Origin of the sequence: Bradyrhizobium sp. 613_E4_N2_2, from assembly GCF_052075995.1 — a bacterium.
In the GTDB taxonomy this organism is placed as follows: domain Bacteria; phylum Pseudomonadota; class Alphaproteobacteria; order Rhizobiales; family Xanthobacteraceae; genus Bradyrhizobium; species Bradyrhizobium barranii.
Genome location: NZ_CP197234.1, coordinates 3,396,857 through 3,451,473, shown reverse-complemented (window position 1 = coordinate 3,451,473; position 54,617 = coordinate 3,396,857). Strand labels below are relative to the sequence as shown.

59 protein-coding genes (2 of these 59 running past the window's edge) are annotated in these 54,617 nt (G+C 64.6%); 29 read left to right on the top strand and 30 right to left on the bottom strand.

What is annotated here, in order from left to right; all coding sequences use genetic code 11:
* On the top strand, positions 1-619 hold the 3' portion of the coding sequence (locus tag AB7290_RS16310; RefSeq protein ID WP_245344275.1) for a dienelactone hydrolase family protein. It extends 143 nt beyond the left edge of the window; the window shows 619 of its 762 coding nt (coding positions 144-762); its start codon lies off the left edge, out of view; the stop codon is at positions 617-619.
* 226 nt (positions 620-845) lie between these two features.
* Here the strand turns inward: AB7290_RS16310 and AB7290_RS16305 are convergent, their stop codons facing one another.
* Positions 846-2,543 (bottom strand): methyl-accepting chemotaxis protein, encoded by a 1,698-nt coding sequence (locus AB7290_RS16305; RefSeq protein WP_085405356.1) that lies wholly within the window; start codon positions 2,541-2,543, stop codon positions 846-848.
* 218 nt (positions 2,544-2,761) lie between these two features.
* On the opposite strand from AB7290_RS16305, the gene AB7290_RS16300 reads away from it, so the two are divergent.
* A complete protein-coding gene (locus AB7290_RS16300; protein WP_041958446.1) occupies positions 2,762-2,980 on the top strand; it encodes a hypothetical protein in 219 nt (72 codons plus the stop codon).
* A 3-nt stretch (positions 2,981-2,983) separates the two neighbouring features.
* Here AB7290_RS16300 and AB7290_RS16295 read toward each other — a convergent pair whose 3' ends face one another.
* On the bottom strand, positions 2,984-3,148 hold the full coding sequence (locus tag AB7290_RS16295) for a hypothetical protein (RefSeq protein WP_014494368.1): 165 nt from the start codon (positions 3,146-3,148) through the stop codon (positions 2,984-2,986).
* Positions 3,149-3,250: 102 nt separating this feature from the next.
* On the opposite strand from AB7290_RS16295, the gene AB7290_RS16290 reads away from it, so the two are divergent.
* The gene (locus AB7290_RS16290) at positions 3,251-3,640 is read left to right on the top strand and encodes a hypothetical protein (RefSeq protein ID WP_063982526.1); all 390 of its coding nucleotides are present in this window, start codon (positions 3,251-3,253) and stop codon (positions 3,638-3,640) included.
* A gap of 296 nt (positions 3,641-3,936) precedes the next feature.
* Positions 3,937-4,191, top strand: coding sequence for a hypothetical protein (locus AB7290_RS16285; protein ID WP_014494365.1), 255 nt, complete (start codon positions 3,937-3,939; stop codon positions 4,189-4,191).
* Positions 4,192-4,224: 33 nt separating this feature from the next.
* On the opposite strand, the gene AB7290_RS16280 is transcribed toward AB7290_RS16285, so the two are convergent.
* The 4 genes from AB7290_RS16280 to AB7290_RS16265 form a co-directional block, all read right to left on the bottom strand.
* A complete protein-coding gene (locus tag AB7290_RS16280) occupies positions 4,225-4,467 on the bottom strand; it encodes a DUF6719 family protein (protein WP_038935984.1) in 243 nt (80 codons plus the stop codon).
* A gap of 251 nt (positions 4,468-4,718) precedes the next feature.
* Positions 4,719-5,429 carry an outer membrane protein gene (locus AB7290_RS16275; RefSeq protein WP_085405565.1) on the bottom strand — a complete coding sequence of 237 codons (711 nt, stop codon included), beginning with the start codon at positions 5,427-5,429 and terminating at the stop codon, positions 4,719-4,721.
* A 286-nt stretch (positions 5,430-5,715) separates the two neighbouring features.
* Positions 5,716-6,150 carry a hypothetical protein gene (locus AB7290_RS16270; RefSeq protein WP_187388016.1) on the bottom strand — a complete coding sequence of 145 codons (435 nt, stop codon included), beginning with the start codon at positions 6,148-6,150 and terminating at the stop codon, positions 5,716-5,718.
* 212 nt (positions 6,151-6,362) lie between these two features.
* A complete protein-coding gene (locus AB7290_RS16265; RefSeq protein WP_085405355.1) occupies positions 6,363-6,731 on the bottom strand; it encodes a His-rich protein BRANT in 369 nt (122 codons plus the stop codon).
* A 251-nt stretch (positions 6,732-6,982) separates the two neighbouring features.
* Here AB7290_RS16265 and AB7290_RS16260 point away from each other — a divergent pair, with 251 nt between their 5' ends.
* Together AB7290_RS16260 and AB7290_RS16255 are read left to right on the top strand one after the other, a co-directional pair.
* Positions 6,983-7,525, top strand: a complete 543-nt coding sequence (locus AB7290_RS16260; RefSeq protein WP_028150223.1) for a tetratricopeptide repeat protein — start codon at positions 6,983-6,985, stop codon at positions 7,523-7,525.
* A 109-nt stretch (positions 7,526-7,634) separates the two neighbouring features.
* On the top strand, positions 7,635-9,023 hold the full coding sequence (locus AB7290_RS16255; protein WP_085405354.1) for a serine hydrolase domain-containing protein: 1,389 nt from the start codon (positions 7,635-7,637) through the stop codon (positions 9,021-9,023).
* Here AB7290_RS16255 and AB7290_RS16250 read toward each other — a convergent pair.
* The gene (locus tag AB7290_RS16250) at positions 9,010-10,578 is read right to left on the bottom strand and encodes a S10 family peptidase (protein ID WP_231142207.1); all 1,569 of its coding nucleotides are present in this window, start codon (positions 10,576-10,578) and stop codon (positions 9,010-9,012) included. The two genes, AB7290_RS16255 and AB7290_RS16250, sit on opposite strands and share 14 nt — an antisense overlap.
* Before the next feature lie 250 nt (positions 10,579-10,828).
* On the opposite strand from AB7290_RS16250, the gene AB7290_RS16245 reads away from it, so the two are divergent.
* The gene (locus AB7290_RS16245; RefSeq protein WP_063982521.1) at positions 10,829-11,608 is read left to right on the top strand and encodes an NAD kinase; all 780 of its coding nucleotides are present in this window, start codon (positions 10,829-10,831) and stop codon (positions 11,606-11,608) included.
* 13 nt (positions 11,609-11,621) lie between these two features.
* Here AB7290_RS16245 and AB7290_RS16240 read toward each other — a convergent pair whose 3' ends face one another.
* The 3 genes from AB7290_RS16240 to AB7290_RS16230 are packed head-to-tail and all read right to left on the bottom strand — an operon-like array spanning position 11,622 to position 13,061.
* Entirely contained in the window at positions 11,622-12,206 is a 585-nt protein-coding gene (locus AB7290_RS16240) for a hypothetical protein (protein ID WP_085405564.1), read from the bottom strand.
* A gap of 34 nt (positions 12,207-12,240) precedes the next feature.
* Complete coding sequence (locus AB7290_RS16235) at positions 12,241-12,495, bottom strand: helix-turn-helix domain-containing protein (protein WP_049807677.1); 255 nt, start codon at positions 12,493-12,495, stop codon at positions 12,241-12,243.
* A gap of 2 nt (positions 12,496-12,497) precedes the next feature.
* Positions 12,498-13,061 carry a DUF2975 domain-containing protein gene (locus AB7290_RS16230; RefSeq protein WP_085405352.1) on the bottom strand — a complete coding sequence of 188 codons (564 nt, stop codon included), beginning with the start codon at positions 13,059-13,061 and terminating at the stop codon, positions 12,498-12,500.
* A 172-nt stretch (positions 13,062-13,233) separates the two neighbouring features.
* Here AB7290_RS16230 and AB7290_RS16225 point away from each other — a divergent pair, with 172 nt between their 5' ends.
* A complete protein-coding gene (locus AB7290_RS16225; RefSeq protein WP_008549760.1) occupies positions 13,234-13,779 on the top strand; it encodes a response regulator in 546 nt (181 codons plus the stop codon).
* A 31-nt stretch (positions 13,780-13,810) separates the two neighbouring features.
* Positions 13,811-14,389 (top strand): Hpt domain-containing protein, encoded by a 579-nt coding sequence (locus AB7290_RS16220; RefSeq protein WP_085405351.1) that lies wholly within the window; start codon positions 13,811-13,813, stop codon positions 14,387-14,389.
* Between the two features lie 175 nt (positions 14,390-14,564).
* On the opposite strand, the gene AB7290_RS16215 is transcribed toward AB7290_RS16220, so the two are convergent.
* The 4 genes from AB7290_RS16215 to folE all read right to left on the bottom strand — a co-directional run bounded on the left by AB7290_RS16215 (position 14,565) and on the right by folE (position 18,241).
* A complete protein-coding gene (locus tag AB7290_RS16215; protein WP_085405350.1) occupies positions 14,565-15,740 on the bottom strand; it encodes a DUF2336 domain-containing protein in 1,176 nt (391 codons plus the stop codon).
* A 180-nt stretch (positions 15,741-15,920) separates the two neighbouring features.
* On the bottom strand, positions 15,921-16,940 hold the full coding sequence (locus AB7290_RS16210) for a lytic transglycosylase domain-containing protein (RefSeq protein ID WP_231142209.1): 1,020 nt from the start codon (positions 16,938-16,940) through the stop codon (positions 15,921-15,923).
* A gap of 140 nt (positions 16,941-17,080) precedes the next feature.
* Positions 17,081-17,503 carry a phosphoribosyl-AMP cyclohydrolase gene (gene hisI / locus AB7290_RS16205; RefSeq protein ID WP_085405348.1) on the bottom strand — a complete coding sequence of 141 codons (423 nt, stop codon included), beginning with the start codon at positions 17,501-17,503 and terminating at the stop codon, positions 17,081-17,083.
* 45 nt (positions 17,504-17,548) lie between these two features.
* Positions 17,549-18,241, bottom strand: a complete 693-nt coding sequence (folE, locus tag AB7290_RS16200; protein ID WP_063982517.1) for a GTP cyclohydrolase I FolE — start codon at positions 18,239-18,241, stop codon at positions 17,549-17,551.
* A gap of 240 nt (positions 18,242-18,481) precedes the next feature.
* On the opposite strand from folE, the gene AB7290_RS16195 reads away from it, so the two are divergent.
* Positions 18,482-18,937: an iron-sulfur cluster assembly scaffold protein gene (locus AB7290_RS16195; RefSeq protein WP_085405347.1), complete on the top strand. Its 456-nt coding sequence runs from the start codon at positions 18,482-18,484 to the stop codon at positions 18,935-18,937.
* 112 nt (positions 18,938-19,049) lie between these two features.
* Here AB7290_RS16195 and AB7290_RS16190 read toward each other — a convergent pair whose 3' ends face one another.
* The gene (locus AB7290_RS16190) at positions 19,050-19,946 is read right to left on the bottom strand and encodes a hypothetical protein (RefSeq protein WP_085405346.1); all 897 of its coding nucleotides are present in this window, start codon (positions 19,944-19,946) and stop codon (positions 19,050-19,052) included.
* A 248-nt stretch (positions 19,947-20,194) separates the two neighbouring features.
* On the opposite strand from AB7290_RS16190, the gene yidD reads away from it, so the two are divergent.
* Positions 20,195-20,533 carry a membrane protein insertion efficiency factor YidD gene (gene yidD, locus AB7290_RS16185; RefSeq protein WP_085405345.1) on the top strand — a complete coding sequence of 113 codons (339 nt, stop codon included), beginning with the start codon at positions 20,195-20,197 and terminating at the stop codon, positions 20,531-20,533.
* Between the two features lie 101 nt (positions 20,534-20,634).
* Complete coding sequence (locus tag AB7290_RS16180) at positions 20,635-20,844, top strand: hypothetical protein (RefSeq protein ID WP_085405563.1); 210 nt, start codon at positions 20,635-20,637, stop codon at positions 20,842-20,844.
* Positions 20,845-20,972: 128 nt separating this feature from the next.
* Here the strand turns inward: AB7290_RS16180 and AB7290_RS16175 are convergent, their stop codons facing one another.
* On the bottom strand, positions 20,973-22,169 hold the full coding sequence (locus AB7290_RS16175) for a hypothetical protein (protein ID WP_085405344.1): 1,197 nt from the start codon (positions 22,167-22,169) through the stop codon (positions 20,973-20,975).
* A 14-nt stretch (positions 22,170-22,183) separates the two neighbouring features.
* On the bottom strand, positions 22,184-23,551 hold the full coding sequence (locus AB7290_RS16170; RefSeq protein ID WP_085405343.1) for an APC family permease: 1,368 nt from the start codon (positions 23,549-23,551) through the stop codon (positions 22,184-22,186).
* A 329-nt stretch (positions 23,552-23,880) separates the two neighbouring features.
* Here AB7290_RS16170 and AB7290_RS16165 point away from each other — a divergent pair, with 329 nt between their 5' ends.
* A complete protein-coding gene (locus tag AB7290_RS16165) occupies positions 23,881-25,206 on the top strand; it encodes an alpha/beta hydrolase (RefSeq protein ID WP_071912671.1) in 1,326 nt (441 codons plus the stop codon).
* A gap of 168 nt (positions 25,207-25,374) precedes the next feature.
* Entirely contained in the window at positions 25,375-25,701 is a 327-nt protein-coding gene (locus AB7290_RS16160) for a GrlR family regulatory protein (protein ID WP_063982511.1), read from the top strand.
* Positions 25,702-25,761: 60 nt separating this feature from the next.
* Here the strand turns inward: AB7290_RS16160 and AB7290_RS16155 are convergent, their stop codons facing one another.
* Together AB7290_RS16155 and AB7290_RS16150 are read right to left on the bottom strand one after the other, a co-directional pair.
* On the bottom strand, positions 25,762-26,139 hold the full coding sequence (locus AB7290_RS16155; RefSeq protein ID WP_028150242.1) for a hypothetical protein: 378 nt from the start codon (positions 26,137-26,139) through the stop codon (positions 25,762-25,764).
* A gap of 91 nt (positions 26,140-26,230) precedes the next feature.
* The gene (locus AB7290_RS16150) at positions 26,231-27,406 is read right to left on the bottom strand and encodes an MFS transporter (RefSeq protein WP_085405342.1); all 1,176 of its coding nucleotides are present in this window, start codon (positions 27,404-27,406) and stop codon (positions 26,231-26,233) included.
* 185 nt (positions 27,407-27,591) lie between these two features.
* Between AB7290_RS16150 and thrS the strand changes: the two genes are divergently transcribed.
* The 3 genes from thrS to AB7290_RS16135 all read left to right on the top strand — a co-directional run bounded on the left by thrS (position 27,592) and on the right by AB7290_RS16135 (position 31,614).
* On the top strand, positions 27,592-29,634 hold the full coding sequence (thrS, locus tag AB7290_RS16145) for a threonine--tRNA ligase (RefSeq protein WP_085405341.1): 2,043 nt from the start codon (positions 27,592-27,594) through the stop codon (positions 29,632-29,634).
* A gap of 93 nt (positions 29,635-29,727) precedes the next feature.
* Positions 29,728-30,291, top strand: coding sequence for a nitroreductase family protein (locus tag AB7290_RS16140; RefSeq protein WP_028154760.1), 564 nt, complete (start codon positions 29,728-29,730; stop codon positions 30,289-30,291).
* A gap of 63 nt (positions 30,292-30,354) precedes the next feature.
* Complete coding sequence (locus tag AB7290_RS16135) at positions 30,355-31,614, top strand: serine hydrolase domain-containing protein (protein ID WP_085405340.1); 1,260 nt, start codon at positions 30,355-30,357, stop codon at positions 31,612-31,614.
* Here AB7290_RS16135 and AB7290_RS16130 read toward each other — a convergent pair.
* Together AB7290_RS16130 and AB7290_RS16125 are read right to left on the bottom strand one after the other, a co-directional pair.
* The gene (locus AB7290_RS16130) at positions 31,600-34,062 is read right to left on the bottom strand and encodes a putative bifunctional diguanylate cyclase/phosphodiesterase (RefSeq protein WP_085405339.1); all 2,463 of its coding nucleotides are present in this window, start codon (positions 34,060-34,062) and stop codon (positions 31,600-31,602) included. The two genes, AB7290_RS16135 and AB7290_RS16130, sit on opposite strands and share 15 nt — an antisense overlap.
* Before the next feature lie 1,078 nt (positions 34,063-35,140).
* Positions 35,141-36,757, bottom strand: a complete 1,617-nt coding sequence (locus AB7290_RS16125; RefSeq protein ID WP_085405338.1) for an alpha/beta hydrolase — start codon at positions 36,755-36,757, stop codon at positions 35,141-35,143.
* Between the two features lie 152 nt (positions 36,758-36,909).
* Here AB7290_RS16125 and AB7290_RS16120 point away from each other — a divergent pair, with 152 nt between their 5' ends.
* The 3 genes from AB7290_RS16120 to AB7290_RS16110 all read left to right on the top strand — a co-directional run bounded on the left by AB7290_RS16120 (position 36,910) and on the right by AB7290_RS16110 (position 38,429).
* Entirely contained in the window at positions 36,910-37,173 is a 264-nt protein-coding gene (locus AB7290_RS16120; protein WP_085405337.1) for a DUF1127 domain-containing protein, read from the top strand.
* Positions 37,174-37,283: 110 nt separating this feature from the next.
* Positions 37,284-38,006, top strand: a complete 723-nt coding sequence (mddA, locus tag AB7290_RS16115) for a methanethiol S-methyltransferase (protein WP_094184572.1) — start codon at positions 37,284-37,286, stop codon at positions 38,004-38,006.
* Between the two features lie 21 nt (positions 38,007-38,027).
* The gene (locus AB7290_RS16110) at positions 38,028-38,429 is read left to right on the top strand and encodes a nuclear transport factor 2 family protein (protein ID WP_038944930.1); all 402 of its coding nucleotides are present in this window, start codon (positions 38,028-38,030) and stop codon (positions 38,427-38,429) included.
* 69 nt (positions 38,430-38,498) lie between these two features.
* Here AB7290_RS16110 and AB7290_RS16105 read toward each other — a convergent pair whose 3' ends face one another.
* A complete protein-coding gene (locus tag AB7290_RS16105) occupies positions 38,499-39,347 on the bottom strand; it encodes a LysR family transcriptional regulator (protein WP_085405336.1) in 849 nt (282 codons plus the stop codon).
* A 103-nt stretch (positions 39,348-39,450) separates the two neighbouring features.
* Here AB7290_RS16105 and AB7290_RS16100 point away from each other — a divergent pair, with 103 nt between their 5' ends.
* A complete protein-coding gene (locus AB7290_RS16100) occupies positions 39,451-40,443 on the top strand; it encodes a zinc-dependent alcohol dehydrogenase family protein (protein ID WP_349642925.1) in 993 nt (330 codons plus the stop codon).
* A 44-nt stretch (positions 40,444-40,487) separates the two neighbouring features.
* Here the strand turns inward: AB7290_RS16100 and AB7290_RS16095 are convergent, their stop codons facing one another.
* A complete protein-coding gene (locus AB7290_RS16095; RefSeq protein ID WP_014494328.1) occupies positions 40,488-40,718 on the bottom strand; it encodes a hypothetical protein in 231 nt (76 codons plus the stop codon).
* Between the two features lie 276 nt (positions 40,719-40,994).
* Positions 40,995-41,978: an aldo/keto reductase gene (locus tag AB7290_RS16090; RefSeq protein WP_085405334.1), complete on the bottom strand. Its 984-nt coding sequence runs from the start codon at positions 41,976-41,978 to the stop codon at positions 40,995-40,997.
* 103 nt (positions 41,979-42,081) lie between these two features.
* On the opposite strand from AB7290_RS16090, the gene AB7290_RS16085 reads away from it, so the two are divergent.
* On the top strand, positions 42,082-42,975 hold the full coding sequence (locus tag AB7290_RS16085; RefSeq protein ID WP_085405333.1) for a LysR family transcriptional regulator: 894 nt from the start codon (positions 42,082-42,084) through the stop codon (positions 42,973-42,975).
* Between the two features lie 274 nt (positions 42,976-43,249).
* On the opposite strand, the gene AB7290_RS16080 is transcribed toward AB7290_RS16085, so the two are convergent.
* Entirely contained in the window at positions 43,250-44,323 is a 1,074-nt protein-coding gene (locus AB7290_RS16080) for a hypothetical protein (RefSeq protein WP_354114799.1), read from the bottom strand.
* Between the two features lie 244 nt (positions 44,324-44,567).
* Here AB7290_RS16080 and AB7290_RS16075 point away from each other — a divergent pair, with 244 nt between their 5' ends.
* Positions 44,568-45,611, top strand: coding sequence for a patatin-like phospholipase family protein (locus AB7290_RS16075; protein WP_085398287.1), 1,044 nt, complete (start codon positions 44,568-44,570; stop codon positions 45,609-45,611).
* A gap of 19 nt (positions 45,612-45,630) precedes the next feature.
* On the opposite strand, the gene AB7290_RS16070 is transcribed toward AB7290_RS16075, so the two are convergent.
* Both AB7290_RS16070 and AB7290_RS16065 read right to left on the bottom strand, forming a co-directional pair.
* Positions 45,631-46,059 carry a CBS domain-containing protein gene (locus tag AB7290_RS16070; RefSeq protein WP_071912650.1) on the bottom strand — a complete coding sequence of 143 codons (429 nt, stop codon included), beginning with the start codon at positions 46,057-46,059 and terminating at the stop codon, positions 45,631-45,633.
* 190 nt (positions 46,060-46,249) lie between these two features.
* Complete coding sequence (locus AB7290_RS16065; RefSeq protein WP_014494322.1) at positions 46,250-47,056, bottom strand: rhomboid family intramembrane serine protease; 807 nt, start codon at positions 47,054-47,056, stop codon at positions 46,250-46,252.
* Positions 47,057-47,522: 466 nt separating this feature from the next.
* On the opposite strand from AB7290_RS16065, the gene AB7290_RS16060 reads away from it, so the two are divergent.
* The 3 genes from AB7290_RS16060 (at position 47,523) to AB7290_RS16050 (ending at position 49,508) form a co-directional block, all read left to right on the top strand.
* Positions 47,523-48,077: a PAS domain-containing protein gene (locus AB7290_RS16060; RefSeq protein WP_041958462.1), complete on the top strand. Its 555-nt coding sequence runs from the start codon at positions 47,523-47,525 to the stop codon at positions 48,075-48,077.
* A 64-nt stretch (positions 48,078-48,141) separates the two neighbouring features.
* Positions 48,142-48,570, top strand: coding sequence for a cupin domain-containing protein (locus AB7290_RS16055; RefSeq protein ID WP_085398286.1), 429 nt, complete (start codon positions 48,142-48,144; stop codon positions 48,568-48,570).
* A gap of 143 nt (positions 48,571-48,713) precedes the next feature.
* On the top strand, positions 48,714-49,508 hold the full coding sequence (locus AB7290_RS16050) for a Crp/Fnr family transcriptional regulator (RefSeq protein WP_085398285.1): 795 nt from the start codon (positions 48,714-48,716) through the stop codon (positions 49,506-49,508).
* Positions 49,509-49,800: 292 nt separating this feature from the next.
* Here AB7290_RS16050 and AB7290_RS16045 read toward each other — a convergent pair whose 3' ends face one another.
* Positions 49,801-50,292, bottom strand: a complete 492-nt coding sequence (locus tag AB7290_RS16045) for a phasin (RefSeq protein ID WP_354076544.1) — start codon at positions 50,290-50,292, stop codon at positions 49,801-49,803.
* Between the two features lie 524 nt (positions 50,293-50,816).
* Positions 50,817-51,203 (bottom strand): COG4315 family predicted lipoprotein, encoded by a 387-nt coding sequence (locus tag AB7290_RS16040; RefSeq protein ID WP_063982498.1) that lies wholly within the window; start codon positions 51,201-51,203, stop codon positions 50,817-50,819.
* Positions 51,204-51,350: 147 nt separating this feature from the next.
* Between AB7290_RS16040 and AB7290_RS16035 the strand changes: the two genes are divergently transcribed.
* Together AB7290_RS16035 and AB7290_RS16030 are read left to right on the top strand one after the other, a co-directional pair.
* Positions 51,351-51,857 carry a GNAT family N-acetyltransferase gene (locus tag AB7290_RS16035; protein ID WP_085398289.1) on the top strand — a complete coding sequence of 169 codons (507 nt, stop codon included), beginning with the start codon at positions 51,351-51,353 and terminating at the stop codon, positions 51,855-51,857.
* Positions 51,858-51,974: 117 nt separating this feature from the next.
* A complete protein-coding gene (locus tag AB7290_RS16030; RefSeq protein WP_231142222.1) occupies positions 51,975-52,268 on the top strand; it encodes a hypothetical protein in 294 nt (97 codons plus the stop codon).
* A 77-nt stretch (positions 52,269-52,345) separates the two neighbouring features.
* Here the strand turns inward: AB7290_RS16030 and AB7290_RS16025 are convergent, their stop codons facing one another.
* The gene (locus AB7290_RS16025; RefSeq protein WP_071912635.1) at positions 52,346-54,319 is read right to left on the bottom strand and encodes a DEAD/DEAH box helicase; all 1,974 of its coding nucleotides are present in this window, start codon (positions 54,317-54,319) and stop codon (positions 52,346-52,348) included.
* A 243-nt stretch (positions 54,320-54,562) separates the two neighbouring features.
* On the opposite strand from AB7290_RS16025, the gene AB7290_RS16020 reads away from it, so the two are divergent.
* Positions 54,563-54,617, top strand: the beginning of a protein-coding gene (locus tag AB7290_RS16020; RefSeq protein WP_094183804.1) for a hypothetical protein. Its footprint extends 275 nt past the window's final position; only the first 55 of its 330 coding nucleotides appear in the window; it begins with the start codon at positions 54,563-54,565; its stop codon lies beyond the right edge, outside the window.

The following is a 54,617-nucleotide window of genomic DNA, read 5'->3' as shown; positions in this document are numbered from 1 at the left end:
GAAGCGCCCTGCCGTGATCGTGCTGCACGGGTCCCGCGGCATCGAGCTTAGGCTCCGCGCCTACGAGCGATATGCCGATGCGCTGTCCGCCAAGGGCATCGACGTCTATTTTCTCCGCTATATGACACCGGCCGATACGGCCGCGCTGACGCCGAAGTCCAGCACGCATGAGAGCCGCGATGCCTATGACACGACGCGGTTCGACGATTGGGCCAACACGGTCTCCGCCACCGTGACGGCCATCCTGGGCCGGTCCGACAGTTCCGGGCGCATCGTCCTGCTCGGCTTCTCGCTGGGCGGCTACGTCGCCGCCGACACCGCCGCGCGGGACACGCGTATCACCGCGCTCGCGGTGCTCTATGGCGGCATGCCCGACGCTATGGCCGCCAAGGTCAAGCACCTGCCGCCCCTGATCGCATTGCATGGCGAGGCGGACAGGAACGTGCCGGTCGCGAAGGGACGGCAACTGGTCGAGCTCGGCAAGTCGGTCGGCGCCGAGGCCGAATTCGTGCCCTATCCAGGCAAAGCCCACGGCTTTGATTTCTCCGACACCGACCCGATGACATCCGATGCGATCGATCGCGTCACACGGTTCTTCCAGCCAAGGCTCGCCGCCTGATCGAGGCGGGTCACGAAGATGGCTCCTGACCGCAGATTGGACCGAAGTTCAACATGAGGTAGCATGCAGGCCGCATGCGCTCGACTACCAGCAAAGAGAAGGCCAAAATCGTTGCCGGCGCCGTGACGGCCGTCGTCATGACGGCCATGCTGTTGGTGTTCGCGCTCGGCCTCTTGCTTCCGCATTAGGCGCGGTGAGCGCGGCGGACGAGTGCCGCCGCACACACTTACGCCGCGCGCACGGTCCGCAAGAATTTTCCGACTTCGTCCTTCAGCCGGTTGCTGTCGGTCGCCAGCATCTTGGCGGTCGAAAGCACCTGCGAGGACGCCGAGCCGGTCTCGGCCGCGCCGCGCTGCACGTCGGTGATGTTGGTGGAGACCTGCTGGGTGCCGTGAGCGGCCTGCTGTACGTTGCGCGAGATCTCCTGGGTCGCGGCGCCCTGCTCCTCGACGGCCGCGGCAATGGTGGACGACACCTCCGACAGCCGCTCGATCGTCGCGGAGATGTCGCGGATCGCGTTGACGGATTCCTGGGTCGCGGTCTGGATGCCGGAAATCTGCTGGCTGATCTCGCCGGTCGCCTTCGCGGTCTGCTCGGCCAGCGTCTTCACCTCGGAGGCGACGACCGCGAAGCCGCGGCCAGCCTCGCCGGCACGTGCCGCCTCGATCGTGGCGTTCAGCGCGAGCAGGTTGGTCTGGCCGGCAATGGTGTTGATCAGCTCGACGACATCGCCGATCCGCGTCGCCGCGATCGAGAGCTCGCTGACCCGCTCGGTCGTGGTGCGCGCCTGGGTGACGGCCTCGCCCGCCATCCGCGCGGATTCCTGCACCTGCCGGCTGATCTCGTTGACCGAGGACGACAGCTCCTCCGTGGCGGTCGCGACCGACTGCACGTTGCCGGTGGCTTCACCCGAAGCGACCGCGACCACCGAGGTCAGCTCCTGCGCGCGCTGCGCGGTGGTGGCTAGCGTCGAGGACGACGCTTCGAGCTCGGTGGACGCCGAGCCCACCGTCTCGATGATCTCGCCGACCGCGCGTTCGAAGCCGTCGGCCAGGTTGACCATGTCACGGCGGCGCTGCTCGGCAGCCTGCTTCTCGATCTCGAGCTGCGCAGCCTTGAGACGTTCGACCTCGAGCGCGTTGGTCTTGAAGACTTCGACGGTCCTGGCCATGTCGCCGATCTCGTCGCTCCGGTCCTTCTCGGGCACCTCGGTCTTGAGATCGTTGCGGGCGAGACCCTCCATGGCGAGCTTGAGCCGGGCGATCGGCCGGGACATCGCATTGAGGCCGATGAACAGCGCGATCGCGATGCCGACGATCAGGCCGCCGGCGCTGACTCCGATCACGGTCCAGGTCGCGGACCTGGCGTCGCGGTTGATGGCTTCCTTGCGGTTGCTGACCGCCTGTGCGGACTCGGTCACGAACTGGACGATGCGTGCGAGCGCCGCGTCCAGCACCGGATCGCACTCCTTGTGCGCACGTTCGGCGGCCTTGGCATTCTCCTCCACGCTGCTTGCCTGCGCGCCGGCCTGAAGTACCGGATCGCAGCTGGCGAACGCGGCCTTCAGCTGGTCCCCGATGCTCTTGACCTGGCTGGCGCGCGACGGGTCGTCCTGCACGGCCGCATCGAGGTACTGGCCGATTTCGCTGCGGTTCTGGTTGGCGATCTTGAGACGGCCAGCGTTGCCCGCCTCCGTCGCTTCGGTGAAGACCGCATAGAGCGCGGCATGATAGGTCTCGGCGCGGCGCTGGGCCCGCGTCAGGTTGAGCGCCGAGGATTGCGCGGCGGAGAGTTCGGCAAATCCGTCGACGGTCGCCGAAAGTTCGCGCGCCGCGAAGCCGGCGACGGCAAGCATCGCGCATCCCATCACCGCCACGATCAGCGCGACCTTCCACACGATTTTCAGATTGTTCAGAAAGCTCATAACAGCCGCCCCAATGCTTCTGCCGACGCATAATCCCAGCAACGGGCATTGGAACCGGCGGACGTTAAGATTTGATGCCAAATCCCCCGAGTAGTCTTACGGAAAAATAACTATTCGGGGGGTCGGCGTAAGCCTCGTGTAAGCTTCTGCCTGTTTTGGGGGCGTGATCCGGACATGACCGGCCGGAACCGGTCGCCGGCGTCAGCCGTTGTCGGCCCATGCGGATCAAGGAAGAAAACCGAAACATGTTTCTGCTGGCGACAGTGACGCTGTGCTGTGTCGCGGTGGCCGGCACCGTTGCGCTGTTCGAACTGGCACCAGGGCCGGCTCCGGCAACGCAGGTCGCCGAACGCGCGGCGATCGACGTTACGGCGCCGACACCGGTCCGGGTGGTGGGCGCGCCGTTCGAGCCCAACATCAACCCGCGCGAGCGATAGCGCTCACGTCGGCGATGCCTCTGTGCCCGCCTCGGGCCGGCCTTGAGCCCGCGCCAATTCCTCCACGAACGCGATCACTTCCGCCCGCTTGTCGGGCGGCAGCGACAAGAACGCACGGACCAGCCTCAGGCCCTGCGCTTCGTCCGACTGGTCGGATTTGACGTCCATTCCCCACTGTCGGGCGGTCGGGAAAAATATGCAATCCCCAGCCGGACACCTCCTTGATTCGGCCGGCTAGCTTTGCTGGAATAGCTCCAACAGAGGTGGACCATGAAGTGGATCAGCGAGCGCGACGCACTGATCGCGCAGACAATGGCCTTCGTCCAATCGGTAACCGGCAAGAAGGGTGACTTCCATCCGCCGGAGAGACCGACGGCTGCACCGGACGTGCCGGTGGGGACCGTCACCGTCGAGACCGTGGCGGTCGAGACATTGGCGGTCGAGATCAAGCCGCCGCCAGTCCCGCTCGCCCCGCCCGTCATGATCCCGCCAGCACGGACAAGCGGCGATTTCCGTTCCGAGATGCAGGCCCGCATCGCCAATTTCCGCAAGCATCAGGAGCGATTCGAGCGTGAGCGGGAGGAGTATTGCGCGGCGACCCTGACCAGGCTCCGCGCGGCCATTCGCGACCCCTCCCTCCGTCCGCCAGCCGAAAACTAAGGCCGACGGTCGATCAGACACCTACAGCCAGGACCAAACCAACCAGAGATTGGCCGCACAGGCGCTGAGCAATCCCAGCGTCAGTGGCAGCAGCATGTGCCCGCAGCAGGTCTTGAGGTCGGTCGTCATGGCCGAAAACATCCGCTGATTCCGGCAAATGAGTCCCAGGGATTCTTTTTTTTGGGATTCAGGACTCGTTAAAGACTCAGGGTCCACGGCTCCGATCACGCCCCCGTAATCGTCCCGGAACCCCCTGCCCCATGAAGCCGTTAACGCGCTTTCCGGGAGCGGGAAGAATGCCCTACGCCCTGTTCTGCAACGACGCCCAAATCAGCAAGGCCTATCCCAGCGAGGCCGACGTCTGGCAGCTCGCGCAGCAAAGCGGCCTCGTCGTGGATGTCAGCACCGACGACCAGCGCCACGGGCCGCGCCGGGTCCTGGACAATGATTACGAGATCAAGCCCTGCCGGGCCGCCCAGGGCGAGGACCCCGCCAGGAACAAGGCCGAGGCCGAACAGCAGTCGAGGATGGAGCTTGCGCTGAATTCCTGAGGTTAGACCCAGGGTATCTCAGGATGGGATCTCTCAGGGGGTCGCGGTCGCCAGCGAGGCCTGCTCGCCCGCCAGCACCACGCAGGCCTTGCGACGGTGCAGCCCGCGGATCGCGCCCGTTACCTTCAGCACCTTACCGGATGGGCAGGAAGCGTCCTTGACGAAGGCCACCTCATAGGGTGCCAGCATCAGAGGCTCGGATTTGAGGATTGTCTGTGCAGCGCACGGCAGGGAGATGAAGCACGAGAGCACTACTGCCGACACAAAGATACGCATGTCCGTCGTCCCACCAGCCCGGTAATTCTCATATAACGCCTTCCGGAGCGCGAGTTCCGTAGGCGGCAAAAATTATTTTTGCTTTACGCCAGTCCCATGACGCGCGTGAGAACGCGCGCCCCAGACCATTTGCTTGCAAATGACGCGCCAGATGGTTCACGCAAAGCAAACAACAGGCAGGCAAACAAGGGCCTGGCAAACGAAAGGCCGGCGTGAGCCGGCCCTTGTCAGGTCGTGGTCGCTGTTGAGCGTCAGTAGCGCGAGGCTGCCGGCCCGCCCCAGCCGAAGCGGTAGTTCACACCGACCTTGACGGTATGCTCGTCCTCCCGGCCCCGGACGCCGACGACGTCGGCCGGACCGGAGGTGAAGGTCGTGCTGCCAAAGTTGTAATACTGATACTCGGCCTTGGCCGACCAGCTCGGTGCGAACATGTATTCGAGGCCGGCACCGACAGTATAGCCGTCCTTGTTGTTGCCAGTGGCGGTGAAGGGCTGCGCCACGCCGGCGACATTGACGCCGAGGCCGCCATTACGCCAGGCGTAACCGCCCTTGGCATAGACCAGCGCCGGTCCCCAGGTGTAGCCGATGCGGCCGGTCACCGACCCGAGCTGGTCGGTGTTGGACGTCACCTGTGTCCCCAGCGGGAACGTGACACCGTTGTTGTTGGTCGGCAGCCAGGAATATTGGGCCTCGATGCCCACCACCCAATTGGGCGCGAACTGGTAGTCGAAGCCGCCCTGCACGCCGCCCAGGAAACGGGCGTCGCTCGACTGGAAGCTGCTGTCACCGGCGAACGCGCCGCCGACATGGCCGCCGATGTAGAAACCGGTCCAGTTGTAGATCACCTGCGGCGGCGTATAGGCGGGCGCCTTGGTATAGGTGCGCGGCTGCATGTCGGCCGCAGCGGCCGGTGCGACCAGCGCCAGCAGAGCGGCTGCTGCGCCCAGCAAAATCGTCTTCATGATCATCCCCGTTCTTTCAAATTCGACACTCAGGAAACAACGTGGCGTGAATTAGGTTGCTTCGCGGCGATGCCGGAACGTTGATCGTCTGTAACTGTGACGGGGTGGCAACAACGCGATTTGTTCCGTCACACCTGCTTGCACCGACTGTTTTCGTCGTCTGCGCAAGGCGGGCTGTAACGATCTGTCGCAAGGCAAACCAGCCCCGTTCAAAGCTCGCCAAATTGTGATCCAGCGGCTCCGGCGGCCTCTGTCCTAGCACCTGCCGATGAAGGCCGGCTTTGCGCTACCGCGCCATCTTTTCCAGTTCCGGAAAGGGTGCGTAAACCGCACCGGCGCAGAGCTCGCCGGCGCGATCGACGATGCGGTCGCCCCGCCCGTTGACGAAGACGGCGGCCCGTTCGCGCATGCCCTTGTAGCTGCCGTCGGTCTCGCGTGGCGTGAAGTGCAGGCAGGCGACGTAGAACTGCCGTCCGCCGATCTCGCGCAGCACCGGATCGGCCATGGTGGCCTCGCGCACACCGACGGGATTGTTGAGGTAAGCGCGCATCAAGGCCAGCGTGTCACTGCGAAAATTGTCGGGAAACGGCTGCGGCCCTCCCGCCTGGGTCCCCTCCATCAGGGATGGACGATCACCGTCGCTGCCGAAACATGCCGCGAGCGCCAGCGGCAAGACCAGAACCAACGCCAAGATCACCGCACGCTTCGCCAACCGCCCCACAGGCCACGCTCTCCGCTCGATCAGACTCGGAGGATGTTCTAGCCCCAAGGTTGCACGAAGGGAATTCGGTCCTGCTCGTATGCTGCGCAAATAACGCACCGCCCCGCCGCCGGCGCCTGCGCTTTCGCGCTGACGCCGAGACGACGGGCCGGGCCTGAATTCCGCACGCGGCGGCGGGCAATGCCAGGGATGCCGCCGCGCCGGATCAGTCGTTAGCTGCGCTTGTCGATGGCCGCCGGCTTGGTCACGTCAGGCTGCGCCTTCAGCGACTTCTTGGCCGACAGATGCTTGTGGTGGTGACGATGCGTGCGCACGGCCTTGTGCTCATCGGGCGTGACCGCGGCATTGGCGTTCATCGCCTTCGACTTGGTATCCACCTTGGCGTCCGCCTTGACGTCGGCGGCCTTCGTGTCGGCCTTGACGCCGGCCTCGGGTTTCACGGCGGTGGTCGACACCTTGGTCTGGCTCTGGTCCGCCTTGATCACCGGCGCGGTCGTGGTGGTCTTGCCGGCTTCAGCGGCGAAGGCCGGGGCTGCGATTACGGAAGCGGCGAGCAAGGCTGCGGAAATGGTCTTCAACATGGTTGGTCTCCTCTTGGAAGGATCTTGAGGCGGCGCCCTCTCGCCTACTCTTCGATCGTGGGTGGGAGCCTAGGCGGCGCGCGCTGAACCCAGTCTGAAGTCCCTTGCAGGCTTCTGTTCATCTCGATGACAAGTTTGTCATCTGCGGAGGGGCGAATAGATCGTGCGAAGCGGGAATGTTTTTGCCCTCTGGGTGTTCCGGTCTTTGGGCAATCGTGTAGGATCGCCACGTTCCATACGGGAGAAGATAGATGCGCAAACTTTCCATGCTTCTGGTACCGGGGCTTGTCTCGATGGCGTTGGCCGCCGGACCGATGCTGACCAGCGCCTACGCCGCGGGCAGCGACGAGCCCTCGCCGCCGCCGAAGTCGGACAGCTCGGCCAAGAAGGGGAAGAAGAAGAGCTCCTCCATCAGCGATCCCAAATTCCTCGCGGCCTATCGCACCGCCTACACCACGATCTACGACGGTCACGACTACACGAGCGCGATCGGTCAGCTGAAGTCGCTCGAGCGCGACGACGTCGCCGACGTCGCCAATTTGATCGGCTACTCCTATCGCAAGCTCGGCGACTACCAGTCGTCCAAGGTCTATTACGAGATCGCGCTGAAGGACGATCCGAACCACGTCCGCACCTGGCAGTATTACGGCCTCTGGCAGCTCGAGCAGGGCAACCGCGAACAGGCGCAGTACCACCTGAACAAGATCGCCTCGCTCGCCGGCACCGACAGCTCCGAGTATCGCTCGCTCGCCGCGGCGCTCGACAAGCCGACCGGCGCGACGCTCGTCTACTGAGACATCGCATCCTCGAACGAAACGAACGGGCACAACCTCGGGGTTGTGCCCGTTCCGCTTTCTCGGTTAGCCTCTCGCATCAAGTGCTCCCCTCGCAAATTGGTGCGCAATGGATACGTGGCTGCGATCCGCGATCGACTACATCGGCTCCTGGATCGAATTCCAACAGACGGCATTCCAGCAGCCCGGCGTCATCATCGCATTTGCCCATCGCGGCGAAATCGTCGCCGAGCACGCCTTTGGTCTTGCCAATCTCGACACTGGCGAGAAGCTCACCCCGCGCCACCGCTGCCGTATCGCCTCGCATTCGAAGAGCTTTACCTCCGCCGGCATCATGAAGCTGCGCGACCAGCGCAAGCTCCGGCTCGACGACACGGTCGGCCAACATGTCGGCGGCCTGCATCCGCGCGTCGCCGAGACGACGATTGCGCAGGTGCTCTCGCACAGCGCGGGGCTGACGCGCGATGGCGCCGATTCCGGACAGTTCATCGACAACCGTCCCTATCTCAACGCCAGGGAGTTGCTCGCGGAATTGAAGCTGCCGACCGCGATCGAGCCGGGGACGCGCTTCAAATACTCCAACCACGGCTTTGGCCTGCTCGGCCTCGTCATCGAAGCCGTGTCGAAGGAGCCCTACTCCGCCTGGATCAAGCGCGAGATCATCGAGCCCGCAGGCCTGCGCGAGACTGAGCCGGATGCGCCGCTTCCCAAGGGCGCATCGTTCGCGCGCGGCCACACGCGAAAAGTGCCCTTGGGCGAGCGTTGCGTGATCCCCGGCGACAATCCGACGCACGCGATGGCGTCCGCTACGGGCTTCGCCGCCACCGCCGGCGATACGGCCCGCTTCTTCGCGCAGCTTGCGCCCAACGCCAGGAAGAGCGTGCTCTCAGTCGCAAGCCGCCGCGAAATGACCCGGCATCACTGGCGCATCCCGCAGAGTTTCGAGGCCTATTACGGCCTTGGCATCAACGCCGGCAAAACCGACGGCTGGGACTGGTTCGGCCATGGCGGCCATTTTCAGGGTTACATCTCCCGGACCTGCTCCATCCCCGCTTGCGAGCTCGCGATCAGCATCCTCAGCAACTCCATCGACGGCGCGGCGCCGTTCTGGATGGACGGCGCGATGCAGATCCTGCGCGTGTTCAGGACTCGCGGCGCCCCCGACCGCCGCGTCCGCGACTGGAACGGCCGCTGGTGGACGATCTGGGGCGCAACCGACCTCGTCCCCGCGGGCAACCGCGTGCTGGTCGCCAATCCGCAGTTCATCAATCCGTTCATGGATGCCGCCGAGATCGAGGTCACCGGCCGCGACACCGGCAAGCTCGCCTGGGCTGCCGGGTACTCCAGCCACGGCGAGCCGGTGCGCCGCGTCCGTGACGCGCGCGGCAAGGTCAGCGACATCTGGATCGCCGGCGCCAATATCAAGCCGGAGCGTGTCGTGGCGCGCGAGATCGCGCGGAGATATCCGCCGCGCAAGCGGCGGCCTACTCTCGGATAAGAGCCTCGACCTCGCTCCGAAACGCCTGCCGCGAGCCGTCGCGCGAATAGAACATGTGGCCACCGGGATAGACGACGAACTTGACCCGCTGCGTGGCGAACGCCGGAAGCTGGTCGAGCACCCGCTTCGATCCGAAATAGGGCGTGGCGAGATCGAACAGGCCGTGCGCGACCAGCACGTTCAGCTTTCCGTCGGTGGCGAGGATCTGGCGCAGCTCCGACACCGACTGGGGCGGGTTGATGCCGCGGCCGAAATCCCAATTGCCCTCGACGGCGCCGTTGAGGACTTCATAGGAGCCATCCGGCCGCCAGTTGAGCTTGCGCGTGAGAACATCGACCGCCGCACTCGTCAGCGGCGCCTGGAGCGCATCGCCCGAGGGATCGCCGAACCGGGAGCTGCTCGAATCCGGATAGGGATCGAAGCCTCGCACCGAGGCGTCGTAGCGCCCTGTCACCTTGCCGTTCTTGCGGTCGAACTCGCGGCGGAATTCACCGACGTCGAAACGGCCGGCGAGCCGGCGGCTCACGGCCTGGTCGATCCCGGTGAGCTCGGCAACCTTGTCGGCAAGGCGATTGGTGGCCTCCTTGTCCGCCTCGCCCTTGACGAGGTCGGCCAGGAACTCGCCCCGCGCGTAAGCCTCGACGTCGGCGAGATCGGCGCGCTTGACCGGCCCCTTGGCTTCGCGCGCCACCGCGACATAGCTCGGCAGCGTCGCGACATATTGCAGGAGGCTGGTGCCGGTGAACTCGCGGAAGTCCAGGAGCGGCGACACCAGGATCAATCCCCTGACGCCGACGCCATGCTGGAGCTGCAACTGGCGCACGACCTTCGGCCCGCGAATGCCGCCATAGCTTTCGCCGCCGACATATTTCGGCGAGGTCAGCCGGTCGTGCTTCTCCAGCCAGCGGCGGATCACGAGCGCGATCGAATTGACGTCGCCGTCGACTGAGTAGAAGGACTTGCGCGCGTCCTCGCCGCTGGCAACGAAACGGCTGTAGCCGGTGCTGACGGGATCGATGAAGACGAGATCGGTGAAGTCGAGCCACGTCTCCGCGTTCGGCTTCACATCGGGTGAGGCGGACGGCGACAGGGCTTCGCCATCGAGCGGCAGCCGCCACGGACCCGCAGCGCCGAACTGGAGCCATGCCGAGGACGCGCCGGGACCGCCGTTGAACAGGAACGTCACGGGGCGCGTCGCGCGGTCGGCACCATCGAGCTCATAGGACGTATAGGCGATGTCGGCGAGCGGCTCACCCTTGCCGTCGAACACGCGGATCGAGCCGGCAGTCGCGGTGAAGTCGAGAGCACGGCCCGGCAGATCGAGCGTCTGCTTCGTGGTCGAATCCGACGGAAGACGATGCAGCTCGGCGGCGGACGATGAACCCTGTGACGCACCTGGCGCGTTGCCGCCGCGCCCACCCTTCTGTCCCGCTGGGGCCGTCGTCTCGGCGCGCGGCTGCGGCGGATCGTCCGCGCGGGCAAATCCCGCGAGCGCGAAAGTCGACACCGCCAGTACCAGGGTCGCGCGGCGGAGCGCCGGCAAACGCATGACCATGATCGTTCTCCTTGTCCGGCTGCGAGAGCCGGCGAGCATCGCAAGGCTAGCGAGAAATTGCGACGGTTTGGGGGATGGCCGGCCCGGCGGCGCCTGAAGAAGCCGGGCGAGCACAAATCGACCCGGATTTGCCCTGAATCGGGATGGACGCTGTTTGCCTTGAACAGCGGTCCTTCTCGACAATGCAGGCCCAGGTCGTATAGACGAGCCCGGCGGAACTTTCTCCAGCCAGCGGCCCTGCCCGGAAGCCATGACCAAGCCAGCGCGATACAACCGGATCGCCTTTGTCGCGAGCCCAAGCAGCGAGGCGCAAACCGCCTTCGGCCAGCTCACTCGGGACTATGGCAATTGCGACCCGAACGACGCCGATGTCGTGGTCGCGCTCGGCGGCGACGGACTGATGCTCCAGACGCTGCACCAGAACATGCACTCGGGCAAACCGATCTATGGCATGCACCGCGGCACCGTCGGCTTCCTGATGAACGAGTACTCGACGGTCGACCTTCGCGCCCGTCTCGAGGCAGCGCAGGAATCCGAGATCAACCCGCTCCTGATGCGCGCCACCGACGTCAACGACCGCGTTCACCTGCATCACGCCATCAACGAGGTCGCCCTGTTCCGGCAGACCTTCCAGGCCGCGCGCCTCCGGATCCTGATCGACGAGCGCGAGCGCATGGCTGAGCTGATTGCCGACGGCATCATGGTGGCGACGCCTGCCGGCTCCACCGCCTACAATCTGTCCGCGCAGGGACCGATCCTGCCGATCAACGCCGCGCTGCTGGCGCTGACGCCGATCAGCGCCTTCCGCCCGCGCCGCTGGCGCGGCGCGCTCCTGCCCAATACGGCTTACGTCGTGATCGAGGTGCTGGAGGGCGACAAGCGGCCGGTGGCGGCGGTGGCCGACCATGACGAGGTGCGCGACGTCCGCCGCGTTGAGGTGCTGTCCGACAAGACCATCTCGATGCGCATGCTGTTCGACCCCGGCCACAGCCTGGAAGAGCGCATCCTGCGCGAGCAGTTCGGTTACTGAGCGCCGGCGCGGATCACTGGCCGCAAGGCTGAATCGATTCCAGGCCGCCCGCCATGGCGGGATCTCCGAGCAGATCAAAATCCCTGACAACGGGAACGAAGCTCTTCGTCTCCGACGTCATCAGATAGATCGTGACAGGCAGCGATCCCTGCGGCGCCGCGTTGGCGCGACAGAATTCCCTGGCTGCCACGCCGAGCCCCATCGACCCGCGTTTGCCTTGCCTCCCCTGCTCGACCATCGACGCACGTAGCGCTTCGAAGCGTGCAGCATCGCCTGGCGACAAGCGATAGGCGTAGGTCGAGGAGCCCAGCGACGGCGCAGGCAGGCCGGCGCGATCTCGCGGGTCGCTCATCTCCATCATGGCGAAGCTCGTCCTGGTCTCGGCCTCGCCGGACACTTTGGTGACGACGTCGAGCTTGACGCCGCCCGAACGTGGCCGCAGCGCGTCAGGCAACTGCACGGCGACGCGCAGCATCGACAGATCCGTCGTCCTGGCATCGATGCGGGCAAGCGGCGGAATCGATGTCAGCGGCACCGAGCTGCAACCGGCAAGCATGAGCGCAGCCGCGCTCGCAAGAACACGCGCCAGGCGGTTCATCGCAGGCATCTCCAGTCTGGACTTGAAGGATTGGCTAGGCCGATTTCCGGCCAGCCCCGCGCGGCTCCAGCGCGTCGTCCGCGCTGTCGGGGACATATTCCAGGATATCGCCGGGCTGGCAGTCGAGCACGGCGCAGATCCGCTCGAGCGTGTCGAAGCGGATGCCGCGCACCTTGCCCGACTTCAGCAGGGAGACGTTCGCCTCCGTGAGCTCGATGCGCGCAGCAAGCTCGCGCGACCTGATCTTGCGCCTGGCGAGCATGACGTCGAGGTTGACGATGATCGGCATGGTCAGATGATCTCGCTGTTCTCGTGCCACATGCGAACGGCATCGGCCATCACGGTCGCGAAGGCGACGAGCGCGAGGCCACTCAGCACCGACAGCACATGCGACTGCTCGATGCCGAACATGACCACGAGCTGGCCCGGCTGGTTGGCCCGCGTCAGGTTGAGCGTGGTGAGCATCTGCACCAGCGGCGACATCAACGCGTTGGCGATCAGCGCGAGGCCCATCCGGCGGATGCGCCAGGCGTTGTCGGTCACGAAGACCTCGCCGCGCGCGAAACGGGAGAACAGCATCGAGAGCTGCAACAAGGCGTAGAGGACAGGCGCAAGTCCGATCAGGCTGATCAGGGCACCGGCGAGGCGCGTACTGAGGTTGAGCGTGAAGGGCCGCGCCCCCAGCGGGGACTGGGTCGCGATCCAGTGCCGGAGCATCTCGTCGCTCGACCAGAGCAGCGGCACCGCAAGCACACCGCCGGCGACGCAGAGGAGCGCGCCGACGGCCACGATCCGTCCGATGCGCCGCAACCGCGGCTCGACCGGCGCAGGAAAAGGAAACGCGACGACGCTCATCGGACTAGCTCCCATTTAATTGTATATTTTTATCGTTTTACAATAAAAAATGGCAGAATTACGATATTAATCCCTTCCCTCGTCACGTACTCCGCGAAATGCCGGCAGCAACCCTTCCTTAACCCCCGCCGCGATATGGTTAACGAAAGTTGACCGCTCCGGCCCAGGCGTCATGTTCCGCATCGATTTCAACAAGCTGCGCTTCCTCGTCTGCGACGACAATCCGCACATGCGCCGCATCCTGCGGACGCTGCTGCACTCCTTCGGCGCGCGCGAGGTTTACGAGGCCGAGGACGGCGCCACCGCGCTGGAAATGTACAGCCATTACGTGCCCGACATCGTCATCACCGACTGGGCGATGCCGATCTTCGACGGGCTCGAGCTCGCGCAGATGATCCGGCAGCCGGAATCCAAGGGCAATCCTTACGCGCCGATCATCATGCTGACCGGTCATTCCGAGAAACGCCGCGTCACGGTCGCGCGCGATGCCGGCGTCACCGAATTCCTGGCCAAGCCGATCTCCGCCAAGGGCCTCTACCAGCGCATCCTCAACGTCGTCGCCAATCCCCGGCCCTTCATCAAGACCAAGACCTATTTCGGTCCGGACCGGCGCCGCAACACCAACTCCGCCTATATGGGCCCCGAGCGCCGCGTCGGCGAAAAGCACGAGGTGCTCCAGCAACCCTCGCTGCTCGACAAGGCTCGTTCCTCCATCTAGCGCAACGTCTCACACGATCGGGGCAGACATCATGGCGAAGAACGGCGCAAAGGACATCGAGGTCACGGCCTTCGCCACGCACCAAGTGATCACGCAGCCCAATCCGCTGCGCAAGGTTCTGCGCCGTGTCGAAGAAAAGGACCTGGACGATCCGGTCGCCCGCGCCGAGCAGGCGCTGGCGGGCCTCGCCGGTGAGTTCAAGGACTGGATGGCGACCGAGGTCAATCGTCTGTCGGCCGCTTATGTCGCTATACGCCATGAGGGCTTCACCAAGGAGCGGCGCGACGAGCTGTTCCGCGCCGCGCACGACATCAAGGGCGACGCTGCGACGTTCGGCTATCCGGCGGCGGCGGGAGTTGCGGAGAGCCTGTGCCGCGTCATCGAGCACGCACCCGATCTCGACAAGGTGCCGGCCGAGCTGTTCACGCACCACATCAACGCCATCCTCGCCATCGTGCATGAAAACACCAAGCTCGACAGCATCAGCGTCTCGGCCGAGCTCAGCCGCCGCCTGCGCAAGGTCGCCGACGACTATCTCGCCCACGCCAACCGCGACCGCCCCGAGCATCTCGAGGTGATTTTGGCACCGAGCATCGCGCCGGCGGAGTAGCGCCCCGGCGCTCTCCTCGCGTCATTGCGAGCGCAAGTGTCGTAGGGTGGGCAAAGCGACTCGTCCGCCGTAGCTCGAAGAGCGAAGGCGGAAGCGTGCCCACCAACCAATATAAGCTGTGCGGATAAATGGTGGGCATGGCGCTACGCGCCTTTGCCCACCCTACGGCATCTCGCTACGCCGCGATCAGATCGTCATACACGGGATCGAGCGCGTCATCCGCGACGAGCTCGTCGCAGAACAACCTTGCCTCTTCGCGCGCGGATTCCGTGGCGAAGCGGCGGAGCAGGACCATCAGCGGTTCGGTGGCGCCGCGGTCGGTCTCGCAATGGGTGAGCACGCGCTCGACCATGCGCCGGCGCAGCCGCGCCGCGCCGTCATCGGTATCGACAAAACCTTGCTCGTGGCAGGCATCGAGTGCGACCTGGAACGCCGCGAATGTCGCCTCGGGCAACCCGGCGCGGCGGAGCAGCGCGTGCAGGCTGTTGCCGCCACGGTCGTGCAGCAGCGCGCAGACGCGTGCCAGCGGCAGGTCGGCAAGTTCAGCGAGCGCGGCATCGAATAAATCGAGATTGCTCGACAGCAGCGCACGCAGGATCAGGCCCGCGGTGAGCTGGCCGGTGACGCGCAGATGATGCACCAGGCCCTGCATGTCCTCGCCGCGCGAGCGCGCCGCGATGTTCATGGTCGAGCGGTCGCGCGCCTCGGTCGCGATGCGCTCGGCACGGTCGGCGCTCAGCCAGTTCCGCGCCACGACGAACTGCGCAAGGGTCTCGGAAAGTTTTGCCACCAGAGCGGCGCGCGTCGCGGCCGGCAAATCCTCAAGCACCAGCATCGCCTCGCGGATCGCGGCGAGATGGCCGTGGCGCTCGACGATGCGATTCCAGGAGAACGGCGCGAGCTCGGCGTGGGGATTTTCGATCAGCTCGAGGGCTGCCGCCGCGCAGCCGACTTCGGCGATGGCGGCGCAGACCGACACCGGCAACGCGATGCGGCGGGCGACCGCGCATTGCACCTCGTCATTGCCGGTTGCGACGATGTCGACGAGATCGGCGTCGATCAGGAGCGGAGAATGTTCGAGCACCGGCAGCGCGACGGTCGGCTGGTCCGCCGACAGCGCCCGCACGATCGACGCCGGCGCATCGGTGCTGCGCGCAAAAGCCTCGGCCATCGCCTGCCGCACCAGCGGCGAGGGATCGTCGAGCAGCATCAGGAGCGCGCCTTCGGCCGCGATACGGTCGTCATGGGAAAGGTCTGAGATCAGCCAGGCCCGGGCCAATGCCCGCGTCGCCTCGGCCCGCTCGCCGGCGGGCGCCGTCCTGATCCAATTGATGAACTGCCGAACAATCATGCTGCTTCCGGCTTACACAACAAACGAAAACGGTGACGGCTTGTCACCTGCAACACAAAATAAACCACGACGCTTAACAAAGCGTTCACCATAACTGGCTGGTTTTATTGACGTTTTGTTAAGGGAACAAAGCCGCCTGCCACGCGTCCGGGACACGAGAGCGGGTTATTCGCGCAACGATCAGCTCGAGAACGTACCGCTGCGATCGCTGAAGAGATCGAGTGGTTGCGGCGGACGCACGTCAGGCGTCGCCGATGCGATCGAGGCTAGCGAGGCGTTGCTGCCCCACAATTTCTGCACCGTGGTCGAAACCGGCTGCGTGGTATCGCCGGGCTGATAGATCGAGCGGAATGCGGGTGTGATCGGCGTGTTGTCCGCAGCCGTTGACGACGACGTCGCACTCACCGGCGTAACGCCGCGCGCCTCCGGAAAGGTCTGCAGATAGGCGGCGTTGTCGATGACAGGCGCGCTGGGCTGCACGCCATTGGCACTTGCGACCTGCGTCGTGGATGGCGTGTCGCCATACATCGCCATCGCACTGCGCGTCGTCTTCGAATTCGCCGCGCTGGCGTAGCGCGCGTCGAGCACCGAATAGACCTCGGAGACGCTGCGGGCGCGGCCGTCCCTGGCGTAGAAGATCGATCGGTTGGCGGAGGCCGCATTGGGAAACAGCCGCGCGCCGACCGCTTGCGGATTGTCCTCGGCATTGGCGATCAGCTTTGCGGCGCCGCCGACACCCATGAAATGCGCCATGTAGAGTTCGCTGTCAGACGGCCTGCGGCCAAGCAATCCGGTGAGCTTGAAACTGTTCGACTGCGTCAGCGCTGCGGCCATGGTGGAGGCGGCTTCCGGATCGTCGCGCAGCTTCATGATCGACCGCTTCATGGCGGGATCATCGACCGCGTAACTGCCCGACGACGTCCTGGTGATGGCGTCGGAATAATTGCCATAGCCGAGCTGGGTGCCCGCCTCCTTCACCGTACCCAGCCAGGTCTGGTCGATGAACTGGTAGAGCCCGTGCGCGGACGACGTGGTGGCTTCCGCCGTCGGATCGAAATCCGATTCCATCTTGGCGGTGGTCAGCATGTACTGGAAGCTGACGCCCGTCCGGTTGGAGACCTGCTTGATCGCGCCGGCGACGCGTGCCCGCGACGGATCGAGACCCGTCGTCTGAGAGGCACTGGAATTGTCGACCGACATGATGGAGTGCCCGCCCCGTGCGGCGTTGAGCGACGCCGGCAATTCGGCGCCTGTCGTCTCACCGTGGGACAGGTATGGTTAATGCGGGGTTAATCTGGCCGCTCGCCGTCATTGCGGCCCGAACTCGGGGTGACGGCCGGCTATTTCTTGTAGACGGCGTCCGGATCGAACAACCTGTCCGCATCGATGAAGACCAGCTTGGCGCCGCCGCCCTCGGCGTCGACCTTGCGGTAAAAGCAGGACCGGCGGCCGGTGTGGCAGGCCGCGCCGATCTGCTCGACACGGATCCAGACCGCGTCCTGGTCGCAATCGGTGCGGATCTCGATCACGCGCTGGGTCTGACCCGACGTCTCACCTTTTCGCCACAAGGCATTGCGCGATCGGCTGAAGTACCAGGCCTCGCCGGTCGCAATCGTCTTGCGCAGCGCCTCGTCGTTCATGTACGCGACCATGAGCACGTCACCGGTGGCGACGTCGGTCGCCACGCAGGTCACGAGGCCGCCGGCGTCGAACTTCGGCAGGAAAGCGAGGCCTTCCTCGATCTCATGGGAGTGAGCGGACACGGGCGTCCTCGCTAGAGCATGACGCGAACATAGACCTTCGCGAGGTCAGCGCGTCGTGCCTCGCACCAGGGACAGGAAACGAGCTTGCTCCGCCGGATTGTCGCGGAACATGCCTGTGAAGCGGCTGGTGAAGGTCGAGGCACCATGCTTGGCAACGCCGCGCACCGACATGCAGGTATGCTCGGCCTCGATCAGCACGGCAACGCCGCGGGGCTTGAGGATCTCGTCGATAGCCGCCGCGATCTGCGCCGTCATGTGCTCCTGGGTCTGGAGCCTGCGGGCAAAGATGTCGGTCAGGCGCGCAAGCTTCGACAGGCCGACGACGCGTTCCACCGGCGTATAGGCGATGTGCGCCTTGCCGTAGAACGGCATCATGTGATGCTCGCACTGCGAGGTGAACTCGATGTCGCGCACCAGCACGAAGTCGTCATAGCCGGCCGTCTCGCCGAAGGTGCGGTCGAGCACCTCGGCCGGGCACTGGTGGTAGCCCTGATAGAGCTCGTCGAAGGCCTCGACCACACGGCGCGGCGTGTCGAGCAAGCCTTCGCGCGCGGTGTTCTCGCCGATATAGGCGAGCAGCGTCTTCACCGCCGCTTCCGCCTCTGCGCGCGCGGGGCGCGGCTGGTCGGCGCGGACGGCGGCCGCGAGGAATTCGGCAGGGTCGAGCTCAGCCGGGCGGCTCTCGGGCTGGCGGTCGGAGGGCTTGCCCGGGCGGATGGATTTGATCGTAGCGTCCATGTCTACTCCGTTCGACGGCCTAACGGCCGGAGTGTCACCGGCAGACGGGGCGGCAAGCCGCCGGACGCCTGAAGAGAACAGTTTTGACGAAAAAGGCCCTTGGGTCATCACGCTGGCAGCGCAGGTCTGGACCGCTGTGCCGCACCGCTGGACTGTTTTTCCGCCAGTTCCGCCCCTATATAGGACCGTGGACGGCGCCCGCCAAGGCCGATCCGGTGCGGAAGTGTTGGACTCCATCACATGCTGAACGACATCTATAACAAGCGGATCATCGAACTGGCCGGGAATATTCCACGCCTCGGACGGCTGCCGGACCCCGACGCCACCGCCACCGCCCACTCCAAATTGTGCGGCTCGACCGTGAAGATCGACCTCAAGATGGAGGGCGACAAGGTCACCGACTTCGCCCATGACGTGAAGGCCTGTGCCCTCGGACAAGCCTCTTCATCCATCATGGCAAGTCGCGTCGTCGGCTCGACCGCGAGCGAACTCCGCGAGTTACGCGAAACCGTTCGCAAGATGCTCAAGGAGAACGGCGCGCCTCCCGAAGGCAAATGGGAAGAGATCAAGTTCCTCGAGCCGGTCCGCGACTACAAGGCGCGACACGCCTCGACCCTCCTGACCTTCGATGCCGTGGTCGATGCCATCGGCCAGATCGAGGCGAAAGCCAAACAGCTGGCCGCGGCGCAGGGCTGATTTGGTCGAGGTCATTCCGACGCCTGCGCCGGCGCGAACCCGGTCGCGCTACGATATCTGAATTCCGGCTTCGTCGCTTTGCGAACGCCCCGGAATGACGATCAGGGAAATCCTACTTTTGCGAGCCTGCGCTTTGCGCTGCACCGGTCGGCACCAAGGCTTCCGCCGTCTTGGTCGATTTGACGGGCTGCGGTTCCGCTTCCGCGCCGAACCTCGCCTGCGTCTTCGGTGCAAGTTCCGCCACCGCGGGCGCCGCGACGTCCACATGCGGCAGCACGTCGGCCACCAGATTGGTGGTGACGAGATTGGTGAGCTTCAGCTCGCCAGCATCCAGCTCGTGCAGATCTTCCCACGGCGGCACGCTGAGCGCGAGCGAGAGCAGGTCGCCGGCGCCGCCCATATCGAACGTGTATTTGGCGAGCCGGCCGATGTCGCGCTCCACGATCATCAGGTCCTGCGCGCTGTAGCTCGCCGCCTTGGCATCGTCGGCACGATCGCCCATCCAGATCTGGTGGACCCGGACATGAGCGGCTTCCGGCACGTAGCGCTTCTTGCCGGCCAGCAGCAGGAACACGCACATGGATTCGCAATAGGCTTCGGGCGCAACCGCCGGACGGGCCGACTGCCCGCTGCGGTTCTGAACGCTGATGCCGACGGTGGTCGAAAGTCCAAGATTGCGGAAGCGCCGGCCGAGCGTGATCGCGTCGTTGACGGAACCGCCGCTGGAGTCGAGCACCACGGTCGCGCCGCCAAGCTGGCGTCCGCGCGAAAACTCCTCGAAATCCCTCGGCGTATCAGCGGTGATGATGCCGACCGCGCTGACCCAGCCGCGGCAGTTCGGGTCGCAGGCGACCCAGTTGAACTTCATCGGCAGCTTGCGCTCTTCGAGGGCGGCGCCGGCATGAGCCGTTGTGCCGGTCGTGGCGACAGCTCCGAAGAGCGCGGCGCCAAGCGCGGCTGCCCCAAGCAACAACCAGCCGCGACGGTCGAGGGAGTTCAGAAGTCTCAATCTGGTTCCTTCCCCAAGCCCCAAAGGTTCCCCAACAGTCCTCGGTAGCGCCCTCTGAGTCCATCATACGGGCGTATGTTTCTACACACGGTCGTCATAAAAATGGTATCCGGGGGAATACAGATCGTCCACAGGTACTTGCTGCACTGCTCCCAAAAAGCACGGGAAATATGGCGCAGAAACAACAACTTGCGGTTCCCTGCGCCGGAACCGCGCAATACCTCGCTCACGATCGCAGCACAGCGCCCATGAAGCATTCAACCTGCGAGCACTGTTCCACTCCCATCGAGGGCGCGCTCCGGCTCCCGCGCCGATTCGGCCGCGCACTGATCTGGCTCTACCGCCACACGCTCTCGCCGCTGGTCGGCTACAATTGCCGGCACCTGCCGACCTGCTCGGTCTATGGCGACGAGGCGATCGAACGGTTCGGGCTGTGGGCCGGCGGCTGGATGACGCTCGCGCGACTGCTTCGCTGCAATCCTTTCGGCACATCGGGAATCGACAACGTGCCCCTCACCGCACCGCAAGGCGCGCACTGGTATCTACCCTGGCGCTACGGCCGCTGGCGCGGCGTCAACGCGTCCTGAATATCACCAGGAACGCCGCGGCGCTTCGCGCATCGCTGCCTTGAATGGAACCGGAACTTCCCCCTCGCGTTGTTGTGATGCTCCTACGGGAGGAAACAAGAATGCGCTGGAAAATCAGCCCTCATTTTCACTTCAGGCTTGGTCCACATCCTGGTTCCAGAGGGCATCACGACCCCAGAACCCTCGACATGATTGCCATCATTGCGCTGCTGGCGCTCGTCGTCGGCTCCGGCTGGTATCTGGCAACGAGCCTTGCCACGGCGCCGAGCACCACGGCCTTCATCGTGCCGAGCCAGAGCGTGCACTGGTAGGCTGGACGTTAGAGATCGAGCACCATCCGATCTGCACCGGGTTTGGCGACATATCATCAGATGGCGTTCGCGTTCGTACGGCTGGTTGTCATCGCCCGGAGCGCGTGACGCCCGCCTCAACAGGCAAGCTAACGAAACCAGAAAAAGCGCCCGGGCGGGATCGACTCGGGCGGACGCAGCCGCTTCGGACGCGGCGGCTTTGGCGACGGCTCGGCGGACGAGGTGGTCTCCGCAGCCGGCGCCGTCTCGCTTCCCGGCACCCTCACCGACAGCAGCAAGTTCGATTCATGCGTCCGCCAGCGATAGCCGACGCCGAAATCGATCGGCTGGGCGCGCGTGAACAGGTCGGCGTAGCGCTCCTGGTAGCGGCCGGGGAATTCGTCGATCGGTCCGAGATAGCGGCCGAACGGGAAGAACCGCCACTGTTGCGCATTGTAGTTCGCAAGCGGAATGCCGGAATCGTCCTGGATGATGGTCGCGCTGTTGGCCAGCAGCCAGTTGCGAGCGACGGAGAAGTCGCCCTTGTGCAGGAGATAGGACGCGCTCTTGAGCAGGCTGTTGCCGGGCCCGAGCGTCTCGCAGAATTTCAGAAATCCCGTGTTGCGCGCGCTGGCATTGGAGAGATCGGTCGAGAAATAGTACAGCGTGCGCGCCTCGCCGTCGCTTCCGGCAAAGGTGATGCGGACACCGCGCGTCGCGTTCCGTCCCGGATTGTCGCCTCCCGTATGCACCCCGCCCTTGTCGTCGAGCGCGATCATCTCGACATTGCGGATGGTCTTGCCGGAGCGCGCGAGGAAGACATAGAGGATCGGCAAGGTGCCGTTGACCTGGTTGGCGTGCAGGTCGACCTTCATGTGCTTGGTGATGAAGAAGGAGAAGCTCAGGATCGAGCCGAGCGAACGCTCGACATTGTAGAGCGCGGCACCGACCGAGCCGCGCGGCAGCCGCGTCAGGTCAGGCACCGCGCCGACCGGCTCCAGCGCGCCGAGCACGTAGGTGCTGGCCTTGGCGTAGAACGCATCTGCGTAGAGGAAGTCAGGGCCGCTGAACAAGTAGAACATGGTCGGCCGGGGCGCGGCCAGATTGACGTCGGCCCAATTGCGGATCTTCGAGAGCTGCCGCTGCTCGAGCTGGGCGAAGGCGCCGTCGAAGAATTTTGCGTGGCGCTGCCAGCCCGGGTCTTTGGTGAGCGGCACCAGCGGCGAGTCCGGCGAAGGCTGCATGCCCGCGAGAAAGCGCGCGGTATCATCGAAGGTGACGTCGGCGGCACGTGCAGACGAGACGGCCGCGGCCAGCAGGGCAAGAGCGACGGCCGCAATTCTCATGGGTCGAAACATGTCTATTCGCGGTGTGATGACGTACCAGCGGCGACCGGCCGCCTGCGGAAAACAGCATAGATCAACAGGCCCGAGAGCATGAGCAGCATCCCCGCCAGCGACTGCACCGGCCGCTCGGTCAACAGGTAGTACATCATGAACGCGGTCACGAGGAGGAAAACGAGCGGCGTGAACGGGTATCCCCAGGCGCGATAGGGCCGCGGCAGGTCGGGATCGGTGATGCGCAGCTTGACGACGCCGGCGACCGTGAAGAACGAACAGAACAACAGCGCGAACTGGATGAAGTCGAGCACCGCCTCGAAGCTGCGCGTGAACAACAGCAGATTGGCGACGGCAAGCTGAAACAGGATGGCATAGGCCGGCGCGCCGCTCACCGATCGCTTCGAGAACACGCGCAGGGCCGGAATGTCCTCGCCCATCGTCATCATCACGCGCGGGCCGATCCACATCATCGCGCTGATCGAGGAGATCAGGCCGACGCAGATCATCGCACCGACGATCCGGCCGCCGAGGCTGCCGAAGATCGCGCTGCCCGCGACGCTGGCAACATCGAGCTGGCCGGCCAGCGCGCTGACCGGCGTCGAGTAGAGAAACACCGCATTCAGCGCGACGTACAGGACGAGCACGATCAGCGTGCCCGCGAGCAGCGCGCGCGGCAGATCGCGTTGCGGCATGTTCATCTCGCCGATGATGTAGGTCGCGGCATTCCACCCGGAGAACGAGTACATCACGAAGACGAGCCCGATCGCGAAGGGCGCGCTGACGATATGCGCGAGATCACCCGGCTGCGGCGTGAAGGCAATCGGCTGCGGCGTGCCGATGACGAAGCCGGCGAGCAGGAAGGCGACGATCAGCACGACCTTGAGGATGGTCGAGATCAGCTGGAAGGTCGATGAGTGCCTGACGCCGGTCAATTGCACGATCGAGACCAGCCACACCACGCCGATGGCAAGCGGGATCGGCGGCAGATCGGGGACGACCGATTTCGCGTATTCGCCGAACGCCATCGCCGCGAGCGCGACGGGCGCTGCGAAGCCAACCGTCGCCGAGACCCAGCCGGCGAGAAAGCCGAAGGCGGGATGATAGGCGCGGCCGAGGAAATTGTACTCACCGCTCGAGCGCGGAAACATGGCGCCGAGCTCGCTGTAGGAGAACACCCCGCACAGCGCGACGATGCCGCCGATGGTCCATAGCAACAGGATCGAGAAGCCGGACGGGATGTCCTTGACCTGGAAGCCGAGGCTGGTGAAGACGCCGACCCCGATCATGTCGGCAACGACGATGGCGGTTGCGACCAGAACGGAGACCCCCGGCCCGCTCCCCGTCAGCCGGCCAGTCCAGGGCGCGGGTCCCGCATCTGATGCCGTCATCGGGGTCCTCAACCTCAGGCGTCACGTGTCGTGGAGAGCATCGTGCAGTCTGGTCCAGTCAATTCAAGCAGGGTTAACAAGGGTTAAATGAGGCGCATGAAATCGGTATTGCGGCACCTTTTGTGCACGATCCTGGGCAACAAAGCCCCGTAAACACCTGAGAATCCCGTTTCGCACCCCCACAATCAGGACACGATTGCATGGTCCCCTTGAGCATTCCGGATTTGGGGAAGTTTCTCCGGACACTTAACGTCGCCTAAACGCCAGTCGGCTCAATTAGCTTGAATATTGCCGCTGGGCTTGTGGACATGACTTGGGGTCATGGGTGGATGGTCGGGGCCGCTCCGAAATTGAGAGCTGACATTCGTGCTGATCGGACGCTGTCCGGCGCGCGCAGTGGTGCGCGCCGGATCGCGCTGGTCTCAGCCTTGGTGCCGCTGTCGCTCACGCTGGTTCAATGCGGCAGGGCCCCCAACCCGGCGGCGCTCGCGGCGAACTCGCAGGCCAACGTCCAAATCGTAGCGAAGACCAATCCTCAGGTCGCAAGCAGCGACACGTTCGAGGATCGCTTCCCCGCTCCGCAATTCAAGGAGCGCTTCCCGTCGGCGAGCGAGAGTCTTCTGCAACGGCAGATGTCGGACTTCTCGCCCAAACGCGCCGTCCAGCAGCAGCCTCAGCCGGAGCAGGCGCCGTACAAGGTCGCCTCACTCGCACCGCAAATCCCCTACCAGCGTCCGGCACGTGAAGACCTGACGACACTCGTCAGCATGAAATCGTCGGCCTTCCCCTATTTTGGCAACAACCCCGCCTCCGACGCGCCATTCCTCAACATCTCCAAGGGCGATCGCCGCGGCCACCGCAGCTATTCCGGGCGCGTCTACTGGCAGGACGAGACTTACAGCGACAGCCGCGTGCTGATGCACGTGCCCGAGCATTTCGACGTACGCAAGCCGGGCGTGATCGTGGTGTTCTTCCACGGCAACGGCGCAACGCTGGAGCGCGACGTGCGCGACCGCCAACTCGTACCGCAGCAGGTCACCGATTCCGGCGCCAACGCCATCCTGCTGGCGCCGCAGATGGCGGTCGATGCCGCCGATTCCAGCGCCGGCAAGTTCTGGCAGGCGGGCGGCCTCAAGCGCTTCATGGAAGAGTCGGCGGCCCATCTGGCCCGGCTCACCGGCGATCCCAACAACGCCCGCGCCTTCGCCAACATGCCGATCGTGATCGTCGGCTACAGCGGTGGCTTCCTGCCGACGGCCTGGAGCCTCGAGGTCGGCGGCATCAGCGACCGCGTCCGCGGCGTCGTCCTGCTCGATGCCGTCTACGGCGAAATGGACAAGTTCGCCTCCTGGATCGAGAGCCATCGGTCCGGCTTCTTCGTCAGCTCCTACACCCGCTACACCGCGCGGCGCGACCGCGAGCTGATGAGCATGCTGCGGCAAAAGGGCATCAGCGTCTCCGAGGACATGGACGGGCCGCTCCGTCCCGGCAGCGTGGTGTTCGTCGAAACCGGCGACGGCATCACGCATCGTGATTATGTGACGCGCGCCTGGACCCGGGACCCGCTCAAGGACGTGCTGGTGAAGATGTCGGCGACGCCGTCGTTGGCGCTGACGCGCGTTGCGTCCACCAATCCGGCCGCATCGAGCCGCTAGCCGATATTGCGCGCGTCGGCATTTGGCCGCGCTGCCCGCAATTGTCGCTGGCTTTGATCAAAATGTGATGTTGATGGCCGACATCCCCGGGAGCCACCGGATTGCTTCCGCTGGCAACGCTCATAATTTGCCGGCCAAGTTTTAGCTTGAATTCTGCGGGGACAGACGGTGCGTCAGGGACTGTATAAGGTCGACTTCCACACGGTTCATGGAACCGGCTGCGGCGTCGTCTATGTGACGGATGGCAAGATGCGCGGCGGCAATTCCGCCTTCGCTTTCATCGGGACCTACGTCGGGGAGGGCGACAGCATCAAGGTCAAGATTTCGACCCAGCGCTACAACGACGATCCGTCCTTCAAGCCGCTGTTCGGGCACGACAGGATCACGCTGACGCTGGCCGGCCGTGAGGACGGCGACACGGCGGAATTCGAAGGCACCGCGCTGCAGGTGCCGGGCGTTGCGTTCAGGGCCGTGCTCAGCCGGATCAGCGACTAGCCGTCCGGCTTCCAGACCTCGGCTCTTGATCTTCAGGTATTGATGGTCAGGTCTTGATGTTCAGGTCTTGGGCAGCTTCGGAATGCTCTCGGCGAAGCCGTTGAAGCAGGCCAGCCGCTCGTCCTCTTCCTTGAAGAAGCGGCAATCGGCGTAACCCTTGGCCTTCGCCGGTTTCGGCTTCGGCTGCGGCGCGATCACGGCGTCGTAGCAGTTGAGGCGGTCCTTGGTGCCGTCATCGAGGTCGAGGCAGGCCTGGAGCCGTGCCGCGATCGACTGCGGCTTGCCCTTCGGCGCTGCGGCCGGCTTGGCCGCGGCCTCTTTGGTCCCTTTGGGCGTGACCTGCACCAGCGGCTTGTCCCCCACCATGGGTGGCTTGTCGGTTTGTGCAAACGCGGAGGCTGAATAGAGCACCGCGGCAACCGCCAGAATCATCCTCATGTCAGTCAACTCTCTTTGGTCCCCATGCCTCGCCTTCTAGCGCTCCCGCGCGTGGTTTGCCAAGCACCTTGCGCATAGGAAAACGCACCCTTCAGGCCGTGGTGGCAGCAGCCGGCCGGGGTCGGGTCAGAACCACGAGGATCAGCGCCAGGACGACGAAGCCGACCGCGACGAAACCAAGCGGATGCAGCAGTTCGCGGGCGAACAGCAGCCCGCCGATGGCGGAGCCGACAGCCTGGCCGACATAGAGGACGGAGGTGTTGAGCGCGACGGTCGCCGATGCGAGCGGCGGCGCAGCCGCGACCAGCCGCACTTGCTGCATCGAATTGGTTGAGGCAAAGCCGAGGCCCCAGATCGCGACCGCGAACGCCATGAACACCAGGCTCCCCGCACCGAGCGCCCAGCCGGTGATGCCCGCAAGCAGCAGGCAGGTGAACAGCAACGACGTCCGATAGGGCCCCCAGGTGTCGACGATGCGGGTCGCGATGACGACGCCGAGGAAGCCGCAAACACCGTAGATGCCGAACACCATGCCGATTGCATCCGGGCTCGCCTCGGTCAGCTTCTTGAGCAGCGGACCCATGAAGGTGAACACCACGAACTGCCCGGACATTTGCAGCATCGTGATCGCAAGCAGCAGCAGGATCGTCCGGCTGCGGCCGACCGCGCTCCAGGTCTTCAGGTCCACCGGCGTGCCCTTCAATCCCGCCGGCAGGCGCAGCAGCAATAGCAGGAAGCTGATGCAGCCGAGCGCGCCGATCCCGCCATAGGCCGCGCGCCAGCCATAGCGGCTGGCGATGAAAGTGATCAGCGGAAGACCGACGGCCGCAGCTAACGACCAGCCGAGAAAGATGTAGGCGATGGTGCTGCCGCGCCGCTTCACCGGCACGATCAGCGCCGCCGTGCCCGCAGCCTGCGGCGTGTAGAGCGCGCCGACCGCCAGCACCAGCAGGCGAATGATGAGCAGGCTCGTGTAGTCAGGGGCAAATGCCGAGGCGAGATTGCCAAGGGCGAGCACCGCAAGCGTGGTCGCAAGCAGCGTCCGCCGCTCGATGCGGCTGGTCAGCCACGCCGTCAGCGGCGAGCCGATGCACAGCGTAATCGCGCCGAAGGTGATCAGGAGCCCCGCAGCATGGATGGTGATGCCGAGCCCGGTTGACAATTCCGGCAGCATGCCCGCCGGCGCCAGCACCGAGCAGCCGGTGACGAGATTGCCGAACATCAGGGCGGTTGGCGTGAAACGGCCGGCCACGGGCGGATTTTCCATGCAAGTGCATGTAGAGCAGGCCTGCGACCAGTTAAAGGGCGCGGTGCGAAATAGTTGGAGCATCGCCCAAGCTTTTGCGCGCGACTTTCTTGGAAATGCCGGATTGCACAGGCCGAATCGCCTGATATATCGCTCGTTCCCGCTTACCTGCGCTCGTTCGCAGGAGTGAGCCTCAGGAGAAAAGCATGACCGACCAGCCCAAATCCGAATCCGGCTTTCAATACAGCCTCAGCAATCTGAGACCCGTGACCCCGCCCGAAAAGATCACCCTCACCTTCCCCGACGGCGCCCGGCGCGAATACGCCAAGAGCATCACCGGCCTCGAGATCGCCAAGGGCATTTCGCCGTCGCTGGCCAAGCGCACGGTCGCGATGGCGCTCGACGGCGAGGTCGCCGACCTCGACGATCCCATCGAAGCCGATGCCAAGATCGAGCTGATCAACCGCGACGATCCGCGCGCGCTCGAGTTGATCCGCCACGACTGCGCCCACGTGCTCGCCGAAGCCGTGCAGACGCTGTGGCCCGGCACGCAAGTCACCATCGGTCCCGTGATCGAGAACGGCTTCTACTACGACTTCTTCCGCAACGAGCCGTTCACGCCGGAAGATTTTGCCGCAATCGAGAAGAAGATGCGCGAGATCATCGCGCGCGACAAACCTTTCACCAAGGAAGTCTGGGACCGCGAGAAGACCAAGCAGGTGTTCCGCGACAAGGGCGAGGCGTTCAAGGTCGAGCTGGTCGACGCCATTCCCGGCAACGAGCCGATCAAGATCTACTACCAGGGCGACTGGTTCGATCTCTGCCGCGGCCCGCACATGACTTCGACCGGCAAGGTCGGCAACGCCTTCAAATTGATGAAGGTGGCCGGCGCCTATTGGCGCGGCGACAGCAACAACCCGATGCTGACGCGCATCTACGGCACGGCCTTCGCCAAGCAGGAGGACCTCGACGCTTATCTGAAGCAGATCGAGGAAGCCGAGAAGCGCGACCATCGCAAGCTCGGGCGCGAGCTCGACCTCTTCCACTTCCAGGAGGAAGGTCCGGGCGTCGTGTTCTGGCACGCCAAGGGCTGGACCATCTTCCAGCAGCTGATCGCCTATATGCGCCGGCGCCTCGCCGGCGACTACAGCGAGGTCAATGCGCCGCAGATCCTCGACAAGTCCTTGTGGGAGACCTCGGGCCATTGGGGCTGGTATCGCGAGAACATGTTCGCGGCGCAGTCCGCCGGCGACGAGGCCGAGGACAAGCGCTGGTTCGCGCTGAAGCCGATGAACTGCCCCGGCCACGTGCAGATCTTCAAGCACGGCCTGAAGAGCTACCGCGACCTGCCGCTGCGCCTCGCCGAGTTCGGCGTGGTGCATCGCTATGAGCCCTCCGGCGCCATGCATGGCCTGATGCGCGTGCGCGGCTTCACCCAGGACGACGCGCACGTCTTCTGCATGGAAGATCAGCTCGCCGACGAGTGCCTCAAGATCAACGATCTCATTCTGTCGACCTATGCCGATTTCGGTTTCACCGGCGATCTCACGGTGAAGCTCTCGACCCGGCCCGAGAAGCGCGTCGGCACCGATGCGATGTGGGATCACGCCGAGCGCGTGATGGCGACGGTGCTGCGCGAGATCCAGTCGCAGAACAATCACATCAAGACCGAGATCAATCCGGGCGAAGGCGCCTTCTACGGGCCGAAGTTCGAATATGTGCTGCGCGACGCCATCGGCCGCGACTGGCAGTGCGGCACCACGCAGGTCGACTTCAACCTGCCGGAGCGGTTCGGTGCGTTCTACATCGACCATGACAGCGGCAAGAAGGCGCCGGTGATGGTGCACCGCGCGATCTGCGGCTCGATGGAGCGCTTCATCGGCATCCTGATCGAGCACTATGCCGGCAATTTCCCGCTCTGGCTGTCCCCGGTGCAGGTGGTGGTCACCACCATCACCTCGGAGGCCGACGAGTATGCCAAGCAGGTGCTGGAACAGGTCCGGCGCGCGGGGCTTCGGGCCGAGATCGACCTGCGCAACGAGAAGATCAACTACAAGGTCCGCGAGCACTCGCTGGCCAAGATTCCGGCGCTGCTCGTGTGCGGGAAGAAGGAGGCCGAGACGCAGTCGGTCTCCGTCCGCCGGCTCGGCAGCGACGGCCAGAAGGTGATGACGACGGTGGAGGCGCTCGCCGCCCTCGTCGACGAGGCCACCCCACCGGACGTCCGGCGGGCGCGCGAGGCGGCCTGAGTCCTGAAATCGATCTAAATTCGCTTCCGGTTGCGGGCGTGCATGCTTATCTCGGCATGGCACGCCCGACGACCAGCCGAAGAGGACATCGCAGTGCCCGACGCCATCGAACTCCTGAAAACCCGTCGCTCGGTCAAGCCGCGCGAGATGACCGGGCCCGGCCCCTCCCCCGCCGAGCTCGAAACCATCCTCACCATCGGTGCGCGCGTGCCCGACCATGGCAAGCTCGCGCCCTGGCGCTTCATCATTTTCGAGGGTGACGCCCGCGAGCGGGCCGGCGAGGTCATCGCGACGGTCTTTGCCCGCAAGAATCCGGACGCACCGGCGGCGAACATCGAGACCGAGCGCAAACGCCTCACCGACGCGCCGCTGGTGATCGGTATCGTCAGCTTCACCAAGCCGCATCCGAAGGTGCCGGCGTTCGAGCAGGAATTGTCGGCCGGCGCCAGTGTCATGAACATTGTCACGGCCGCGACCGCGCTCGGCTACGGCGCCTGCTGGCTGACCGGCTGGTTCGCCTTCGATCGCGACGTGCTGGACGGCCTCGGCCTCAAGCCCGACGAAAAGCTCGCCGGCCTCGTCCATATCGGCACGCCGACCAAGCCCAGCGAAGACCGTCCGCGGCCGTTCCTTTCGGAAATCGTGACGCGTTTTTAATCGATGCCTTGTTGACGCCTCCGACGTCTTGCGGCTTTGATCCCGGCGAGGGAGGAAGCCCGGATGAAGCGTCGTGAATTTCTGGTCGGGGCCGCGCTGCTGGCCGGCACGATGGGGCGCAGCCGCTCCGCCGACATCCCTGCCCCGTCGGCCGACGGACTTGAGCGCATCACCGCGTATTTTGACAACGAGGTGACGCTTGGCCGCCTGCCGGGCGCGGTGGTCCTGGTCCAGCAGCACGGCAAGCCGGTGTATCTGAAGAACTTCGGCGTGCGCGACACCAGGACCGGCCTTGCGATGACGCCGGACACGATCTTCGCCATCCACTCCATGACCAAGCCGATCACGTGCCTGGGCGCGATGATGCTGATCGACGAGGGCAAGCTCGCGCTCGCCGACCCCGTGTCGAAATACGTCCCGCTCTTCGCCGACACCAAGGTGGGCTTGGAGCCGGAGGGCACCTCGAAGGTCGAACTCGAGCCGCCGATCCGTCCTGTCAACATCGAGGATCTGCTGCGGCAAACCTCGGGCATCAGCTACGACTATATCGGCGCTCCATGGGTGATGCAGGTTTACCAGGCCGCCGATATTTTCGAGGGGCCCTTCAACAACAGGCAATTCGCCGACCGCATCGCCAAGCTGCCGCTCACGCGCCAGCCCGGAACGCTGTGGCGCTACGGCCATTCCACCGACGTGCTCGGCGCCGTCATCGAGATCATCTCGGGCCAGACGCTGTATGAATTCCTCAAGCAGCGCATTCTCGATCCGCTCGGAATGAACAGCACCAAATTCGTGCTGAAAACGCCGGAGGAGCGCGCCCGGATGGCGCGGCCGCTGCCGAGCGACCCGGTCCTGCTCGCCGGCGAGCGCGACCGCCTCGACCATCCCGAATGGGAATCCGGCGGCGGCGGGCTGCTCTCGACCATCACCGACTATCAGCGCTTCTCGCAGATGCTGCTCAATGGCGGCGAGTTCGAGGGCAAGCGTTACCTCAGCCCCGCCGTGTTCAAGGCCATGACGACCGATCACGTCGGGCCCGGCTCCGGCGTGGGACGCGACTATTTCTATTTCCCGGGCGACGGCTTTGGCTATGGCTACGGCATCGGTGTGCGCACCGATCCCGGTAACGCGAAGCCGCCGCCGGCCGGATCGATCGGCGAATTGAAATGGGACTCAGGCAGCGGCACCTATTTCGGCGTCGATCCCAAGCTCGACATGGTCTACCTCCTGATGCAGCAGACCCAGAACGAGCGCAGCCGCATCACGCCCGCCTTCAAGGAACTGGTCTACGGCTGCTATCCCGAAGGGCTACGCCGCCCGTGAGGCGCGCTGGCCGAAATCGGCCAGCAGCTTTGCGATCTCGGCGGCGGGCCGCGCCGCGCTGAACAGAAACCCCTGCACCTCGTTGCAGCCTTCGGCGCGCAGCCAGTCGAGCTGATCCTCGGTCTCGACGCCTTCAGCCGTCGTGGTGATGTTGAGGCTGCGGCCGAGGCCGGAGATCGCGCGCACGATCGCGACGCAATCGGGCCGCTGCGCCAGATCCTTCACAAACGAACGGTCGATCTTGATCTTGTCGAACGGGAAGCTACGGAGATAGCTCAGGCTCGAATAGCCGGTGCCGAAATCATCCATGGAGATGCTGACGCCGAGCTCGCGCAATTGATGCAGGATCGCAAGATTGGCATCGGTCTCCGCCAGGAAGATCGACTCGGTGATCTCGAGCTCGAGTCGCTTCGGCGACAGGCCGGACTGCGCAAGCGCGGAAATCACGACCTGAACCAGGTTGCGGCTGCGGAATTGCGCCGGCGACAGATTGACCGCGACCTTGACGTCGACAGGCCATTTCACCGCCTCCGCGCAGGCCTCACGCAGCACCCACTCGCCGAGCTGGGTGATGAGGCCGATGTCTTCGGCGACCGGAATGAATTCCGCCGGCGAGATCATGCCCTTGTCGGGATGACGCCAGCGCAACAGCGATTCGAAGCCGGAGATGCGGTCGGACGCGATCGACACCAGCGGCTGGTAGTGCAGCTCGAATTCGCCATTGGCGAAGGCGCGGCGCAGATCGAGCTCCATGTCGCGGCGCTTCTGCGCCTGGAGGTCCATCTCGCGCTCGAAGAAATGGTGCACGCCGCCGCCATCGGACTTCGCCCGGTACAGCGCCATGTCGGCGTTGCGCATCAGCTCCTCCGACGTCGTGCCGTCGCCGGGCGACAGCGCGATGCCGATGCTGGCGCCGATCACCATCTCCTGGCCGTCGAGGTCGTAGGGCGCCTTCAGCATGTCGATCAGCAAGGTCGCGCAGGCGCTGGCTTCGTTCGGCGAGACATCGGCTGCCAGGATCACGGCGAACTCGTCGCCGCCAAGCCGGGCCGCGAGATTGCCGCCGCGGACCGCGGTGGTGAGGCGTTCGGCAACTTGCTTCAGCAGGCGATCCCCCACCGGATGCCCGAAGGAATCATTGATGTTCTTGAACAGGTCGAGATCGATATAGAGCACGCCGACCCGTTTTCCGCCGGCCTGGTCGAGCGCCTGCTTCAAGCACTGCTGGAAATGTTCGCGGTTCGGCAGATCGGTGAGCCCGTCATGGTGCGCCATGTGGGCGATCCGCGCCTCGGCCTTGCGCCGCTCCGTGATGTCGACCACCGCGACCAGATAGCCGTCGCGGTCGTCGAAGGCGACGCGGCGACCGAAAGTGAGCACCTCGATCTCGCTGCCGTCGGCGCACAAATGGCGCCAGTTGCGCGAGGAATGATAGGTGTCGCCGATGCGTTCGAGCGCCTCGGCGTGGCTGTCCCACTCGTCCTCGGGCCAGATCTCGTGCAGCTTCATCCGTAGGAAGGTGGCGCGGCTGTAGCCGTAGTGCTGGACCGCGGCATCGTTGACGCTGAGGAATTCCTTGGTCTGTGCCTCGAACACCCACATCGGCATCGGGTTGTTGTCGAACAGCAGGCGAAACGAGGCATCGCGCCGCTTCAACGCGGTGACGTCGGAGATCGTCAACGAGACCAGATCGGCGAAGGCGGTGGCACTGAGCCGAAGGTAACGTCCGTCCTCCTCGATCTCGAGCTGCTCGCCGCGGCCGCCGGAGACGACCTTGAGCAGGAAGTCCATGATTTCGGGCGCGGCCAATAGCGTATTCCCCTCGCCGATCCGCCGCCACAAGAGGCCCGCGCTCGCGGCTTTCAGCAGCGCTCCGGCGCTCTTGTTGTGGTGCACGATCTGGAGATCGAACGGCTTGCCTGCGGTATCGCGCAGCGTCGCCAGCGAAACCACGGCGTCATCGGTCGACGAGAAGATCGCGTCCAAGAGATTGTATTGCGCGCCGCGCTCGTTGATGTAGGCGCCAACCAGCGTGGCGCCCCAGCGCGAGGCGGTCGGCAACGCCAGCACATCGTAGGTCCGGACCATGCCGTCGCGCACGCAATGCGCGCTGCCCTGGTGCGGACGTCCGTTCTCGAGCGCGCTCGTCACAGCTTCCGACAGCGCCGTGGCGCAATCGGGCGAGAGCTCGGCGACCGGGATATCCCAGCGCTCCTCGCCGAGCCATTTCTGCACGTAACGCCCGCTGCGCGACAATTCGAGCGCGCCATCGTTCTTCAGCAGCGCGATGTGGTCGGCGAGCCGTCCGAGGCTCCCAAGCATCACGTCCTCATAGCGCGGCAGCCGTTCGCCCGGCTTCAACGCGGCACGCCATTTGCGTTGAAGCACCGGGATGTCGTCAAACATTTCGGCGGCCGGTTTTCCCGGCATCTTCTTCGCGGCAGTCATTGCAGTCCCCAACGCACTTTCCCTGGGGCATCCAATGCAGCCGCGCTTAATGCCGTGTAAAAAGGACGCAGCCGCGGGTTCCATTCGGCGATTATGACAGTTTTAAGTCAGGTGTTGGTTAGTGCGCGTTAGAGACTATGACGGTTGCCTAAAATGCGATGCGTGCGCGAGAGTGAAGTTATGGCGCACAGCTGCTTCATCCTCGTCATTGCGAGCGCAGCGAAGCAATCCAGACTGCCGCCGCGGAAAGATTCTGGATTGCTTCGCTGCGCTCGCAATGACGGAGTGCGCAGGAGCCGCGCCCGCCTCTCTCGAGTCCCGGACGCGACGCAGCGCGTAGCGGTGCGGCGCAGAGCCGGGACCCAGCAGATGACACAACACACTGACGCATGGGCCCCGGCTCTGCAGCGCATCACTTCGTGCTGCGCAGCGTCCGGGGCACGAGAGCGTCGTTGAGTGACTGACATGGGCTCGCATCCTCGCGGCGCATTTCGCCCGAGCTTTGCCTGATCGCCTCACCCTCGAATGAAAGAGGGCGCAGGGAAGACCAGGAGCCCGCTGGCACCCGAGGTCCACTGTGCGGAGTTGTAGTGAGAAGTCTGCACAGCGGCATACAGGTGTAGCCAGGACATCCCGGCCTTCCCTGCGCAGTGGTTGGAACGGCGTATGTCGTGCTCTCCCCGGGGAGCGATGCACTATTGCCCCCGTCGCCTTGAAGATGGCTGATGCGCGCGCCCGGTTGGGCAACACGCACCACCACAAGACTTGGCGCACAGACCCCGGGCGCCAGGACGACACGATTTGGCCGTACGTGAATCACACCGGTCGTGCGTGCGACGTGCTTCGCTCACGGCTGCCCGCCCTGCGATCACCTTCGCACCAGTGTGGCCCACGTCCACCGCCGCCCGGCCCGCGTTCGTGACGATCGCGATACGCCCCTCTTCCTCGGGCCGAAGTGAGGCAACACATACGCCGTTTCCGAATTCTTATAAAGCGAATTATTTTCGTTGAAGGCGATTGACAGCGTTCTGCCCTGAGTTCGGTGTTTTGCCCGTCGGGCAAAACTCGGCAAGCACGATCACCGACAGCGATCGGGCGCGAGAAACCTTCTTACACTGTCCAGAAATACCGACCAGGCCGGCTCGGTCCCCAGCAAGATATGATTGGGACTCTCGAGCGGAACGAATGTTGCGCCTTTAATCCGAGCAGCGAGTTCCTGCCCCTCCGTGAACTTTACGCTCGCGTCGGCACGAGCGTGCAACACCAGGGTCGGCGTTCGTACATCCTGCAGCAGATGCCGCACATCGATTTCGCCGAAGATATTCGTAAGCTTGAAGGCGTTCTGCGGCGACGTCGTAATCCGCTGCAGATCGTTGAACCACTGCGCCTGCTCGGCATTTGCTTCAGGAATGAAGAGGGACGTGAATATCTGGCGAAACACCGGACTTTCTTGCCCCCACCCCTCGAGGACCAGAGTTGTCAATGCCTCCCGGCGGGCCACGTTTGACGGGTCCTGATGGCGCCAACCCTTTGCGTATCCGCCATAAAGAACGAGATGACTGACACGCTCCGGGTGCTTCACGGCGTAGGCTATCGAGATCGCGCAGCCCTGAGAAATGCCAAGTAGGGGAAAACGCTCGAGCCCCGCCGCATCGACGACCGTCTCGAGATCACGCACGAAAGCGTCGAAGGAGATGTCGAAGACATCCCAGTCCGACAAGCCCGTACCGCGTTCGTCGTAGCGCAGGAACGTGTTGTCGCGGCTCAACGCCTCGATCCAGTGCTGCCAGACCGGGCTCGCAAAGTCGAATTCCAGATGATTGAGCCAATTGGCGGCTTTCACCAGCGGCGGCCCGGCGCCGACCGACGCATAGGCGATGCGCACCCCGTCGCGCGCGGTGCAGGTTCGAACGTTCTGCTTGAGCTGCCTCGGCGAAGCCGCCGGCTCAGCGGCGGCCACATCCTCGGGTGGCACCCGATGCTGCGACCGATGTCGCAGGAGTTGCTGGTAGAGCGCCCTCGTCTCCTGATCCGGCTCGACGTTGAGCTCTTTGCGCAGGATCGCCTCGCAGCGCTTGTATTGCCGCAACGCCAACGCGGTCTGCCCCTGCTCGGAGTAGAGCCGCATCAAGGCGCAATCCACCTCTTCCTGCAACGGATCGATCGCCAACAAACGGAGCGCCAACGCGATCGCCTCCTCCCGTGCGCCGATAAGCTGTAATTCCTGCAGCAGCGTATGGAAGGCAGAGGTGGCGACGGCGCGCAACCGGGTCCGCTCGCCCAATAACCACTCGTCGAAAAGATCGGACCGCGCGTTCAGTCCCTCGAGAAAGGGGCCGCGATACAACTCCGCTGCACGTTTCAAATTGGCGATGGACGGATCGGATACCGCATCCTTGAATTCGACGACGTCGGTCGTGACGGCGCCGATATCGAAGCCAAGCAGGTCGTGATCGGCGGACAGCGGCAGCTCGGCGCAATCATGTCGCAGCATGCTGATGCATTGGCGCAAGCTTTGTCGCGCCGCGTCCTCGTGACTGTCGGGCCAGAGCAACGCCGCAAGCCGCTCACGAACATGGACGACCCCAGGGTTCATGGCCAGAAATGCCACGAGGGCCTGCGCCTTCTTGTTGCGCAAGGTGACCGGCCCGCCCCGGTCCATGGAAAACGAACCCAGCAAGGTCAACCGCAGCATTCCCACCCTCTCGGCATCAAATGGCGCAATTCTAGCAGCCTCGACCGCGTTTTTGACGGTTTTTTCACGCCTGCCCTGACGAGCCGCTCACCGCCGTCCTCTAGAAAGGAGACAACGCGCTACCCGGCGCACATTTGAAAAGGCACAAACACGTGACCCTGATTTCCCTATCCACATCAAGCCTCGCGGCGCCCTTCGGGCGCCGAGGCATTCCGCTGCTTCTCGCGAGGTTCCGGCGCCTGCTGAACGGTTGGATCGCCGCCGCCATTGCCCATCACGAGCGCCGGGCGGCGCTCGTCGCCCTGCGCCCGCTGGACGACCGGGCGTTGAAGGATGTGGGTCTCTATCGCGGCCCGTTCGATGACCGCATCGAACGCGCTGCACGGTCTCGATGGAGCCGCTTCCGGCAGGCGTGAGACGACCACATCAGTTCAATTCGATCCTCGCCAAAGACCAGGAGAAGATGATGTCTATCACGATTCAAAACGGGCCAGGTACAGCACCCACTCGCCCCTTCGCGCTGGCGATGAAGTCCGCGGCCCTCGTCTACGGGACCAGTGCCTATTTGATCTTTCTGGGCACGTTCCTCTATGCCATCGGCTTCGTCACGCAATATATCGTGCCCAAGACCATCGACACCGGCGCGCCGACCTCGCTAACCAACGCGCTCGCCATCAATCTGCTGCTGCTATCGACCTTCGCGTTTCAGCATAGCGGCATGGCGCGGCAGGGGTTCAAGCGGCTGTTCGCGCGCTTCGCTTCGCCGGTCATCGAGCGCTCCAGCTACGTGCTGCTGGCAAGCCTGACGCTCTTGCTGCTGTTCTGGCAATGGCAACCGATTCCGACGGTCATCTGGAACATCGAGTCTCCCGCCTTGGCCGGGCTCGTGATTGCGGGCGAGTTCCTGGGCTGGCTGATTGTGCTCTACAGCACATTCCTCATCAGCCATTTCGAACTGTTCGGCTTGACACAGGTTATCAGCCATTTTGCCGGCCGGCTCACCGCGCCCGTCAAGTTCAAGACGCCGGGCCTGTATCGCCTCATCCGCCACCCGATCTATCTGGGGTTCATCATCGCCTTCTGGTCGACACCGGTGATGACGCTCGGACACCTGATGTTCGCATCAGTGACAACGGCCTATATCTTCGTCGGCATCTGGCTCGAGGAGCGCGATCTGGTGGCGCTCTTCGGCGACGAGTACCGAAAGTATCGGGAGCGCGTCGCGATGCTGTTGCCGGGCCTTTTCTGAACAGATTGGAAAGGCACCATCGTGACCGGACAGGATTTGATCGATCGTGCAAAAGCCTTCGTCGCGGCAGTCGCCGCGGCGAAGCCCCGCCAGACCGTCGAGGCCTTTTATGCCGATGATATCGTGCAGGAGGAATTTCCAAACCTTCTCCTGCCGCAGGGCGCAGTGCGCGATTTCATCAACTTGCGAGCGTCTTACGACAGATCCCGTTACATCCTTGCCTCGCAATCGTTCGAAATCGTCAACGCCCTTGCGTCAGGCAATTGCGTGGTGATGGAGACGATCTGGACTGCAACACTGGCGGTCGGCGTCGGCAAGCTTGCTCCCGGCGACACTATGCGCGCCCGTTTTGCGCAGTTCTTCGAATTCCGTGACGGGCTGATCTTCAGGATTCGCAACTACGATTGTTTCGAGCGAATCTAGTCCGTAGGGTGAGTTACGCCTGTCGACTGCGCTTCGCACGGCCGAAAGGCTAATCCACCCTGCAGGTCATCATGCCAACCGTTCAATCACCAGATCGAGCAGCGCGCGCAGGCGCGCCAGGCGCCGGAGATCGCGGTGATAGCCGACATACGTGTCGCGGCCGGGCGGGCTCACGCCGATGTCGAGCGCGACGAGACGGCGGTCGCGGTCGCCGAGGGGGCGTGGCAGCACGGCAAACCCGCCGCCGCCGGCACACAGCTCCGCCTGCGCCTGGCGGTTGTTGCTGCGCGAGGCGATCTCCGCATTCGGCAGCGCGCGCTTCAACCAGATCGCATCTGGCATGTCGGCGAATTCGGCATTCATGGTGACGACACGGGCGCCGCTTCCGTCGCCGGCGCGCGGCGGCTTGCTGCCCTTCCTGCCATACAGCGCGTAGGGAATGTGGAGCAGCTTTCTCGAGATCACCTCGGGCTCACTGAACGGCTTGATGCGGAAGACGAGATCGGCCTCGCGCCGCGGCAGGCTGTAGAGACGCGCATCGGTCAGGAGCTCGACGATCACCTTGGGATGGCGCTTGCCGAAAGCGGCGATCACCGGCGACAGCATCACCGTGCCGAACCAGTCCGACGACGACAGGCGCAGCATGCCGTCGAGCTGCGTCTCCGCACCCGAGGCGTGGCGCTGAAGCGCGAGCGCCTCCTCCTCGATCCGCTCGGCGTGGCGCAGCACGGCGGCGCCCTCGTCGGTCAGCACAAAACCATCGGCGGTGCGCTGGAACAGCGTTTGTCCCAGCGCGGTTTCGAGCGCGCGAAGCCGCCGCCCCATCGTCGGCTGGGTCTGGCCGATCTTGCGCGCGGCAGCCCCGAGCGTGCCTTCGCGCGCAATCGCCAGGAAGATGCGCAGATCGCTCCAGTCCATCGAAATGACCCCATACAGAAATGCACGATCATCGTACATTCTTGTTCCTTCTCATGCAAAATTTCATGAGCATATTGGAGGCCGACAACGGAGCAAGACGATCATGACGAGACAATCGACGATGCGGGCGGCGATCCTGGAGACCCACAACGTGCCACTGCGCCTCTCAACCGTCTCCACGCCCGAGGTCGGGCCGCGCGAGGTGCTGGTGCGGGTGCGCGCGAGCGCGGTCAATCCGCTCGACACAAAGATCCATGCCGGTGCGGCGGCGCATGCGCGTCATCCGCTGCCCGCCATTCTCGGAATCGATCTCGCCGGCGTGGTCGAGCAGACCGGGCGCGACGTGACGCGGTTCAAGCCGGGCGACGAGGTCTATGGCATGACCGGCGGCGTCGGCGGCGTACCGGGATCGCTCGCCGAATTCGCCGCGGTCGATGCCGACCTGCTGGCGCCCAAGCCCTCCAATCTCAGCATGCGCGAAGCGGCCGCCCTACCGCTGATCTTCATCACGGCCTGGGAAGGCCTGATAGATCGCGCGGCGCTGAAGGCCGGCCAGAAGGTTTTGATTCATGGCGGTGCCGGCGGCGTCGGCCATGTCGCGATCCAGATCGCGCGCGCCATCGGAGCAGACGTGTTCGCGACCGGCTCGGCAGCGCAGCGCGCCACCATCGAAGGCTTTGGCGCAGTGTTCATCGACCGCGGCACTGCGATCGAAGCTTACGTTGCAGAGCATACCGGCGGCCGCGGCTTCGACATCGTCTACGACACCGCCGGCGGCAAGGTGCTCGATGCCTCCTTCGAAGCCGTGCGCCGTTTTGGCCATGTGGTGAGCGCGCTGGGCTGGGGCACGCACGCGCTTGCGCCGCTGTCGTTCCGCGCCGCCAGCTATTCCGGTGTGTTCACGCTGCTGCCGCTGCTATCAGGCGAAGGCCGCTCGCATCACGGTGAGATCATGGCGGAAGCGACGCGCCTGGTTGAAGCCGGCAAGCTCGCGCCGCTGGTCGATGCAAGGCGCTTCACGCTGGAGAGTGTTGGCGATGCCTACGCTCTGATCCGGGATCACGCCGCCAAGGGCAAGCTGGTCGTCGACTTCTGAGGTGAGGCTCGTAGCCCGGATGGAGCTGTCTGCTGCACCCGCCGCTAGTCCTCGCTGGCCGCCGCTGAGCGATTGCGCAAGTAAGCCTGCGACAACAGGAAGAACAGTGCGCGCTCGCCATGATATTTGGCGGACGGCCGGGTGCGCTCGAAGCCATCGGCAAATATCTTGCCGGACTGGCACACCTGCCATCGCCAGCCAAACCGCTTACGCCTGGTGATGATCACTTCAAACATGCCGACGGGCTTGGTCCCCTGCTTCTGCCGGTCTCGCAAGGCATGCGCCTGCTCCGGCCTCCCCCGTTAGACGGATGCCCGACATATAGCGCAGCAGGACGGAAAGAGAATAAAATTGATTATCGGAAATCCGTATCTTCCACCGGCTATGACGAAGTCGCGACGCTTGCGGAATAAGCCTGTGCTGGCGGTGTTAATCGATTCCTTCAACGCTGCTTGCAACGCTGCTTGGTAGCGCTGGCAAAGGTATTCAAGTCGGAACACAAGACGCGTATGCCCGGTAAGCGAACGCTCACCGGGCATTCACGCCGCAGCTCAGCGGCCGACTCGCGCCTGGAGATGCGCAGGATAGCGGTCGCCCTGCACGGCGACCTTGGACAGCACCCCTGCAATTGCAGTGAGATCCGCGTCCGACAGCGTCACCGCAGCCGCGCCGAGATTTTCCTCGAGCCGGTGCAGCTTGGTGGTGCCGGGGATCGGCACGATCCACGGCTTCTGCGCGAGCAGCCAGGCCAACGCGATCTGCGCCGGCGTCGCTTTCTTCATTGCGGCGATCTCGCCAAGCAGATCGACGAGGGTCTGATTGGATTTGCGTGCGCTGGATGAGAAGCGCGGCACGATGTTACGGAAGTCGCTCGCATCGAACGTCGTGCTCTCGGTGATCGCGCCGGTGAGAAAACCCTTGCCGAGCGGGCTGAACGGAACGAAGCCGATGCCGAGCTCTTCCAGCGTCGGCAGGATCTCCTGCTCCGGCTCGCGCCACCACAGCGAATACTCGCTTTGCAATGCGGTCACGGGCTGCACCGCATGGGCGCGGCGAATGGTCTGCGCGCCCGCCTCCGACAAGCCAAAATGCAGCACCTTGCCGGCCTGGATCAGGTCCTTGACCGCGCCCGCGGTCTCCTCGACCGGCACGTCGGGATCGACGCGGTGCTGGTAGAACAGATCGATGCGATCGGTCTTGAGCCGCTTCAGGGCAGCCTCCGCCACCGCCTTGACGTTGGCGGACCGGCTGTCGAGCCCGGCCTCGACCTTGCCGCCCTTGAAGCCGAACTTGGTGGCGATCACGACCTTGTCGCGGAATGGCTGAAGCGCCTCGCCGAGCAGCTCCTCGTTGGCAAAGGGCCCATAGGCCTCGGCGGTGTCGAAGAAGGTCACACCGCGCGCGACGGCGGTCCTGATCAGTGCGATCGCCTGCGACGTCTCGGTCGCCGGGCCATAACCGTAGCTCAGGCCCATGCAGCCGAGGCCGAGGGCCGAGACCTCGAGGCCGCTCTTGCCCAGTGTTCGCATCTGCATCGTCAGCTCTCCCTGAGGTTCATGTTCGGCAGCGAATTTAGGCCACGCACCGGCCCGCGATTAGATGATAAAATCGGTATGTACTGATGAGATGGATTCATGAATGACCCGCACCAACGTCAATGACCTCCTGGCCTTCCTTGCGGTCGCGCGCGAGCGCAGCTTTACCCGCGCGGCAGCCCAGCTCGGCGTGTCGCAGTCGGCGCTCAGCCACACTGTGCGCGGCCTGGAGGAACGGCTCGGCCTGCGGCTGCTCACCCGAACCACCCGCAGCGTCGCGCCAACGGAAGCGGGCGAACGTCTGCTCCGCAATGTCGGGCCGCGCTTTGCGGAGATCGACGCAGAGCTGTCGGCGCTGACCGCGCTCCGCGAGACACCGGCGGGCACCATCCGCATCACCACCGGCGAGCACGCCGCACAGACAGTGCTGTGGCCGGCGGTCGCAAAGCTGCTGCCGCGCTACCCCGATATCAAGGTCGAGCTCGTCGTCGACTATGGCCTGACCGATATCGTCGCCGAGCGCTACGACGCCGGCGTACGCCTCGGCGAGCAGGTCGCCAAGGACATGATCGCGGTGCGGATCGGGCCGGAGATGCGCATGGCCGTGGTCGGCGCACCCGCCTATTTCGCCGCGCGGGGCAAGCCGAAGCTGCCGCAGGATCTCACCGAGCACAATTGCATCAACCTCCGCCTGCCGACCTATGGCGGGATCTATGCCTGGGAGTTCGAGAAGCGCGGCCGCGCGATGAAGGTGCGGGTCGACGGCCAGCTCGTGTTCAACACCGGCCTGCTCAGGATGAATGCCGTGCTGGCGGGGCTTGGCCTTGCCTATATCCCCGACGATCTCGTGAAGCGCGAGATCGCCGACGGCCGGCTGATCCGCGTGCTCGCCGACTGGTGCGCACCGTTTGCGGGCTATCACCTCTATTATCCGAGCCGTCGGCAGCCGACGCCGGCGTTCGCGGTGCTGGTGGAGGCGCTGCGGTATCGGAAGTGAGGGGCGCGGCCCTCCTCCTCGTCATTGCGAGCGCAGCGAAGCAATCCAGAATCTTTCCGCGGAGGTACTCTGGATTGCTTCGCTGCGCTCGCAATGACGGTGGGGAAACAGCTGCGCGTCGAAACTGCGCTCTCGTGCCCCGGACGCGGCGCAGCGCTCCTTCAGCGGTGCCCCGCTGAGCCGGGGCCCATCTATCGAGATATGTGCTTGTGGCTTCCTGGGTCCCGGCTCTGCGGAGCGGCATTGCATGCCGCACCGCGTCCGGGACACGAGACTAGCGCGCGACCACTTCCACTTCGCCGTCGACGCCGTTGACGACGTTGAAGCCGCGCTCGTAGACCTTGCCCTCGTTCTTGGCGATGGCGCGGTATTCGCCTTCGGAGAGCACGACGCGCGGGAAGGCGCCGATCGATTCCTTGATGACGTCGCCGCCGGGGGTCAGCACCGACCAGGCGGTGTTGGCGAGCGCCTCGCCGCCCCTGTCGCTGACGAGCTTGAGCGTGATCACGGCGGCGCGGTGGGTGATGGTGACGTCGGTGAGCTTGCCAGCCTGGACGCGGATATCCGAGCGCACCACCGAATTGGCGTCGCCATAATTGGAGATGATGTAGTAGGTGCCCTCCGGGATCAGCACGACGTCGCCGGCGGCGACGTTCGGGACCAGCGAGGCGCGCTCGCCGGACTCGAACTGGCTGCCCTTGTAGATCGCGAACGAGATCTGGTTCTGCGGAATGCGGCTGGTGCCGACGCGCCCCTCGATGCGCAGGCCGCCGGCCGGCAGCACGAAGGATTCGCGATCGGTCTCGGCCTTCAGGCTGACGGTGCGCACCGCACTGACGAGGCCGAAGGCGACGTGCACGACGTAATTGCCCGGCGGCAACACGATGTTCGGCGTGGCGTTCCGATCCTCGCGGATCAGCTTGAAGGTGCCGTTCTCGTCAGGACGGTCGGCAAACACGCGCCAGACCAGGCCGCTGGTGATCGCGGGTGTGTCCTTGCCGTATTTCGCGGTCAGCGACAGAACGCCCTGGCCGGGCACGGCCGCGTTGAGCGGCGGGGCCGCCGGCACGGTGCTGACCGCAGGCGGGGGCATGCTGGGCGTGTTCGGCTGCAGCAGGGTCGGCGGCAGGCTCGGCGGGCCAGCGCCCGGGCCGGTGGGGGGCGCGAGGCTGACGGCGCCGCCGGGGTCGGGCACCGAGGCGGGCGGCACCGGGGGCGGACGATCGGAGAAAAGCTGCGCCCGCGCTGCATTTTGACCAAGGGTATAGAGGCAGGCAGCAAGGATTAGTGTCGGCAGCAGCGATGTGCTGCGCCGCCATCCGATGATGCCGTCACCCCCGAGAGTCATGCCACCTGCTTTTCACCGAAAACGCGGCAAATTCAAGCCTCCGAATCCCCGGGGAATACGGCCGGATACAGTTCTTTGGAACCCGGTTGACGCCTGCGTGATTAAACGGGAGGCAGCCGCTCCTCGCCACACTCCTGCCCCCTGCTTCCCGAACGGTATAAACCATGCTTTGCCCTCGTTCTGGCGGAGCGGAAGTACGGCGCCTACTCTGCTGTGAGGGCTGGCCCGGGGTAGGAGGGTTTCGGTGCTTGATATCTTGAAGGGTCGGGGCGCGAACGGCTCCAATGGAGAGAAGGTCGGTCTTGGCAGCGTGCGACGGCCGGTCATCGGCCTGGCGCTCGGCGGTGGCGCGGCGCGCGGCTTTGCCCATATCGGCATCCTGAGAACCCTGGCCGCCAATGGCATCGTGCCTGACGTCGTGGTCGGCACCTCGATCGGCGCCGTGGTCGGCGGCCTCTATGCGGCCGGCCGGCTCGATACACTGCAGGAGTGGGGACGCAGCCTGCAGGGGATGCGCAACATCCTCGGCTATCTCGACATTCGACTGAGCGGCTCCGGCCTGATCGGCGGTGAGAAGCTGGCGACCCGGCTCGAGGACGCGGTCGGCCAGACCCTGATCGAGGATCTTCCGATCAAGTTCGCCGCCGTCGCAACCGAGGTCCGTACCGGCCACGAGATCTGGCTGACGCGCGGCCGCGTGGTCGATGCCATGCGCGCCTCCTACGCCCTGCCCGGCATCTTCTCACCCGTCCTGATCGGTGACCGCTGGCTGGTCGACGGCGCGCTGGTGAATCCGGTGCCGGTCTCGGCCGCCCGCGCGCTCGGCGCCGAAATCGTCATCGCCGCAAATCTTTCCAGCGACATCTTCACCCATTCCACGACGATCTATTCGCACGGCGCGGTGCCCGAGACGGTCCCGCCGGCGGCCGAGGCGACCACGGCGAAGCGGCGCTTTCCGCGATTGTTCTCGCCCGAGAAAACCATGAAGCGCGAGTTCTTCGGCAGCGCCGGACGGCCCGGCATCTCCTCGGTGATGGTCGACGCCTTCAACATCATGCAGGACCGCATTACCCGCGCGCGCCTCGCCGGCGATCCGCCCGATCTCCTGATCACGCCGCGGGTCGGTCATTTCGGCTGGTTCGACTTCCACCGCGGCGAGGATCTGATCGCGCACGGCACCCGTGCCGCCGAGCGCGCGCTGGAGTCGATCCAGGAGGCGATCGAGGTGCTCGCACCAGCGCCCGCGGGCAACGCGCCCAAGACGGGCGAGCCCAAGACAGACGAATAAGGCCGACGAGTAAGGCCGCTCAGGCCGTCTTGATATAGTCGCGCAGGGCTTCCTGCTCGGCCTCGTATTCCTGGACCCGGCGCTTGACGATGTCGCCGATCGAGATCAGGCCGACCACCTTGCCATCGTCGACGACGGGCAGATGGCGGAACTTGCCGGTGGTCATCGTCTCCATGAGCTCGGCGACCGTGTCGGTCTCCTTGCAGGTCACGACCTTGCGGGTCATGACCTGAGAGACCGGCTCCTCCAGCGCGCCGGCGCCGCGCTCGCCGATCACGCGCACGATGTCGCGCTCGGACAGAATGCCTTCGAGCCGGCTCTGGTTCATCACCAGCACCGCGCCGATCTTCTTCTCGCCGAGCAGTTTGACCGCGGCAGCCAGCTTGGCGTCGGGCTCGACGCTCATGATCTGGTGGCCCTTGGTGTTGAGAATGGAACGTACCGTCATTGTCGGCCTCCCTGAATCGGATCCGTCCGCATTTCGCGGACCGGACTTGTTCGTCGAGTCTTCAACTAACAGTTTAGGCGCCGGTTGCACGCTGAGGCGCTTTGCGAAGCATCGCCGCTAGCGGCTTGTCGCTTCGGAACATTCTTCTCGGGAATGATGGATGAATTCGGGCGGCGCCGCAAGCGCCGCTTCAAATGCGGTTCGAAATGTCCTGTGATGACGCATCCGCAGCATCGTTTCGCACGCGCGGCACGGGATCGAACAGCGCGAACAGCAGAAGGCCCGCGAAGAAGCCGCCGATATGCGCCTGCCAGGCGACGCTCGTGGTTTCGGAATCGACGCCGATCGCGCCGACGCCGAAGATGATGTTGACGCCGAACCAAACGGCGAGGAAGCCGACCACCCGCCCGTCACGCAGCGCGCGCGACAGCGGCAGTGCCGGAACCCTTGCGGCGGTATCGGCGTCTGATCGGCTGAACGACAGGAAGCTGCCGCGGACAAAGGCAAAGCGGATCGCCGCCGCCATCGCGCCGGACACCGAGGCCGAGGCGCCGATCATCGGCGCCACCGCGTGCTCATGGGTGACGAGATGGGCGAGCGCGCCGGCCGCTGCCGTCACCGCGAGAAACAGGAAGAACCTGATCGCGCCGAAGCGCCGCGCCAGCGCGCTGCCAAACGGCAGCAGCCACAGCACATTGAAGCCGAGATGGGTCAGATTGGCGTGCAGCAGCGAATAGGTGACGAAAGTCCAGACCTTGGCGCCGGCCCCACCGGGGATTTGCAGATTGAGCAGCGAGGAATCGTAACGCTTCGGGATGAAGCCGAAGACGTCGATGGTCCAGTTCTCGAGTTCCGGCGGCAGCAGCACCCGCAGATGGATCACCGCCAAAAGGAGGATATAGGCGGTCAGCGCGACCGGCAGCGTCAGGATCGGCTCGCGCGGAGCTTCCTCGACAACGGCCGGTATCTCCGGCGGAGAATCTTGCGGGGAATCCAAGGCAGCTTCGCTTTCAGGCGCGATCGGAGCGACAGGCTTAACGACAGCCTTGGAGATAGTCGCCTTTGCCGGCCTTGCGCAAGTGCACAAAAGGAAAAGGCAGGGCCCTGGGAAAGCCCTGCCTGTCCGTGTCGGTCTTCCGGTACCCAGAGGAATAAGGTGTATCCCCACCCCTCCCCGCGGCCCGCGACCAAACTGTTTGACGCCCGTGTACAGGCCCCGCCGAGAACCTGGATGAAAGCGGCGAGGCTTGCGACCGCGATCACCATAGCAGCGGCGCGCTGGACGGAAAGCGGATAGTTAATTTAACGTTAACGACGTAAAGACAGCCTCCGGGGGCCCGAAAACGCCTCCACGGCATGGACGCTGCAAATCCCCTCCTGCACAACAACGAAAGGGATCGCGGGTGCACTGAAGCGGGACAGGTTTGTCCCGCGAGCTAGCGCCCCGGGGTAAGCGTTCAGTCATGAAACATCCGTCGAGCCGCGCGTTCTTCGCGTATTGGGACAAGAAGCGCGGCACTGCGCGGGCCCCTGATCGGGCCGATATTGATCCGGCCGCGGTCCGCGGCCTGCTCGGCGATATCTTCGTGCTGTCCTGCGAACAAAACCTCGGCTTCCCGTTCCGCGTCGCCGGCACGCGCGTCTGCGCGCTCGCGGGGCTCGACCTCAAGGACCAGAGCTTCGCGGCGCTGTTCACCGAGGCCAGCCGCAGCGAGATCGAGGAGATCACCACGATCGTCGCCGACGAGACGTTAGGTGCGATCGCCGGCGTCACCGCCGCGCGCGAGGACGGCAGCAAGGCGCATCTCGAGCTGCTGCTGCTGCCCTTCAACGCCCGCCCCCATACGCCGGTGAGTGTCACCGGCGTGCTCGCACCGTTCAACGACGAATGCGGCGCGTTGTCCGCATTCGCCCTCACCTCCTGGCGCTATCTGCATCAGCCGGAGAAGCTGCTGCCGCGCGCAATCCGCAAATTGCAGATCGCACGCGGGCTGATGGTGTATGAGGGGCTGAGGTAGTTTTCGTTTCGACGAGGGCGAACGCCGCGACCTCGATACAGTCTCTCACCGGGATGACACAGCCATGTCCGACATCATCAGTTTCGGTACGCTTCAGCTCCGCTTCCTGCACAGCAAGGACGACACCGGCGGCAGCGTCGACATCTTCGAAATGACGCTCCAGCCGAATGCACGGATGCCGATCCCGCATTATCACGACCGCTGGGACGAAACCATCTACGGGCTGTCCGGCGTATCGACCTGGACGATCGACGGCCAGCAGAACGATCTCGGCCCCGGAGAGTCGGTCTTCATCAAGCGCGGCATCGTGCACGGTTTCACCAACCGTTCGACGGGACCGGCAACATGCCTGTGCATCCTGAGCCCCGGGGTGCTGGGCCCGCAATATTTCACGGAGATGGCCGCACTCCTGTCGGCCGGCGCGCCACCCGATCCCGCGAAGATGAAAGAGACGATGCTGCGCTACGGACTGGTGCCCGCGCCGGCAGCGTGAGCCAGGCTCGCGATCCATCATTGGCACCTTACCTGCTGCAGGACGTTTAGCTGTTTGCCGGGCGTATGCCTGCACGGCAACGCGGCTCGGCCGGAGACGATGCGTTTGCTCGCCGCCGGGCCTCCGTCGAGGGACGATTCCCAGTGATGGAGCACGCGACCAGAGTTGGTAATCGCCTGTTAGCTGCATTACCGCCGGCCGACTTCGCTTTGCTTGCACCGTATCTCCGGAAAGTACCGCTCCAGCACGATGCAGTCCTGGTTCGATCGGGCGACCGGGTCGAGCACCTTTGCTTCCCGTGCAGCGGCGCGATCGCTCTCATCATGGAGTTGCCGAACGGACAGGCAGCCGCAACCGCCGTGATCGGCAACGACGGCGTCGTCGGCCTCATGACGGCGCTCGGCCCCGTCCGATCTCCCCTGACGGCGGTTGTCCGCGTGGCCGGGACCGCACTGCAGATCTCGCCCGCGCGATTTCAAGCGACACTCGAACGCAGTCCCGCCCTCGCAAACGCGGTTCAGATTGTGACCAGGGCGATGATGACGCAATTCCTGCACGTCGCAGCCTGCAATGCACTGCACTCCGTCGAGGCCCGCCTTGCCCGCTGGCTGCTTCACATTCACGATCGGACGGAGGGCGGTGGTGACGTCCTGCACCTGACGCAAGAGACGTTGTCGGAATTGCTCGGCGTCCGGCGGACCACCGTCACGCACGTCGTGAGCGCACTTCGAACCTCAAGGGCCCTGAAATCCAGTCGGCGCGGCCAACTCGAGATCGACAGGCCGCGACTCGAGGTCGTCGCCTGCGAGTGCTACAAGGTGATGAGCCGCAGGATCGACCGGATCGTTTCGCAGGATGCCGTCAGGCTGCTTCACACCGCGCCCGCGCGGAATGGCTGCCCGCCCCCGGACTTCCCGTTCGCCAAGACCGATTCATAGACCCAGGCCTCTCTGGCGAACCACTCGTGCGTCGCCGCGCACATCCCGCAATATGTGCGCGAGAAGAACACCGTGCTGCACCGAAATCTTTCACGATCCATCTCGATGCCCGTCGGAATGGCGTGGCCCGTTTCCGGGCACTTGATCATCACCATACCCATCCTGACTTCCTCCAGCTTGGCATCACCTCACGGCAAGGCTTCTCACGGCAAGGCTTCACCGCCTCGGCTGGACCGCGCCCCTTCTGGCGAAGACGCTCGTCCAGCCGATCCACGCGGCCAGTAGCCTCGATTCAAGCAGCCCCATGCAGAACCAACTTGAAACTCTTCTTGATCGGCTCGGCCGTCTCGGTTGCGACCTTCTGGGCGAGGTCCCAAAGCTCCCGGTTTTGGCGAGAAGCCGCTTCAAAGGTCTTGCGGCTGTGGGTGGTGGAGAGGTTCACGACATCCGCAAACGACCTCGCATCCGCAAGCTGGGACAGGAACTCCAGCGCGGAGCTGGTATTGATGTTTGATATTTCGATGACCCTGGTGCCGTAATCGGCGGCACGCGTGGCATTGGTCGAACAGGCTTCGCGGAGCGCTTCGGTGACCTCCTCGGAAGCCGCCCTCATCCGCTCTAAATTTGCCTTGGCCCGGGCGGCGCCCTGCTCGGCGAGATCGCCGAAGATCGCCTGGAAGTTGAAAAATGGCATGTCGAACCTGGGCATTGCACCGCCATTCGCCGTCCCATTCAGCGCAGTGGCGTTCGTCTCGGCTTTCAGATTGGCATCATTCATGGTCATTCATCCCCTCACGCGAAACCAGATAATGGATTGAAGACTCCCAGAAGCTCCCAGGTGCGGACCGCACCGGGAAACCAGTGCCCCTACTCTCAAATGGAGGGATGCTGTTGCCGATATGCCGCTCTCGCCCCCTGCCGGAACCAACTATGACCAACCAAAATCGGGCCTTCGGTTCGCTTTCGGACTCTCGACATGAATAAATTCAATTCAAGCGACGACGCGCCACGGGCGGCGTTTTTACTTCTTCGAAGTTGTCGCCATTACTTCCGCCAATTTGAGATCAGTCCGGCAAGCGGTTCGGAGGCGCCGGCGCCGGTGGCCTTCCGCTGGGGGCGCGGCGAGGATTCGGCCGCTTCCAGATGGCGCCCTGTCACTAATTGAGTTGATGGAGCCGCTCCGCAGCGCACCGCATTGAACGATACGTCGCATCGCCAACACGGCGCTGCGCTGCGTCCGAGGCACAAGACCGGTGGCATCTCGTCAATGTCAGATACCACCTCGCATTGCCGCGGCGGATTGTCAGCTCACGGCATCGCCAGGTGCCAGGCGCCGTTCAGAAAGCCGTCGCCGGTGATGTCGCCGGGCTTCTGGTCCTTGGCGAAGGTGTAGAGCGGCTTGCCCTTGTAAGCCCACTGCCTGGATCCGTCGTCGCGCGTGATGACGGTGTAGCCGTCGGCCGCAGCATCGCTCGCCTCGGCCTTCAGCACCGGCCAGTTTGTCGCACACGGTCCATTGCAGGCCGACTTGCCGTCCGCATCCTTGTCGAAGGTGTAGAGCGTCATGCCCTTGGCGTCGGTGAGCACGTTACCCTTGTCGGACTTGCCGGTCTTGGTCGGCGGCGCGGCGAAGGCAGCGGGGATGATGGCGAGCGATACGGCGAGCGTGAGCGCGAGGCGGATCGAGGACGTCATGGGTTCTCCTGTCATGCAATTGGCTTGCATGGGGTAGGACGCCGCGCAACGCTTCGTATTCCTGAGACGGCGGCAAAGATATTTTTCGCTGCGCGCATCGTCGCGACGGAATAAACTGGAATGGGTGAGACCGACCAACGGACCGACATGAGCAAGCCGCATTGGCGTCCCGCGCGCGCCTCCGACCTGGTCGCGATCAGCGCGATCGCAGCGCGGATCCATCCTGATCTCCCCGAGAGTCCCGACGTGTTCGCGGAGAAGATGCGGCTCTATCCCGATGGCTGCCGACTGCTCATCGCCGACGAAGAGATCGCCGGCTACGGGCTCGCGCATCCGTGGAAGCAGCACCGCATTCCGCCGCTCAACGGCTTCCTTCAACAACTGCCCGATGATGCGGATTGTCTCTACGTGCACGACGTCGCCGTGCTGCCCGATTTCCGCGGTGGCGTCGCGCGCGATTATATTGCCGCTATCGAGAAGCTCGCGCGCGCATCACACATCACAACGCTCGCGCTGGTCTCGGTCTACGCCACGCGGCCGTTGTGGGAGCGTCTCGGCTTTCGGCCCGTCGCGGCGGATGCGGAGGCGCGCGCAAAGCTCGCTTCCTACGGCGAAGGCGCGACCTACATGCTTCGCGACCTCGCTGCGACATAACGTCCCCGCCCGGCTCACGCGGGCGTGAAGCCGTCCCTCGAACCGCCTTCGATCACCCCCCGTCGAAGGTGTGCGCGGGCCGTTCTGGTCTCGCCGAATCGAGACTGGAGAATTTCCATGAAACTTACATTGTCGAAAGTTGCTTTGATTGCATTCGCCGCGGCGGCCGCGTTCACCGCGACCAGTGCCAACGCGGCACAGGTCCGGACCTATGGCTGCGATTCCGCCTTCTTCGAGGGCTGCGGTATCCTGGTCGAGACGCCGACCCCGGGCGGCAGAAGCCGCGTCAACCTCACGCACGACACCTCGCCCATCTACATGAAGCAGACCGACCCCCGCTACAGCTCGTCGATGCGTGATGCCGGCGGTGGCGGCGGCGGAGGTGGTGGCGGCGGCGGCGGTGGCCGCTGAGTTCGCAGCTGACTTTTCAGATGATGTCGCCGGCGCAATCCGGCGGCATCATTGCTGTCTGCACAATCAGGCGCAGTTCAGCCCCGATGCTTTTTCTTCGCCTTCTTTTTTCCAGGCGCGCCCTTCAACGGCCACGGCGTGACCGCCGGCTCGGCATGGCCAGGCTTGTTCTTGTGCTTCTTTTTCTTTCCGAACGAAGGAGCATCGTCGAATTTCGGCCTGCGCTCGCCGTGAGCCTTGTCGCGGGGCTTGAACCCAGCTGCATCGCGCGGGCGATCGTCGCGACGTTCACGATGATCGCTGTCGCCGCTCTCGCGCCGGGGCGGCTTTGACCGCTCCTCCGAAGGCGCCTGCCGCTGCGGCGCATCGGTCATCGGCTCGAGGCGGATATTGTCTTCCTTGTCCGGACGCTTGATCTTGGCAGCGAAGGATTCCGCGACCCGCTCGGAAATTTCGAACTCGGTCGTCGTGTCCATGATCTTGATGGCGCCGATGTCGCCCTTGTCGATGCCGCCGCGGCGGCAGATCATCGGCAAGAGCCAGCGTGCTTCCGCATTCTTTCTTCGTCCGATGTTGGCCCGGAACCAGACGCTGCCGTCCGCCATGCCGTGTTTCGCCGACGATTTTCCTGATTTGGGTCGGGCTCTTTCGGGGCGATCATCGCCGCGCGAAGTGCGGGCATCGTCGCGCGGTGCGCGGACATTGTCGCGCCCGCGATCGTCGCGCGGCCGGCCGGCTCGCTCGCCGGGATCGATGATGTCTTCGGGCGACGGCAGCCGTGCGCGATAGAGCCGCGCGAGTGCGGCTGCGATATCCTCGGCCGACCGCTCGGCCAGCAGCGCCTGCGCCAGCACCAGATCGTCCGCGGTCGTCTCCTCGGTGAACAACACGTCCTTCATGCGGTCGTGATCGAGCTTGCGGATTTCCTCCGCCTGCGGTGCCGTTCCCCAGACCGCGTCGATCCCCGAGACATTCAGCAGCATTTCCGCACGTCGCCGCCGTACAGGCGGCACCAGCAGGACGCTCGTCCCCTTGCGGCCCGCCCGCCCGGTGCGGCCGGAGCGATGCTGCATCACCTCGGCGTCGTTGGGCAGATCGGCATGGATGACGAGATCGAGGCTCGGCAGGTCGATGCCGCGGGCGGCGACGTCGGTCGCCACACAGACGCGAGCGCGTCCGTCCCGGAGCGACTGCAGCGCCGTGGTCCGCTCGTTCTGCGTCAATTCGCCTGACAGCGCGACCACGGAGAAGCCGCGCTCCAGCAGCGCCGCCTGCAAATGCCTGACGTGATCGCGCGTGCTGCAAAACACCAGCGCGCTCGGCGCCTCGAAGAAGCGCAGCACGTTGACGACGGCATGTTCGACATCACCGGGGGCGACCCGGATGGCACGGTACTCGATGTCGGCGTGACCGCCTTCATCGCCGGCGACCTCGATCCGAAACGCCTGCTGCTGATATTGCTTGGCCAGCGCCACGATACCGCGCGGAAACGTCGCCGAGAACAGCAAAGTGCGGCGTGTCTCCGGCGTGGTCTTGAGGATGAATTCCATGTCCTCGCGAAAGCCGAGATTGAGCATCTCGTCGGCCTCATCGAGGACGACCACTTTCAATTCCGTGATGTCGAGACGGCCGCGACGCAAATGGTCGCACAACCGGCCGGGCGTGCCGACGACGATGTGAGCGCCCGCCGCAAGCTCGCGCTGCTCGCGCCGCGGATCCATGCCGCCGACGCAGGAGACGACCCGCCCGCCGGCATGCCCATACAGCCATGCCAGTTCGCGCTGAACCTGCAAGGCGAGCTCGCGGGTCGGCGCCACGATCAGGGCGAGCGGCGCCCCCGCCTGCTCGAACCGCTCGGCATCGCCAAACAGATCCTTGGCCATGGCGAGGCCATACGCGAGGGTCTTGCCGGAGCCGGTCTGGGCCGAAACCAGGAGGTCGCGGTCGGCGGCTTCGTCCGCGAGCACGGCGAGCTGGACGGGGGTGGGTGAATCATAGTTCCGCTCGGCCAAAGCGTGGGCGAGCGGCGGGGTCAGGGCCGGAAAAGACACGGGATGGAGAACCTTGGTTAATGTCAGGCGCGGAACGGTGAACCGGCGGACCTGAGTTGCGTGCGCGGCAAACGGCCCGGCCGCACGCTGGATGTGATCAGGGCGCTCTTTACGCCAAGTGCTCTTGAATCACCATGCCTATGATGCATGGCTTGACGGAAAGAACCGCGCCTGAAGGTTGCAGCGGACCTTTGCGGCCACCTCCATTAACCTGAAGCCAACCGGCTTAGAGGGAACGACCGCGTGACGCCTTCCGCCAAACGCGCCTGCGGCGATTGCACGCTTTGCTGCAAGGTCA

Excerpts from the sequence above, each read along its gene's own strand:
- AB7290_RS16305 (WP_085405356.1), bottom strand. The coding sequence starts at position 2,543 with ATGAGCTTTCTGAACAATCTGAAAATCGTGTGGAAGGTCGCGCTGATC.
- AB7290_RS16300 (WP_041958446.1), top strand. The coding sequence starts at position 2,762 with ATGCGGATCAAGGAAGAAAACCGAAACATGTTTCTGCTGGCGACAGTG.
- AB7290_RS16295 (WP_014494368.1), bottom strand. The coding sequence starts at position 3,148 with ATGGACGTCAAATCCGACCAGTCGGACGAAGCGCAGGGCCTGAGGCTG.
- AB7290_RS16290 (WP_063982526.1), top strand. The coding sequence starts at position 3,251 with ATGAAGTGGATCAGCGAGCGCGACGCACTGATCGCGCAGACAATGGCC.
- AB7290_RS16285 (WP_014494365.1), top strand. The coding sequence starts at position 3,937 with ATGCCCTACGCCCTGTTCTGCAACGACGCCCAAATCAGCAAGGCCTAT.
- AB7290_RS16280 (WP_038935984.1), bottom strand. The coding sequence starts at position 4,467 with ATGCGTATCTTTGTGTCGGCAGTAGTGCTCTCGTGCTTCATCTCCCTG.
- AB7290_RS16275 (WP_085405565.1), bottom strand. The coding sequence starts at position 5,429 with ATGAAGACGATTTTGCTGGGCGCAGCAGCCGCTCTGCTGGCGCTGGTC.
- AB7290_RS16265 (WP_085405355.1), bottom strand. The coding sequence starts at position 6,731 with ATGTTGAAGACCATTTCCGCAGCCTTGCTCGCCGCTTCCGTAATCGCA.
- AB7290_RS16260 (WP_028150223.1), top strand. The coding sequence starts at position 6,983 with ATGCGCAAACTTTCCATGCTTCTGGTACCGGGGCTTGTCTCGATGGCG.
- AB7290_RS16255 (WP_085405354.1), top strand. The coding sequence starts at position 7,635 with ATGGATACGTGGCTGCGATCCGCGATCGACTACATCGGCTCCTGGATC.
- AB7290_RS16250 (WP_231142207.1), bottom strand. The coding sequence starts at position 10,578 with ATGGTCATGCGTTTGCCGGCGCTCCGCCGCGCGACCCTGGTACTGGCG.
- AB7290_RS16245 (WP_063982521.1), top strand. The coding sequence starts at position 10,829 with ATGACCAAGCCAGCGCGATACAACCGGATCGCCTTTGTCGCGAGCCCA.
- AB7290_RS16240 (WP_085405564.1), bottom strand. The coding sequence starts at position 12,206 with ATGAACCGCCTGGCGCGTGTTCTTGCGAGCGCGGCTGCGCTCATGCTT.
- AB7290_RS16235 (WP_049807677.1), bottom strand. The coding sequence starts at position 12,495 with ATGCCGATCATCGTCAACCTCGACGTCATGCTCGCCAGGCGCAAGATC.
- AB7290_RS16230 (WP_085405352.1), bottom strand. The coding sequence starts at position 13,061 with ATGAGCGTCGTCGCGTTTCCTTTTCCTGCGCCGGTCGAGCCGCGGTTG.
- AB7290_RS16225 (WP_008549760.1), top strand. The coding sequence starts at position 13,234 with ATGTTCCGCATCGATTTCAACAAGCTGCGCTTCCTCGTCTGCGACGAC.
- AB7290_RS16220 (WP_085405351.1), top strand. The coding sequence starts at position 13,811 with ATGGCGAAGAACGGCGCAAAGGACATCGAGGTCACGGCCTTCGCCACG.
- AB7290_RS16215 (WP_085405350.1), bottom strand. The coding sequence starts at position 15,740 with ATGATTGTTCGGCAGTTCATCAATTGGATCAGGACGGCGCCCGCCGGC.
- AB7290_RS16210 (WP_231142209.1), bottom strand. The coding sequence starts at position 16,940 with ATGTCGGTCGACAATTCCAGTGCCTCTCAGACGACGGGTCTCGATCCG.
- folE (WP_063982517.1), bottom strand. The coding sequence starts at position 18,241 with ATGGACGCTACGATCAAATCCATCCGCCCGGGCAAGCCCTCCGACCGC.
- AB7290_RS16195 (WP_085405347.1), top strand. The coding sequence starts at position 18,482 with ATGCTGAACGACATCTATAACAAGCGGATCATCGAACTGGCCGGGAAT.
- yidD (WP_085405345.1), top strand. The coding sequence starts at position 20,195 with ATGAAGCATTCAACCTGCGAGCACTGTTCCACTCCCATCGAGGGCGCG.
- AB7290_RS16180 (WP_085405563.1), top strand. The coding sequence starts at position 20,635 with ATGCGCTGGAAAATCAGCCCTCATTTTCACTTCAGGCTTGGTCCACAT.
- AB7290_RS16175 (WP_085405344.1), bottom strand. The coding sequence starts at position 22,169 with ATGAGAATTGCGGCCGTCGCTCTTGCCCTGCTGGCCGCGGCCGTCTCG.
- AB7290_RS16170 (WP_085405343.1), bottom strand. The coding sequence starts at position 23,551 with ATGACGGCATCAGATGCGGGACCCGCGCCCTGGACTGGCCGGCTGACG.
- AB7290_RS16165 (WP_071912671.1), top strand. The coding sequence starts at position 23,881 with ATGGTCGGGGCCGCTCCGAAATTGAGAGCTGACATTCGTGCTGATCGG.
- AB7290_RS16155 (WP_028150242.1), bottom strand. The coding sequence starts at position 26,139 with ATGAGGATGATTCTGGCGGTTGCCGCGGTGCTCTATTCAGCCTCCGCG.
- AB7290_RS16150 (WP_085405342.1), bottom strand. The coding sequence starts at position 27,406 with ATGGAAAATCCGCCCGTGGCCGGCCGTTTCACGCCAACCGCCCTGATG.
- thrS (WP_085405341.1), top strand. The coding sequence starts at position 27,592 with ATGACCGACCAGCCCAAATCCGAATCCGGCTTTCAATACAGCCTCAGC.
- AB7290_RS16135 (WP_085405340.1), top strand. The coding sequence starts at position 30,355 with ATGAAGCGTCGTGAATTTCTGGTCGGGGCCGCGCTGCTGGCCGGCACG.
- AB7290_RS16130 (WP_085405339.1), bottom strand. The coding sequence starts at position 34,062 with ATGACTGCCGCGAAGAAGATGCCGGGAAAACCGGCCGCCGAAATGTTT.
- AB7290_RS16125 (WP_085405338.1), bottom strand. The coding sequence starts at position 36,757 with ATGCTGCGGTTGACCTTGCTGGGTTCGTTTTCCATGGACCGGGGCGGG.
- mddA (WP_094184572.1), top strand. The coding sequence starts at position 37,284 with ATGAAGTCCGCGGCCCTCGTCTACGGGACCAGTGCCTATTTGATCTTT.
- AB7290_RS16105 (WP_085405336.1), bottom strand. The coding sequence starts at position 39,347 with ATGGACTGGAGCGATCTGCGCATCTTCCTGGCGATTGCGCGCGAAGGC.
- AB7290_RS16100 (WP_349642925.1), top strand. The coding sequence starts at position 39,451 with ATGACGAGACAATCGACGATGCGGGCGGCGATCCTGGAGACCCACAAC.
- AB7290_RS16090 (WP_085405334.1), bottom strand. The coding sequence starts at position 41,978 with ATGCAGATGCGAACACTGGGCAAGAGCGGCCTCGAGGTCTCGGCCCTC.
- AB7290_RS16085 (WP_085405333.1), top strand. The coding sequence starts at position 42,082 with ATGACCCGCACCAACGTCAATGACCTCCTGGCCTTCCTTGCGGTCGCG.
- AB7290_RS16080 (WP_354114799.1), bottom strand. The coding sequence starts at position 44,323 with ATGACTCTCGGGGGTGACGGCATCATCGGATGGCGGCGCAGCACATCG.
- AB7290_RS16070 (WP_071912650.1), bottom strand. The coding sequence starts at position 46,059 with ATGACGGTACGTTCCATTCTCAACACCAAGGGCCACCAGATCATGAGC.
- AB7290_RS16060 (WP_041958462.1), top strand. The coding sequence starts at position 47,523 with ATGAAACATCCGTCGAGCCGCGCGTTCTTCGCGTATTGGGACAAGAAG.
- AB7290_RS16055 (WP_085398286.1), top strand. The coding sequence starts at position 48,142 with ATGTCCGACATCATCAGTTTCGGTACGCTTCAGCTCCGCTTCCTGCAC.
- AB7290_RS16045 (WP_354076544.1), bottom strand. The coding sequence starts at position 50,292 with ATGACCATGAATGATGCCAATCTGAAAGCCGAGACGAACGCCACTGCG.
- AB7290_RS16040 (WP_063982498.1), bottom strand. The coding sequence starts at position 51,203 with ATGACGTCCTCGATCCGCCTCGCGCTCACGCTCGCCGTATCGCTCGCC.
- AB7290_RS16035 (WP_085398289.1), top strand. The coding sequence starts at position 51,351 with ATGAGCAAGCCGCATTGGCGTCCCGCGCGCGCCTCCGACCTGGTCGCG.
- AB7290_RS16030 (WP_231142222.1), top strand. The coding sequence starts at position 51,975 with ATGAAACTTACATTGTCGAAAGTTGCTTTGATTGCATTCGCCGCGGCG.